This window comes from Pseudomonas sp. 910_23 (genome assembly GCF_052850795.1).
The window spans coordinates 111028-168698 of record NZ_VXCZ01000013.1; the positions used below are offsets into that span (position 1 = coordinate 111028).

Annotated in this window: 40 protein-coding genes and 1 pseudogene (2 of these 41 only partly in view); 14 read left to right on the forward strand and 27 right to left on the reverse strand. The window is 60.6% G+C overall.

The window, feature by feature from the left end; translation table 11 throughout:
- Positions 1 to 635, forward strand: the 3' portion of a protein-coding gene (locus tag FW800_RS17060) for a M10 family metallopeptidase C-terminal domain-containing protein (protein WP_446438067.1). It extends 1366 nt beyond the left edge of the window; the window shows 635 of its 2001 coding nt (coding positions 1367–2001); its start codon lies off the left edge, out of view; the stop codon is at positions 633 to 635.
- A 26-nt stretch (positions 636 to 661) separates the two neighbouring features.
- Here FW800_RS17060 and FW800_RS17065 read toward each other — a convergent pair whose 3' ends face one another.
- The 10 genes from FW800_RS17065 to FW800_RS17110 form a co-directional block, all read right to left on the reverse strand.
- A complete protein-coding gene (locus FW800_RS17065) occupies positions 662 to 2365 on the reverse strand; it encodes an AMP-binding protein (protein ID WP_446438068.1) in 1704 nt (567 codons plus the stop codon).
- A gap of 31 nt (positions 2366 to 2396) precedes the next feature.
- Positions 2397 to 3695: an acetyl-CoA C-acetyltransferase gene (locus FW800_RS17070; RefSeq protein WP_078821204.1), complete on the reverse strand. Its 1299-nt coding sequence runs from the start codon at positions 3693 to 3695 to the stop codon at positions 2397 to 2399.
- Complete coding sequence (locus FW800_RS17075; protein WP_446438069.1) at positions 3695 to 4582, reverse strand: MaoC/PaaZ C-terminal domain-containing protein; 888 nt, start codon at positions 4580 to 4582, stop codon at positions 3695 to 3697. Before FW800_RS17075 ends, FW800_RS17070 begins: the two co-directional genes overlap by 1 nt.
- A 4-nt stretch (positions 4583 to 4586) precedes the next feature.
- Positions 4587 to 5930, reverse strand: coding sequence for a 3-oxoacyl-ACP reductase (locus FW800_RS17080; protein ID WP_446438070.1), 1344 nt, complete (start codon positions 5928 to 5930; stop codon positions 4587 to 4589).
- Positions 5931 to 6009: 79 nt separating this feature from the next.
- Complete coding sequence (locus FW800_RS17085; RefSeq protein ID WP_446438071.1) at positions 6010 to 8535, reverse strand: acyl-CoA dehydrogenase; 2526 nt, start codon at positions 8533 to 8535, stop codon at positions 6010 to 6012.
- Positions 8536 to 8796: 261 nt separating this feature from the next.
- Entirely contained in the window at positions 8797 to 10245 is a 1449-nt protein-coding gene (locus tag FW800_RS17090) for an outer membrane protein transport protein (protein ID WP_005787826.1), read from the reverse strand.
- A 132-nt stretch (positions 10246 to 10377) separates the two neighbouring features.
- Positions 10378 to 10872 carry an alkane oxidation protein activator PraB gene (gene praB, locus FW800_RS17095; RefSeq protein WP_005787825.1) on the reverse strand — a complete coding sequence of 165 codons (495 nt, stop codon included), beginning with the start codon at positions 10870 to 10872 and terminating at the stop codon, positions 10378 to 10380.
- A 134-nt stretch (positions 10873 to 11006) separates the two neighbouring features.
- Entirely contained in the window at positions 11007 to 11501 is a 495-nt protein-coding gene (gene praA / locus FW800_RS17100; protein ID WP_446438072.1) for an alkane oxidation protein activator PraA, read from the reverse strand.
- A 125-nt stretch (positions 11502 to 11626) separates the two neighbouring features.
- Positions 11627 to 12907 carry an alkane 1-monooxygenase gene (locus FW800_RS17105; protein ID WP_032880808.1) on the reverse strand — a complete coding sequence of 427 codons (1281 nt, stop codon included), beginning with the start codon at positions 12905 to 12907 and terminating at the stop codon, positions 11627 to 11629.
- A 308-nt stretch (positions 12908 to 13215) separates the two neighbouring features.
- Entirely contained in the window at positions 13216 to 14214 is a 999-nt protein-coding gene (locus FW800_RS17110; protein ID WP_446438073.1) for an alpha/beta fold hydrolase, read from the reverse strand.
- A gap of 290 nt (positions 14215 to 14504) precedes the next feature.
- Between FW800_RS17110 and FW800_RS17115 the strand changes: the two genes are divergently transcribed.
- From FW800_RS17115 to FW800_RS17125, 3 genes are read left to right on the forward strand one after another with little or no spacing between them, the layout of a single operon-like run.
- A complete protein-coding gene (locus FW800_RS17115; RefSeq protein ID WP_446438074.1) occupies positions 14505 to 16043 on the forward strand; it encodes a flavin-containing monooxygenase in 1539 nt (512 codons plus the stop codon).
- A complete protein-coding gene (locus tag FW800_RS17120) occupies positions 16040 to 16930 on the forward strand; it encodes an SDR family NAD(P)-dependent oxidoreductase (protein WP_446438075.1) in 891 nt (296 codons plus the stop codon). Before FW800_RS17115 ends, FW800_RS17120 begins: the two co-directional genes overlap by 4 nt.
- Positions 16931 to 16945: 15 nt before the next feature.
- Complete coding sequence (locus tag FW800_RS17125; protein WP_005787814.1) at positions 16946 to 17788, forward strand: metal-dependent hydrolase; 843 nt, start codon at positions 16946 to 16948, stop codon at positions 17786 to 17788.
- Positions 17789 to 17816: 28 nt separating this feature from the next.
- Here the strand turns inward: FW800_RS17125 and FW800_RS17130 are convergent, their stop codons facing one another.
- Entirely contained in the window at positions 17817 to 20453 is a 2637-nt protein-coding gene (locus tag FW800_RS17130; RefSeq protein ID WP_446438076.1) for an MGH1-like glycoside hydrolase domain-containing protein, read from the reverse strand.
- A gap of 239 nt (positions 20454 to 20692) precedes the next feature.
- On the opposite strand from FW800_RS17130, the gene hglS reads away from it, so the two are divergent.
- Entirely contained in the window at positions 20693 to 22069 is a 1377-nt protein-coding gene (gene hglS / locus FW800_RS17135) for a 2-oxoadipate dioxygenase/decarboxylase HglS (protein ID WP_223018844.1), read from the forward strand.
- Between the two features lie 139 nt (positions 22070 to 22208).
- On the opposite strand, the gene FW800_RS17140 is transcribed toward hglS, so the two are convergent.
- Entirely contained in the window at positions 22209 to 22433 is a 225-nt protein-coding gene (locus tag FW800_RS17140; protein ID WP_032880801.1) for a DUF465 domain-containing protein, read from the reverse strand.
- Between the two features lie 175 nt (positions 22434 to 22608).
- On the opposite strand from FW800_RS17140, the gene tkt reads away from it, so the two are divergent.
- Entirely contained in the window at positions 22609 to 24666 is a 2058-nt protein-coding gene (gene tkt, locus FW800_RS17145) for a transketolase (RefSeq protein ID WP_446438077.1), read from the forward strand.
- A 58-nt stretch (positions 24667 to 24724) separates the two neighbouring features.
- Here the strand turns inward: tkt and uvrA are convergent, their stop codons facing one another.
- The 6 genes from uvrA to lexA form a co-directional block, all read right to left on the reverse strand.
- Positions 24725 to 27244, reverse strand: coding sequence for an excinuclease ABC subunit UvrA (gene uvrA / locus FW800_RS17150; protein ID WP_446438078.1), 2520 nt, complete (start codon positions 27242 to 27244; stop codon positions 24725 to 24727).
- Positions 27241 to 28953 (reverse strand): ATP-binding protein, encoded by a 1713-nt coding sequence (locus tag FW800_RS17155; protein WP_446438079.1) that lies wholly within the window; start codon positions 28951 to 28953, stop codon positions 27241 to 27243. The genes uvrA and FW800_RS17155 overlap by 4 nt, the downstream gene beginning before the upstream one ends.
- A 101-nt stretch (positions 28954 to 29054) precedes the next feature.
- Positions 29055 to 32126, reverse strand: coding sequence for an error-prone DNA polymerase (locus FW800_RS17160; protein ID WP_446438080.1), 3072 nt, complete (start codon positions 32124 to 32126; stop codon positions 29055 to 29057).
- Between the two features lie 22 nt (positions 32127 to 32148).
- Positions 32149 to 33564, reverse strand: coding sequence for a Y-family DNA polymerase (locus FW800_RS17165; RefSeq protein WP_248128024.1), 1416 nt, complete (start codon positions 33562 to 33564; stop codon positions 32149 to 32151).
- 7 nt (positions 33565 to 33571) lie between these two features.
- A complete protein-coding gene (gene imuA, locus FW800_RS17170; protein WP_005787796.1) occupies positions 33572 to 34186 on the reverse strand; it encodes a translesion DNA synthesis-associated protein ImuA in 615 nt (204 codons plus the stop codon).
- Complete coding sequence (gene lexA / locus FW800_RS17175) at positions 34186 to 34803, reverse strand: transcriptional repressor LexA (RefSeq protein ID WP_446438081.1); 618 nt, start codon at positions 34801 to 34803, stop codon at positions 34186 to 34188. The genes imuA and lexA overlap by 1 nt, the downstream gene beginning before the upstream one ends.
- 97 nt (positions 34804 to 34900) lie before the next feature.
- Between lexA and FW800_RS17180 the strand changes: the two are divergent.
- Positions 34901 to 35101: pseudogene (locus FW800_RS17180) on the forward strand (alpha/beta hydrolase); the annotation flags it as partial.
- 191 nt (positions 35102 to 35292) lie between these two features.
- On the opposite strand, the gene FW800_RS17185 reads toward FW800_RS17180, so the two are convergent.
- Positions 35293 to 36453, reverse strand: a complete 1161-nt coding sequence (locus FW800_RS17185) for an alpha-hydroxy acid oxidase (protein WP_032880790.1) — start codon at positions 36451 to 36453, stop codon at positions 35293 to 35295.
- Positions 36454 to 36573: 120 nt separating this feature from the next.
- Between FW800_RS17185 and FW800_RS17190 the strand changes: the two genes are divergently transcribed.
- A complete protein-coding gene (locus FW800_RS17190; protein ID WP_446438082.1) occupies positions 36574 to 37356 on the forward strand; it encodes a DeoR/GlpR family DNA-binding transcription regulator in 783 nt (260 codons plus the stop codon).
- An 8-nt stretch (positions 37357 to 37364) separates the two neighbouring features.
- Here FW800_RS17190 and acpP read toward each other — a convergent pair whose 3' ends face one another.
- The 3 genes from acpP to FW800_RS17205 all read right to left on the reverse strand — a co-directional run bounded on the left by acpP (position 37365) and on the right by FW800_RS17205 (position 38551).
- On the reverse strand, positions 37365 to 37604 hold the full coding sequence (gene acpP, locus FW800_RS17195; protein ID WP_446438083.1) for an acyl carrier protein: 240 nt from the start codon (positions 37602 to 37604) through the stop codon (positions 37365 to 37367).
- 303 nt (positions 37605 to 37907) lie between these two features.
- Positions 37908 to 38339 carry a DNA methylase gene (locus tag FW800_RS17200; protein WP_446438084.1) on the reverse strand — a complete coding sequence of 144 codons (432 nt, stop codon included), beginning with the start codon at positions 38337 to 38339 and terminating at the stop codon, positions 37908 to 37910.
- Positions 38340 to 38341: 2 nt separating this feature from the next.
- Positions 38342 to 38551, reverse strand: a complete 210-nt coding sequence (locus FW800_RS17205; RefSeq protein ID WP_032880786.1) for a hypothetical protein — start codon at positions 38549 to 38551, stop codon at positions 38342 to 38344.
- Between the two features lie 196 nt (positions 38552 to 38747).
- Here FW800_RS17205 and FW800_RS17210 point away from each other — a divergent pair, with 196 nt between their 5' ends.
- A complete protein-coding gene (locus FW800_RS17210; protein ID WP_446438085.1) occupies positions 38748 to 39251 on the forward strand; it encodes a DUF4142 domain-containing protein in 504 nt (167 codons plus the stop codon).
- A 27-nt stretch (positions 39252 to 39278) separates the two neighbouring features.
- Positions 39279 to 39839, forward strand: a complete 561-nt coding sequence (locus FW800_RS17215) for a type 1 glutamine amidotransferase domain-containing protein (RefSeq protein ID WP_148853903.1) — start codon at positions 39279 to 39281, stop codon at positions 39837 to 39839.
- A 142-nt stretch (positions 39840 to 39981) separates the two neighbouring features.
- On the opposite strand, the gene FW800_RS17220 is transcribed toward FW800_RS17215, so the two are convergent.
- On the reverse strand, positions 39982 to 40188 hold the full coding sequence (locus FW800_RS17220) for a hypothetical protein (protein WP_005788888.1): 207 nt from the start codon (positions 40186 to 40188) through the stop codon (positions 39982 to 39984).
- A gap of 285 nt (positions 40189 to 40473) precedes the next feature.
- Between FW800_RS17220 and FW800_RS17225 the strand changes: the two genes are divergently transcribed.
- From FW800_RS17225 to FW800_RS17240, 4 genes are all read left to right on the forward strand, one after another.
- The gene (locus FW800_RS17225; protein ID WP_032880783.1) at positions 40474 to 40950 is read left to right on the forward strand and encodes a hemerythrin domain-containing protein; all 477 of its coding nucleotides are present in this window, start codon (positions 40474 to 40476) and stop codon (positions 40948 to 40950) included.
- Between the two features lie 177 nt (positions 40951 to 41127).
- Positions 41128 to 43737 carry a Tc toxin subunit A gene (locus tag FW800_RS17230; RefSeq protein WP_446438086.1) on the forward strand — a complete coding sequence of 870 codons (2610 nt, stop codon included), beginning with the start codon at positions 41128 to 41130 and terminating at the stop codon, positions 43735 to 43737.
- Positions 43738 to 43771: 34 nt separating this feature from the next.
- A complete protein-coding gene (locus FW800_RS17235) occupies positions 43772 to 48487 on the forward strand; it encodes a Tc toxin subunit A-related protein (protein WP_446438087.1) in 4716 nt (1571 codons plus the stop codon).
- Complete coding sequence (locus FW800_RS17240) at positions 48484 to 52926, forward strand: SpvB/TcaC N-terminal domain-containing protein (protein ID WP_446438088.1); 4443 nt, start codon at positions 48484 to 48486, stop codon at positions 52924 to 52926. Before FW800_RS17235 ends, FW800_RS17240 begins: the two co-directional genes overlap by 4 nt.
- A 51-nt stretch (positions 52927 to 52977) precedes the next feature.
- On the opposite strand, the gene FW800_RS17245 is transcribed toward FW800_RS17240, so the two are convergent.
- The 4 genes from FW800_RS17245 to FW800_RS17260 form a co-directional block, all read right to left on the reverse strand.
- The gene (locus FW800_RS17245) at positions 52978 to 55872 is read right to left on the reverse strand and encodes an RHS repeat-associated core domain-containing protein (protein ID WP_446438089.1); all 2895 of its coding nucleotides are present in this window, start codon (positions 55870 to 55872) and stop codon (positions 52978 to 52980) included.
- Between the two features lie 115 nt (positions 55873 to 55987).
- A complete protein-coding gene (locus FW800_RS17250; protein WP_032880778.1) occupies positions 55988 to 56539 on the reverse strand; it encodes a cytochrome b in 552 nt (183 codons plus the stop codon).
- 151 nt (positions 56540 to 56690) lie between these two features.
- Positions 56691 to 57236 carry a putative natural product biosynthesis protein gene (locus tag FW800_RS17255; protein ID WP_446438090.1) on the reverse strand — a complete coding sequence of 182 codons (546 nt, stop codon included), beginning with the start codon at positions 57234 to 57236 and terminating at the stop codon, positions 56691 to 56693.
- A gap of 62 nt (positions 57237 to 57298) precedes the next feature.
- On the reverse strand, positions 57299 to 57671 hold the 3' portion of the coding sequence (locus FW800_RS17260) for a DUF2946 domain-containing protein (protein WP_005788904.1). The gene runs 11 nt beyond the window's last position; 373 of the gene's 384 nt are visible here — the last part of the coding sequence; its start codon lies beyond the right edge, outside the window; it ends in the stop codon at positions 57299 to 57301.

Consider the following 57671-nt stretch of genomic DNA (forward strand, 5'->3'; position numbering starts at 1 on the left):
TCTACGGCTTCAACTCCAACACGGGCAAGCCCGAAACCAGCCTTACGTCTCCCACCGACAGGCCCGGTTTCAGCGTGCACGACAAACAAGGCAATGACACGCTGGACTTCTCTGGCTTCGCGCAAAACCAGCGAATCAACCTGACCCCGGATTCACGCTCCAGCGTGGGTGGTTTGACTAACAACGTGCACATCAGCGCCCAAACCCTTATCGAAAACGCGAAAGGCGGCACAGGCAACGATCGTATTACCGGAAACAGTGCGGACAACGTCCTGACTGGAGGTGGCGGAGCCGACATACTGACCGGCAACGGTGGCTCCAACACGTTTACTTATCATGCCGCCGGCGACTCCCCGCGCAACAACGCTGACTTGCTTATGGACTTCACCACAGGCCAAGACAAAATCGACTTGAGCAGCCTGAGCGAAAATTCGCAAGTCCAACTCAACTACGTCAGTCAGTACAGCGGACAACCGGGCGATACCATCCTGACATTCAACCCAAAAACCAATAGGTACTTCCTCGGTGTCGATTTGACGGGAAATGGCAAGACTGATTTCTTGATCAAAAGCATCCGACCGATCCACAGCCAGGATGTCATTGGTCTCAATTTCCCCGAAGATGGTTACCTCTGACGATTGGCCAGCCCCGGTAAACCGAGTCAGCGCAATGCGCGCCGCAGTACCTTGCCAACAGTCGTCTTGGGCAGCTCGGTACTGCGGAACTCCACATACCGGGGCACCTTGTACCCCGTCAGGTATTCCCGGCAATGCGCAAGAATCTGCTCCTGGGTCAGGGCCGGATCCTTGCGCACCACGATGATCTTGACCTTCTCCCCACTCACGGCATCTTCCACACCGATCGCCGCCACTTCTGCGACACCCGGGTGCATCGCCACCACGTCCTCGATTTCATTGGGGTACACATTGAAACCCGAGACCAGGATCATGTCCTTCTTGCGGTCCACTAGGCGGATATAGCCGCGCGCGTCCATCACCCCGATATCGCCGGTGGACAGCCAACCGTCGGCATCCAATACCTCAGCGGTTTCCTTGGGCCGCTTCCAGTAGCCCTGCATCACTTGCGGGCCGCGTACTTGCAGCTCGCCTTGCTCGCCGATGTCAGCCAGCTCGCCGTCTTCGCGTATGAAACGCACCCAGGTCGACGGCAACGGCACGCCGATGCTGCCGGTAAATTCCATCTCGCGCATACGCGAAATATCGATAGGGCTGATGCTCACCACCGGCGAACACTCGGTCAGCCCGTAGCCTTCGATGATCGGCAGCCCGGTCACCTCCTTCCAGCGCTTGGCCACCGCGGTGTGGGTGGCCATACCGCCGGCGATCACCAGGCGCAGGTCGGAAAAATCCCGCGAGCAGAATTCCTTGTTCTCCAGCAAGCCGTTAAACAGCGTGTTAACCCCGGCAATCCCGTTGAAGCGCTCTTTGCGCAGGATCATCTGCACCCGCTTCACGTCCCGCGGGTTGGCGATGAGGATATTGCGCCCACCCAGGCACATGAACATCAGGCAATTCACGGTCAGCGAAAAGATGTGGTAAAGCGGCAGCAGGGTCACATTGGTTTCCTGCTTGTGCTGGTCCAGTTGGTCGCCGACCCAGGCCTTGGCTTGCAGCAGGTTGGCAATGATATTGCGATGGCTGAGCATCACGCCCTTGGCATCGCCGGTAGTGCCGCCGGTGTACTGCAGGAAGGCCAGTTCATCGCGATCCAACGCAACCGGCAAGTGGTGCAACCCCCTGCCCTGTTCAAGCACCTGCTTGAAGCGCAGCGCGCCGGGCAGCTTGAAAGCCGGCACCTGCTTCTGCAGGCGGCGCAGGATAAAGTTCATCGCAGCGCCCTTGAAGGTCCCCAGCAAATCACCGATAGCCGCTAGCACCACGCGCTTGACGCTGCTGCCGGCCATGGCTTTTTCCAGGGTGTGGGCGAAGTTCTCGAAGATCACCACGGTTTCGGCGCAGCTGTCCTTAAGCAAGTGCTTGAGTTCATGGGCGGTGTACAACGGGTTGACGTTGACCACCACGGCACCGGCCAGGATCGTGCCCAACAGGCAGATCGGGTATTGCAAGCAGTTGGGCATCATCAGCGCCACGCGGTCGCCCTTTTTTACGCCCTGGCCCTGTAACCAAGCGGCAAAGGCGATGCCCTGAACCCTCCAGTCGGCGTAGGTCATTTCGGTGCCGATGCTGACGTAGGCCACCCGCTCGCTGAATTTTTCCAGATGCTCCAGGAACACTTCACGCAGCGACGGATACTCCTCGATCCCGGCCTCGATATCGGCTGGAACGCCGGGCAGGTAAGTGTTCAACCAGATACGTTCGGTGTGTTCCAGGCTGATAGCGTTCATGGCAGTGTCCTTATTGTTGTTTTTAAAAGCGTTACTTTTCGACGATGGCGGTAATGCCCAATCCACCCGCCGCACAGATCGAGATCAGGCCGCGGCCACCACCGCGTTCATGGATCGCCTTGGCCAGCGCCGCCAATTGCCGACCGCCAGTGGCCGCGAACGGATGGCCGCAGCCCAGTGAGCCACCGTTGACGTTCATCTTGCTGCGCTCGATGGTGCCCAAGGGCGTCTCAAGGCCGAGCCGCTCGCGGCAATATTCAGGGTCTTCCCACGCTTTGAGCGTACACAGCACCTGGGCGGCAAACGCTTCGTGTATCTCGAATAAATCAAAGTCGGCAAAACTCAAGCCTTCCCGTTGCAACATGCGCGGCACGGCGTAGGCCGGTGCCATCAGCAGGCCCTCGGTGCCGTCGACAAAATTTACCGCCGCCGTCTCACCCGTGCGCAAGTAGGCCAGCACCGGCCAGCCATTGGCAGTGGCCCATTCTTCACTGGCAAGCAGCACCACCGAAGCGCCATCGGTCAAGGGCGTGGAGTTGCCGGCAGTGAGGGTGCCGTTCTGGCGGTCGAATACCGGCGACAGGCCCGCCAGTTTCTCCAGGCTGATATCGGCACGCAGGTTATTGTCGCGGGCCAGGCCGCGATGGGGGCTGATCAGGTCGTCGAAAAAACCGCGGTTGTAGGCCGCGTCCAATCTTTGGTGGCTGGTAAGGGTCAACTCGTCCTGGGCCAGGCGCTTGATCTGCCAGCGCTTGGCCATTTCTTCGCAGTGCTCGCCCATGGACAGCCCCGTACGCGGCTCGCCATTGCGCGGCAGCAGCGGCTTGAACAACATCGACGGGCGCACGTTGAGGAGTTGCTTGAGCTTGTCGCCCATGCCCTTGGCGCGATTGGCCGCAAGCAAGGTATGGCGCAAGGATTCGTTGATGCCGATAGGCGCGTCGGAGGTCGTGTCGGCGCCACCGGCAATGCCGACTTCGATCTGGCCCAGAGCGATTTTATTTGCCACCAGCAGCGCAGCTTCAAGCCCGGTGCCGCAGGCTTGCTGCACATCATAGGCGGGGGTTTGCGGCGACAGTGTGGTGGACAACAGCGCTTCACGGGCCAGGTTGAAATCCCGCGAATGCTTGATCACTGCCCCGGCGGCAAATTCGCCCAGGCGTTGGCCATGCAGGTTGTAACGGTCGACCAGGCCCTGGAGAGCGGCGACCAGCAGATCCTGGTTGCTGTCATGGGCATACACCGTGTTGGAGCGAGCAAACGGAATGCGATTGCCGCCGATAATCGCCACGCGGCGAGTTGGCGCCGGGTTGAAGCTGTAGTCACTCATCACTGGTTCTCTTTCCAAATAAACAGCCCGCGCATATGGGGTTTGTCCCCGGCGAAATTGCGCACTTCGAACTCACGGCGTGGGCCGGTCACCGGGTGGCTCCACAGGGCGACCTGGCCAGGCAGGAATATCGGCAACTTGAAATCGCAATGCGCTTGCGCCTGCTCCAGGCCACCGGGCGGTTGTTGCGCCGCCAATGCACGGCCCAGCGTCCACATGCCATGGGCGATGGCACGGCGAAAACCAAAAAGCCTGGCCCCAATGACCGAGGTGTGAATCGGATTGAAATCCCCCGAGACCTTGGCAAAGCGTCGCCCCAGGTCGGCGGGAAGCACCCAGCGCTGGGTGCGCAGCAAGCCTTCCTCCTGCAATGGCAATGGGTCATTCCATGGCTCACCCACGGGGTTGTTGACGTTACGGCGCAGGTACAGGCTGTCGCTTTCCCACACCAGCGCGCCCGCACTGAAGGCACGGGTGGCGATACTCAATGCCTGCCCCTTGGGATGCGCGACCCAGCGCTCGCAGTACACCTCCACGCGCAACGCCTGGTCCTGGTGCAGGCGCTGGTGCTGACGAATACGATTGGCCAGATGCACCATGCCGCTGGCCGGGTACGGAAAGCTTGGCCGGGTCAGCAGCATCAAGTGCAAGGGGAAGGCCAATACATGGGGGTAGGACAGCGGCACGCCCTGTTCGGGACGAAAGCCACAGGCCCGTGCGTAAGCGGCGATACCCGCGGGGGAAAGCGCCACTGCAGAGCGCACCAGGCACGCCGTGGGTAACTGCGGCGCACCGTCGAGCTTGGGCTTGCGCATAGCACGCATACCGTCGAGCAGCAGCTGCGTGCGCGACGGCGGCGGGTCGATAATCTGCGTCACATAGTCCATCGCTTCAGGCTCCCAACAGGCTTTGGCCACACACTCGCACGACCTGGCCATTCACTCCGCCCGACGCAGGATGAGCGAGCCAGGCGATAGTCTCGGCCACATCAATGGGCTGCCCGCCCTGAGACAATGAATTCATGCGCCGCCCCGCCTCACGGATCATCAACGGGATCTTCGCGGTCATCTGGGTCTCGATAAAGCCGGGCGCCACCGCATTCACTGTGACCTGCCGGGCCGCCGCACGCGGTGCCAGACCCTGCACCAGGCCAATCACGCCCGCCTTGGAGGTGGCATAGTTGCTTTGCCCCAGGTTGCCGGCAATCCCTGAGATCGACGACACGCAGATGATGCGCCCACCGGCGTTGATGCCCTGGTTGTCGAGCAAGGCTTCACTGAGCTGCAACGGTGCCTGCAGGTTGACCGCCATCACGCTGCGCCAGGCGGCTTCGGTCATCTTGGCGATGGTCTTGTCACGGGTGATCCCGGCGTTGTGCACCACCACATCAAAGCCACCGTATTGGCTGACATGGGCTTGCAACAGCGCGGCGGTGTCGGCGGCGGTGATGTCCAGGGGCAACGACGACCCGCCGACGCTGGCGGCGGCCTGTTGCAAAGCTTGCTGGGCCTGGGGCACGTCCACGCACACCACATGGGCGCCGTCACGCGCCAGCACCTGGGCGATAGCCAGGCCGATGCCTCGGGAAGCACCGGTGACCAAGGCACGGCGACCGGCGAAGGGTTTGTCCCAATTGACGGTGGTGTTGCCATCCACAGGTCTTTCCAGGCGCACCACCTGCCCCGAGACATAGGCAGAGCGGCGTGACAGGAAGAAGCGCAAACTGCTGTCCAACGCCTCCTCGGCACCCGGCGCCACATACAACAATTGCACGGTGATCGCCCGACGCAGCTCCTTGGCCAGCGAGCGCACCAAACCCTCGAGGGCGCGCTGGGCGATGGCTTGGGGCAAGTCCTTGCAGTGTTCCGGCGCGGTGCCGAGCACCACCACTCGGCCATGTTGGCCTAGGCGTTTGGCATTGGCGTGGAAGAACAGGTAGAGCTCGTCCAACTGTTGCAGATCGACCACGCCACTGGCATCAAACACTGAGCCTTGCACCTTGACCGTGGATGGCGCCTTGAGGGTTGCCGCTGTGGCGGCGACGGTGTCGGTGGCGCTGAAGATACGCAGCACCGACGCCGCCAGGCGCCCTGCCCCGGCGATGATCACCGGGTTGGCCAGCCCGGCCTGGCCGCTGCGATGACGCTGCAGCGCCAAGGGTTGCGGCAAGCCAATAGCCTGGGCCAGGCGACGGCCCCAGGGGGAGTTGACGAATGAAAGGTAGTTGTCACTCATGGTAAGCACTCACTCACGCCACACATTTGCCTTGTAAACCCAATCAAATGTGGGAGGGGGCAAGCCCCCTCCCACACTGTCAATTCACCGGGGCGTTTTCGCTTTGGCTGCTGCGCCGTTTGGCGGCCGGTTCGAGCGCCTGCTTGCGCTGCTGCAACGCCTCCAGCAAACCAAAATCCTGGGGGAAGTCATCCACCTGGATACCGTGATCGGCGTATTCCACGTAGCGGCCCAGCAAGGCGTCCTCGTCGTCGCTGATCAAGTCCAGCGCCCGCGCCTTGACGCGCCATTCGGTAAAGGCCGTGGCCGAAATCGGCAGCGGGCCAAGCAAACCTTGCTTGATGGCGGGTTTAAGCCGAGCCTCGATCGACTCCACCTGTGGCAGTAAACGAAAGCCCAATTCGCCGTAGGCCAGCTTGTCGATTTCCGGGCGCGGTATGTAGGAATTGGCCAGCAAGCGGTCGCGGGTTTCCCCAGGGGTTTGCACCACATCGGCCACTTGCGCCAACAGACGATCCGACGGTTTGTGCAGGGGAATGCCAAACGGAAAACTCAACGCGCGCACCACCGTCGCCGCTGGTTTCGACGGGTAGTTGTCGAGCACTTCGGCCAAGGCTTCATGGGCGCGCAGCAACGCGTCCTGCGCCGCCCAATGCACCAGCGGCAGATCTGCCTGGGGCCGGCCGTCGTCCTCGAAACGCTTGAGCACGCACGACAGGATGTACAGCTGCGACAGAATATCCCCCAAACGCCCGGTGATACTTTCCTTGCGCTTGAGGGCACCCCCGAGCACGCCCATGGAAATGTCCGAGATCAACGCCAGCACCACCGACAGCCGATCGGCCTGACGGTAGTAGGACGCCAGCGCCGGGTCGGTCTTGGCAGGCGCGGCAAGCAGGCGCCCGCCAGTCAGGGAATGCACCGCTGCGCGGACGGTGTTGGCCAGTACAAAACTCACATGGCCGAACATCGCGCTGTCGAAGTCTTCCAGCGCCTTGCGCCGGTCCGGGTTGCGCGCCGCTTCCATTTCGCGCAACACATAGGGGTGGCAACGAATCAGGCCCTGACCAAAGATGATCAGGCAGCGGGTCATGATGTTGGCGCCTTCCACCGTAATGGCGATGGGGCTTTGCTGATAGGCACGGGCGAGGAAGTTATTGGGCCCCATGCAGATACCCTTGCCGGCGACAATGTCCATGCCGTCGTTGACGATGAGGCGCGCGCGCTCAGTGACGTGGTATTTGGCAATGGCTGAGATCACTGAAGGTTTCTCGCCGGCATCCAGGGACGCTACCGATACCTTGCGCACCGCATCGCAGGCATACAGGTGCCCGGCCATGCGCGCCAACGGAGCCTGCACCCCTTCGAACTTGCCGATGGGCAAGCCGAACTGCTTGCGCATCGCCGCATAGGCTGTAGTGCCGCGCACGGCGACTTTACCCAGGCCAACGTTAGCCGAAGGCAGGGAAATAGCCCGGCCCGCGGCCAGGCACTCCATCAACATGCGCCAGCCGTTACCGACTTGTTCACGGCCGCCAATCACCCACTCCAGTGGAATGAATACGTCCTTGCCGGTGGTAGGACCGTTCTGGAACACCGCATTCAGCGGCCAGTGACGACGACCGCTGTTCACCCCTGGATGAGAAGTCGGGATCAGCGCACAGGTAATACCCAGGGAACCGGCCGCGCCAAGCAGGCCGTCCGGGTCTTCGGCGCGAAATGCCAGGCCCAATACCGTGGCAATCGGGCCAAGGGTGATGTAACGCTTGTCCCAGGTCACTTTGAAACCCAGCACTTCTTCGCCTTCGTGCAGACCTTTGCAGACAATGCCCAGGTCCGGGATCGCACCCGCGTCAGAGCCGGCATACGGGCTGGTCAAGGCAAAACACGGGATGTCTTCGCCCCGCGCCAGGCGCGGCAGGTAGTAATTGCGCTGGGCGTCGGTGCCGTAATGCAGCAGCAATTCGGCCGGGCCCAGGGAGTTGGGCACCATCACCGAAATCGCCGCCGCCGAGCAGCGAGTCGACAGCTTCATCACCACCTGGGAGTGGGCGTAGTGGGAGAAGCCTTTGCCTCCGTACTGCTTGGGAATAATCATGCCGAGGAACCCGGCGTCCTTGGTGTATTGCCAGCCTTCGGGGGACATGTCCTGCCAGACTTGGGTGGTTTCCCAGTCGTTGGCAATGTCGCACAGGGTTTCGACCTCATTGTCGAGAAAGGCTTGCTCCTCCGCACTCAGGCTGGCCGGCGCGGCTTGCAACAGGCGCTGCCAGTTGGGCTTGCCGCTGAACAGCTCGGCATCCCACCACACAGTGCCGGACTCGATGGCCGCACGCTCGGTGTCGGACATCGCCGGCATGATCGTGCGAAACAGGCCTAGGGCCTTGCTGGTCAACAGCGTGCGGCGCAGGGGTTTGAGCGCCAGCACCAGGGCCGGCAACACCACCAGTACCGCCGCGACGGCGGTGCCCAGGCCGGCCACGACGTTGAACAGGTAACCCGCTGCCAGCCAAACCAGGCCAGTGACCAGCCACAGGGTAGCGGCGGCTTGTCGATACGCCAGGGCAATCGCTGCTGCGAAACCCACCAATAACCAGATAAGCATAGGGATACCTCTACTTGATTCGAGATGTGGCCAAAGCACAGGCAGGTCGAGCTGCGCGGCGGCGTAAAACCACACTACAAACTTGAAAGACTAAATTCAAATTTTGTTTTGAAATTTTTATTTAATCCTTGGGCAAAAAAACGGCTGACCGAATCAGCCTGCTCAAGGATTACCGAGAAACATCACAGCCCGTCAGAAAAAAGCCCTGGGGGAAGGCAGCAAGATGCGCTTGCCGCCCTCCTCCATTCTGCGCATGTATCACTAGAACGCGTAGGTTGCCGACAAACTCACTACATCCCCGGAAGACTCGGCCTTGCCATCCAGGCTCGCACCGCCAAGGCGATCGATGTTCTTGGTCTTGAGGTTGACCTTCTGCACGAACTGGTGGGAATAGGCCACGTCCAGGCTCAGCCCCTTGACGGCTTTGACGTCGTAACCCGCACCCAGGGAAAGGAACGTGCGGTCGCCGTCCGGAATCCGTGGGTCGCGGGTGGAGTTACGTGTCGGTGTCTGATCAATCGCCACACCGGCTCGCAAGGTCAGCTCATCGGTCGCACGATAATCACCGCCGAGGGAGTACATCCAGGTGTTCTTGTAGTTGTAGGGAATGGAGACAATCCGCATGTCTCCGGAGTCGAGCGTCAGGTCCTTGAACGATGACCATTCGGTCCACGTCACGCTTGCGCCCAGGGTCAAGCGATCATTGAACTGATGCACCCAGTCCAGGCCGGCGGTGGCAGGAATGTCCAGCTGGACACTGGCATGGGCGCCATTTGGGGCCAGTTCCAGGCCTGGATACGCGGTGTTGACCAACGTGCCGGTGCCCCCGAATGGGCTGGGTTGCGTCATGAGGTTGTAGGAAAACTGATCGGCATACAGGTTGTATTTGCCGGTCATCTTGTTTTTGATCTTGGCGTGGTAATTCAAGCCCAAGGTGTCGCGTTCAGTGGGTTTCCACACCACGCCGGCAAACCAGCCAGTCGAGATATTGTCGACCTTGACGCGCATCAACGCGTGCCCCACATCGGACGGGAAATTGATGCCGCCCAGCTCGGAGTCGGACACCGCCGCCGCAGACAACAGGTCGACGTTCTGGCTGACGAACCCCTTGCTGTGTTGCACGATCATGCCGCCACCGATAGAAAACTGGTCGTTGACTTTGAAAGACAACGAGCCCGTCAACCCGACGGTTTCGATTTTGGTATCCACGGCAAAATCGCGCACTTTGGAGTCTTCATCCCAGGTGGAGCGCATGCCCTGGGGCACGACCTGGCTCAAGCCGAAGGCGAACCGATCGCCCAGTGGCATCACCATGAAGCCAGTCGGCAGCCAGGCAGTGAAGCCACCCTGGCCCCCATCATTGTTATTGACCGCGGTCGCTGCACCGTCGGGAAAACCATTCTCGTCCAACGGCGTACTGGAAATCGGGTTGCCGGCATAGTCAGAGGCATTGCCCTTGTACTTGATCTTGATCCGCGCATAGTCGACCGTGAATTGCGCGACGTTGTGTTCGACAAACGCCATGGCGGCCGGGTTGTTATAGGCCGAGCTAGGGTCGTTCTTGAATAACGAGCCACCGGCAAATGCCCTGCCCCAACCAGGCGCGCCGTAAGTAGGGGTAGAAAAACCGCCAGCCTGCACAGGCGCGGTGACTATCGCACCTCCTATCAGTGCCAGCCCCAGCAACACCTGTTGTTTCTTATTATTCATGCGGCACTCCTTATTGTTATCTCTCTGAGCCGGCCCTGCCGGTTCGTCTTGCTGCCAGGCCATTGGTGAACTGGCGCCTGGTTCAGGCGCCAGTTTTTGAGCAGGTGATCAACCCCGCATTTCAACCTGCCATCAAGGCACGATGGTGAAGGTTGGGCTTGGGGTCACGCTCAAGCTCACCACGGTGCAGCTGCCGCTAAGCCCTTGGTTGGCCGCCGTCAGCACCCCACCGCTGTAGCCCACGGTAATGGTCGATGGGCCACAGTTGGATGCCGGGTACAGAACCGATGAGGCAATGGTATAGCCAACATTGGCGACCGAACCTGCGGTTGGGCCGGTGGCGGTCAATGTCCATGGCAATCCAGTGATTTTCGGCAATGCGCAAAGGCCGCTGCCGCTGACCGTTACTCCGGTGATTTTTGCTACCCCAGTGGCATCTACGTTGCCGGTAAAGTTCGCGGTGCAGTTAACGGTGGCCTGATAGGACGACGGTGATTTCACCGAAATGGTGCCAGGCGCAGTGAAGTTAGAATTAACCGGCGTGATGCTATAGGCATTGGCCATGGAGGCAGCACCCATGCAAACAGCCAAGGCAGAGAGCGACACGAGAGTTTTCAAGCTTTTCATTGTTTTTCCTCACATGTTATGGCGATTCATTTCGCCAGGGGTAATGGCCATGATCGAGAGGTCACGGTGAAACTGCAGAACTTCCCTTTCCAGCCAAATTTCAATGCATTTACCGCTGCAACAGTTGGAACGGTTTATTCGACCACTTTGAAGTTGGGCGGCATCTTGATGGATACCGTGTTGATCTTGCAGTCTTCGCCAATAGCAACATTGGCGGCTTCCAACTTGCCGGTGGCGTTATCCCAAGTACCGTCGGCGGTTGAAGGGCCGCACTTGCCGCCCAGGCCAAAGGCGTGCACATCGACGCTGATCCTGGACATCGAGCCGCTTTTTGTATCTTTGGCGACCAGCACCCAGGGCAAGTTGATCGCTTCGACACGGCTGCATTTGAGGCCCCCGTCAAATTGAACTTTATCGACATTCACCGATGAGCCATCGGCCGCGACCTTGCCGGCCACCTTGATAGTGCAGTCGGCGCTGATCAGCTTGCCTTTGGAAAAGCTGATGGGCCCTTGGGCCGTGAAGGCACTGCCGGCAGGTTCGATACGGGCCGCCTGGGCCTGGTGATAAACAATCAGGCCCATCGCTGCCAGCAGGATGTGGGCGGTGAACTTGGCAGAACTTTGCATGGTGTACGTCCTTCCCTTGAAATTATTTTTGTAGGGTCAAACCACGTTCTTGCACCTGATACTGGGGGCGACAAGGACCTGCGCGATACACAGATCCCCAGTACGCCCGTACTGCTTACTTCATCTCAGAACGGCTTGGCGCTGTTGCTGTACTTCTCCAGATACTTCAAACGCTGTGACGGTTGAAGATTGGTCAGGGTGATATCCCCGGCATAATGATTGAGCACCCGATGGTCCATACGACGTCGCCACAAGTAAGGCACATAGGCCCAGACAATCATGCTCGCGTAACCATACGGAAGTTGCGGTGACTCATCGAAGTGGCGCAACGACTGATAACTGCGCGTGGGGTTGGCATGGTGATCGGAATGCCGCTGAAGTTGGAACAGGAAGATATTGGTGACAATCCGGTTACTGTTCCATGAATGGCGCGGCGAGCAGCGTTCGTAACGGCCATTGGGCAACTTCTGGCGCTTGAGGCCGTAATGCTCGACGTAGTTCACCACTTCCAGCAACGAGAACCCGTAGATGCCCTGGATGATCAGGAACGGAATCACCGCCGCGCCCAACCAGGCAATCATCGCGCCCCACAACACCACGCTGTACATCCAGGCACTGAGCACGGCGTTCTTCCAGTGCAAGGCCGGCAAACCGAGTTTGCGCAGGCGTTCGCGCTCCAGGTTCCAGGCCGACACGGCGCTGAACCACACCGAACGCGGCAGGAATGCCCAAAAACTTTCCCCCAGCCGCGAACTGGCGGGATCTTCCGGGGTGGCGACCCGAACGTGATGGCCGCGGTTATGTTCGGTGTAGAAGTGCCCGTAGAACGTCGGCGCCAGGGTGACCTTGGCCAGGAACACTTCCAGGGGCTTGGGTTTGTGCCCCAGTTCATGAGCGGTGTTGATCGCGATGCCCGTGGCAGCGCCGGTGGACATTGCCATACCCAGGTAAGTGAACACGCTGATGTGGCCATGCAGTTCAGTGCGTGCGGTGACGAATGCAGCAGCCTTGGCCAGCCAGCTCGACGGCTCAAGTGTGGCCGTGGCGTTCAGCAGGCCGCCGTTGATGATCCAGTCGATGCCACCGGCGGCCAGCCAGCCGGTGATAATCACTGAAGAGATCACAAACAGCACGCCGGTGTAGACGATCCAGCGATAGTAACGTTGGGATTCAAGGTTGCTGACGGCAGATTCAGGCGGGTTGCTGACATCTTCTCCGAGCAGGCCGTCGATCAGGGGGATCAAGCCGAAGATCACCAGCACACCCACCCACCACAATTGCTGTACGCCGGTGCCGATCGCCAGGGCGCCGGAGAGCAAGGGGGTTGCCAGTGGCATGATGCCGAGCCACCACAGGTGGCGCTTTGCGTCGGTCCAGACGTGCGGGGCGGCCAGGGTCTGATTCATGGCAACCTCCGTACACATTCGGTGTGCATTGGGGCAGCAAACAGGTTTACGGAGCGCTGACTGCCCCGAGAAATCAACCATGCGATAAAAGGCGTTTTTTTCATTATTTTATTCGCTCTTAGGCATTTCAAAAATAATTTCAAATTACACATTGAAATAATTTTTTTAAATAAATAGCGCGGAATCGTTAGGTCGTCAACTAGTTTCTCCCGCCCTTTTTACCGTGACCGGGCAGTCTCTTTTTCAGCCGTCTGGTCAGGTGTCTAGGACAGGCATCAACGCCTTTGAACCGCGAGTCGGGTGCACCCTTATCTACTCGCCAGAGCCTTGGGAGGGTGCAACAGCCGGATGCCTGCCCCGGGCCTGACGCGCTTGGCGACCTGCTCCACCAGCGCCACCACTCGCTCTGTCGCGGTGATCGGCAACATATGCCCACAGCCTTCGACCACTTGCATTTTCAGCCCTGGCACCTTGCTCGCCAGGGCCTGGCCGTGTTTCTGAAAGTCGAGCACCTTGTCGCGGGTGCCATAGATCAGCCCGATGGGCAAGGTCAGTTGCGGGTAGCGCTTGACCATGTCGGGCAGGTGGTCGTTGACCCGGTTGATTTCGGTGGACGCGGCATAGAAGTTGTCCGGACGCATGCCCAGCAGCCCGCCGCCCCGGGTGGCGAAGTCCGGCGGTGCGGCATCGGGGCCGAAGACGCCTTTGACCACCGCATTTTTACTCAGCAGGCCAACGGGCATCGTCAGGGTGTGGGCAATCCAGCGTCGCAGCCAGGCCGGGCGCACCGATAATGACAGGAACACCAGCGGCAACATGCGTTGCGGGTGAGTCAAAGGCGCTACCAGTACCAACCCGGATACCGTATGGGGATGGTCGAGGGCCAGCGCCAGAGCAACCGCGCCACCCAGGGAATGGCCCAGCACCAACGGCTTGCCCAGGTCGAGCGTGTCGATAAAGGCCGCGATTTGTCGGGCCTGACCCGGTAAGTCTGCGGCCGTGCCACTGTGTCGGCTGGAATAGCCGGACCCCGGCCGGTCAAGGGTGATCACGCGAAAATGCTCTCGCAACTGACCGGACAAGGCATACGTGAGGTTACGGCTGCTGCCCATCAGCCCGTGGATCATCACCAGCGGCGGGCCCTTGCCCTCTTCGACATAATGAAAGCGCTCGCCATCCACCTCGACGAAACGCCCGTTGATCGGAACCCGCGCTTCAATGCGCCGCGTCATCCAGGCACTCAAGCCCCATAACGCCGCGCTGGCGCCGGCCAGCACACCCGCAGCGACAACCCATTCCACAGCCATAGCTCGGTCCTCTGCTTCCCTGCTGCTGGCGACCCGACCGGAATTGATCAAGGCCTCAGCCATCGTCCACCCCTTGGACCTGGGCGCCCTGCATACCACGCTCGTCCGTCGGACAAATCGCACATGCGGAACAAGGTCCTAGCGTAGGCGAAATTTTCAGGTAGATTATTTAAAATCTTTTTTAAAATAATTAATTCAATTTTCCTTTGCAATGGTGTTCTATCTAAAAGACAAAACAAAAAGAGGAGCACATCCGATGCCCACCCGCTTTCTATCTATGAGGCACGCCCATGACTGCCCACAGTGATTCAATTGACATTGCCATCATTGGCTCGGGATTCGCTGGCCTGTGTATGGCGATCAAGCTCAAGGAGGCCGGGCTCACCGACTTCTTCATCGCCGAACAGGCCGAGACCCTCGGCGGTACCTGGCGCGATAACCACTACCCGGGTTGCGCCTGTGACGTGCAGTCCCATGTGTATTCATTTTCCTTCGCGCCCAACCCGGACTGGTCGCGACAGTTCGCGACACAACCTGAGATCCGCGCCTATCTGGAACACTGCGCCACACGTTTTGAGCTGGCGCCCTATCTGCGTTTTGGCATGGCCCTGCAACGTGCGGTGTTTGATGAGCAACAGCAGCGCTGGCACCTGAGCTTCAGCAATGGCCGCCAAGTCAGCGCACGGGTGCTGGTCTCGGCCATGGGCGGGCTGTCTCGCCCGGCGCTGCCGGATATCCCGGGGCTGGACAGCTTCAAGGGCAAGCGTTTTCACTCCCAGCAGTGGGACCATGACTACTCGTTGAAAGGCAAGCGCGTGGCCGTGATCGGCACCGGCGCCAGTGCCATCCAGTTCGTGCCGCAGATCGCGCCACAAGTGGCGCACCTGGACCTGTTCCAGCGCACGCCGCCCTGGATCATGCCCAAACCGGATCGGCCGATTTCAACGCTTGAACGCTGGCTGTTCAAACACTTGCCGTTCACCCAAAAGCTGGTGCGCGGCGCGTTCTATTGGGCACTGGAAGGCCGGGTGGTGGGTTTTGCCTTGCACCCACGCCTGATGAAGATGGTGCAGAAAATCGCCCTGCGGCATCTGCGCAAACAAGTGGCCCGCCCTTCCCTGCGCAAGACGCTGACGCCGGACTACACCATCGGCTGCAAGCGCGTGCTGATCTCCAATGACTACTACCCGGCGCTGTCGCGCAGTAATGTCGAGGTGGTCACCGACAGGGTGCTGCGCATCGAAGCTGACGGTGTGATCACCGCCGACGGGATCAAGCATCCCGCTGACTGCCTGATCTTCGGTACCGGCTTCCAGGCCAGCGACCCCTTGCCGCGAGACTGCATCATCGGCCGCGACGGCATCGACCTGATGGACGCCTGGAGCGACGGCGCCCATGCCTTCAAAGGCACCACCGTGCCGGGCTATCCCAACCTGTTTCTGATCGTCGGGCCCAACACCGGCCTGGGGCATAACTCGATGATCCTGATGATCGAAGCTCAGGTCACCTACATCCTCGATGCCTTGAAACACATGCAGCGCCAGCGCATTGCCACGGTCGAGGTCAAACCCGCCGTAGAGCACGCCTACAACCACCAGTTGCAGGACAAGCTCAAGCGCACCATCTGGAACACCGGCGGCTGCCAGAGCTGGTACCTGGACCCACGCACCGGCAAGAACACCACGCTGTGGCCCGGTTCTACCTGGCGTTTCAAACAGCTCACCCGTCACTTTGCGCTCAAGGACTACGTCGCCAGCCCGTTGCCGGCGTCCGCTCTGCCACGTCCCGTACCAGCCCCTCACTCCGCCACAGAAGGCAGCCTGTCATGAAGTCATTCAATGGCCGCGTTGCGGCGATCACCGGTGCAGCCTCCGGCATGGGCCGCGCATTGGCTTTAGCCTTGGCACGCGAAGGCTGCCACCTGGCCTTGGCCGACAAGAACAGCCAAGGGTTGGAACAGACCTTGGAGCTGATCCGCACATCGACCTTGTCGCCCGTGACCGTTACCACGCAGGTGCTGGACGTCTCTGACCGCCAAGCCATGCAGGATTGGGCTGCACGCTGTGCCGCGGAACATGGCCAGGTCAACCTGGTGTTCAACAATGCCGGGGTGGCGCTGTCGAGTACCGTCGAAGGCGTGGACTACGCCGACCTGGAGTGGATCGTCGGCATCAACTTCTGGGGCGTGGTGCATGGCACCAAGGCGTTCCTGCCGTATCTCAAGGCCAGCGGCGAAGGCCATATAGTCAATACTTCCAGCGTGTTCGGCCTGTTCGCCCAACCCGGCATGAGCGGTTACAACGCCACCAAGTTTGCTGTGCGCGGCTTCACCGAGGCCCTGCGCCAGGAACTTGACCTGCAACGCTGCGGCGTATCGGCCACCTGTGTGCACCCCGGTGGTATTCGTACTGATATCTGCCGCAGCAGCCGCATCGACGCGAACATGACCGGTTTTCTCATCCACAGCGAACAACAGGCCCGCGCCGATTTCGAAAAGCTGTTCATTACCGGCGCCGACCAGGCCGCCAAAGTGATCCTGCTAGGTGTACGCAAAAACAAGCGCCGTGTGCTGATCGGCCGCGACGCCTATTTTCTCGACCTGCTCGCCCGTTGCCTGCCTTCGGCCTATCAGGCACTGGTGGTGTTTGCCAGCAAACGCATGGCGCCCAAGCCGCGCACACAGGTCTTTGAAACCAACGACCAGTCCCATCTCTGAACAGGAGGACGCAGCATGTTGCCGATCCGTCGCGATATCCGTTTTGCCTTGCCTGCCGAGCGCATCAAGGACTGGCATGAACAAGGGCCGGTGATCAGCCACTTCTTCAACGCCCTGTCGTTGCTGTTTCCCCAGGGCGAGCTGTTTTTCATGGACAGCGTGCGCCACTACCGCGGGCAGATCGACGATCCCGAACTGAAAAAGGAAATCCAGGGTTTCATAGGCCAGGAGGCCATGCACAGCCGCGAACATGTGGCCTATAACGACCTGCTGCAAGCGGCGGGCTTGCCGGCGCACACCCTCGACCGACGCCTGAAGTTCTTCCTCGACTTGCAGAAGAAACACCTGCCGCCGTCGTTCAACCTGGCGGTGACCATCGCCCTTGAGCACTACACTGCGATGCTGGCGGAAATCCTGTTGAGCGACCCCTCGCGCTTTGGTGATTCACTCAAGGGTTACCAGCAGATGTGGTATTGGCACGCCTTGGAAGAAACCGAACATAAAGCCGTAGCCTTCGATGTATGGAACCAGGTGATCAAACCTGGCCCCGCACGCTACCTGCTGCGCACCGGCACCATGCTGACCACCACCGTCATGTTCTGGCTGGTGGTGCTGGACTTCCACGTGCGGCTGCTGATTGCCGACCGCACCTCGGGCGGCACGTTGAAGGGGCTGTGGCGCATGGTCAAGTACTTGTACGGTCCCAAGGGCGTGTTCCCGCGGATGCTCAGGCCGTGGCTGCATTATTTCAAACCGGGGTTTCACCCCTGGGAACATGACAACCGCGCACGCCTGGCGGGCATAGATGGCTTGCTTGAAGAGATCGAGCGCACGCGGCGCGGCGCCAAAGGGGTGTAGCTACCGATGCCTATGCGCGCCATGGGTGCTAGACCTTTGGCTGCAGCAGCAAGGCGACCAGGGCGCTCCACCCCGTCTGGTGCGACGCCCCCAACCCTCGCCCTGTCTCGCCATGAAAGTATTCATGAAACAACACCAGATCGCGGCTGGCCAGGTCCGCCTCCAGCTGCGCATACCCTGCCATGGATGGCCGCAGGCCATTTTCATCGCGCAGGAATAATCCGGTCAGGCGCTGGCTGAGGCTGTCGGCCACGTCTTCCAGCGACGCCAGATAGCCGCTGCCTGTGGGGTATTCCACTGAGAAGTTATCCGCGTAGTAGCGGTGAAATTCGCGCAGCGATTCGATCAGCATGTAGTTCACCGGCATCCACAGCGGCCCGCGCCAATTGGAGTTGCCGCCGTACAGGCGAGAGTCGGATTCGCCGGGCTGGTAACTGGCGCACAGGGTGTCGCCATTCATCTTCAGCGCCAGGGGCTGCTCTGCAAAGGTCTTGGACAAGGCGCGCACACCGAAGGTCGACAAGAACTCCTGGTCATCCAACATGCGGCGCAGCAAATCCTTGGTACGCTCGCCACGCAGCAACGCCAGCAACAGGCGATTGCCCTGCCCCGGTTCGTTCCAGCGCGAGACCAGTTTGGCCAGGTCGGGCCGGTGATGCATAAACCCCAGCAGACGCTCGCGCAGGCCTTCCAAGCCTTCATGTTCGCGCTGTTCCAGCACCAGCACGGCGAACAGCGGCATCAGGCCGACGATAGACCGCAAGCGCACCGGTTCGCTCTGGCCGTCGGGACGGTGCAGTACGTCATAAAAGAACAGGTCCTGCTCATCCCACAAGCCTTCGGCACTGTCATCGACGCGGTTGATGGCGCCGGCGATATACAGGAAGTGCTCGAAAAATTTTACCGCAATATCCACATACACGGCGTTGCGCTTGGCCAGCTCCAGCCCGATGCGCATCAGGTCCAGGGCATAGGCCGCGACCCAGGCAGTGCCATCGGCCTGGTCCAACTGGTAACCCGGCGGCAGCGTGGCCGAGCGGTCGAACAAGGCGATATTGTCCAGGCCCAGAAAACCACCCTGGAACAGGTTGCGGCCTTCAGCGTCCTTGCGGTTGACCCACCAGGAAAAATTCAGCAGCAGCTTGTGGAAGATCCGCTCCAGAAAGTCCATATCGCCCACGCCGGTCAGCGCCTTGTCTTGCTGATACACGCGCCAGCTGGCCCAGGCATGCACTGGCGGGTTGGCATCGTCGAAGCGCCATTCGTAGGCGGGCAATTGGCCGTTGGGGTGCATGAAACGATCTTTAACCAGCAACAGCAGCTGTTGCTTGGCGTAGCCGGGATCGATCAGCGCCATGGCCACCGCCTGGAAGCCTTGGTCCCAGGAGGCGTACCACGGGTATTCCCAGGTATCGGGCATGGACAGGATGTCGAAGTTGGACAGGTGCCGCCAATGGGTATTACGGATATGCAGGCGCTCGGGCGGCGGCGCAGGTTGGGCCGGATCGCCGTCGAGCCACTGGTTGACGTCGAAATAGTACAACTGCTTGGACCACAGCAAGCCGGCCAGGGCCTGGCGCTGCACATTGCGCGCATCGTCATCGGCGATACCCTGTTGCAGGGCTGCGTAGAAGTCATCGGCCTCGCGGCGGCGCTGTTCGAACAACTTGCGTGCGTTGACCTCGGGGGCGTCCAGAGGGGCAAAGCGCAGATAGAGGCTTTTGCTTTCCAGGCCCGCTAATTCAAGACTGAATCGCGCCGCCACCTTGGTGCCCGCGTCACCGCGAATGGCCCCTTGATCACCCTCCACCACGTAATCGTTGATGCCATCCTTGAACGGCCCGGACGTCGGCTGCCCGCCCAGTTTGGCGAAGTTGCTCTCGTTTTCGCAGAACAACCATTGCCACCCATCCTGGCCCCAGGCGGTGAGCTGGCGATCGTCCATCTCATGATGACGGGCGAGCACGCGGTCGCCGTCCAGCGTCAACCTGGGTTTGGGCGCATCAAAGGTCCAGCTCCAGTCATTGCGCGCCCACAACTGGGGCAGCACCTGCAGACGTGTCGGCTGCTCCGAGCGGTTGTGCACGGTGACACGCATGAAAATATCGTCGGGCTGGTGCTTGGCGTATTCGACGCTGATGTCGCAGTAACGGTTGTCTTCAAACACGCCGGTATCAAGGATTTCATACTCGGTATCGCCCAGCCCACGGCGAGCGTTTTCAGCGATCAGGTCGGCATAGGGAAAGGCGGCATGGGGGTATTTGTAGAGCATGCGCATGTAGGCATGGCTCGGTACGCCATCGACGAAAAAGTACAGTTCCTTGACGTCTTCACCGTGGTTGCCTTCAGCGTTATTGAGGCCGAACAGGCGCTCCTTGAGGATCGCATCCCGTTCGTTCCACAGCGCCAGGCCCAGGCACCAGCGTTGTGCCTTGTCGCTGAAACCGGCCAGGCCGTCCTCGCCCCAGCGATAAGCGCGGCTGCGCGCCTGTTCATGGGGGAAGTAGGCCCAGGCGTCGCCATCGGCGCTGTAGTCTTCGCGCACGGTGCCCCACTGGCGTTCGCTCAAGTACGGGCCCCACTCACGCCAACGCTCGGCATCTTGCGTCGCCAGGCGCTGGCCTTCAATCGTGTCAAGCAGGCGGTTTGCGGGTACGGCCGTCATTGAGTCCTCCATCACCTACACAGTGAGGCGCAGTGTAGAACCCAATGGTGCGCGGTTGCACATGAAGACTCAAAGCACCTGGCGTTGACAAGCCGCTGGGGCTGGGTTTGCTCCTGTTCATGGCATCTCATTCATTTGCAGAATGAAGTCCAGAAGAATCTTCGTTTGCAAGCCGGCCTGCGCCTCAACAAAATCGGGCAAAGGTCATTTTGCTCGCCACAGCCATCAGGAATTTTTCTATGCACGCCACTGCACATGTCAGCCCCGATGAGATCCGCAAGGGCTTTTCCAAGGCCATGTCCGACATGTACCGCGATGAAGTACCTCTGTACGGCGCGCTGCTGGAACTGGTGGCCCAAACCAATGCACGCGTACTCGACAGCCAACCTGAGCTGGTGCAGCAGTTGCAGCGTACCGGAGAAATCCAGCGCCTGGACATGGAGCGCCATGGCGCCATCCGCCTGGGCACTGCCGCAGAACTGGCGACCATCAGCCGCCTGTTCGCGGTGATGGGCATGCAACCGGTGGGCTACTACGACCTCACCCCCGCCGGTGTGCCGGTGCATTCCACGGCCTTTCGCGCCGTGCATGAGCACGCGCTGCAAACCAGCCCGTTCCGGGTGTTCACCTCGCTGCTGCGCCTGGAGCTGATCGAAAACCTGGAGCTGCGCACCTTCGCCGAAAGTGCCCTGGCCAAGCGCTCGATCTTCACCCCCGGCGCCCTGGCGCTGATCGAACAGGCCGAAACACAGGGCGGCTTGAATGCCAGCGACGCCCAGGCTTTCATCGACGAGGCGCTGGAGACGTTCCGCTGGCATAACACCGCTACCGTGACAGGCGCGCAATACGAGCAACTGAGCAACCAGCACCGCCTGATCGCCGACGTGGTCGCCTTCAGGGGCCCGCATATCAACCATCTCACGCCACGCACCCTGGACATCGACCAGGTACAGGCCGCCATGCCCGGCAAAGGCATTACGCCCAAAGCCGTGATCGAAGGCCCACCCCGGCGCCATTGCCCGATCCTGCTGCGCCAGACCAGCTTCAAGGCGCTCGACGAACCGATCGCGTTCACCGACGCCCACGGCAGCCACAGCGCACGCTTTGGCGAAATCGAACAACGCGGTGTAGCGCTCACGCCTAAAGGCCGCGCCCTGTACGACCAACTGCTGAACGCCGCCCGCGATGAACTCGGCGCATTCCCCAACGAGGCCAACGCCGAGCGTTATGTGCAATTGATGGAACGGCACTTTACGGCGTTCCCGGATACCCCCGCACAGATGCGCGAGCAGGGCCTGGCGTACTTTCGTTACTTCGTTACCGCAAAAGGCCTGGCGGCACGCGGCCAGCCCGAGCAGCCGCGAACGTTGCAAGCGCTGGTCAACGCCGATCACGTGGCGGTGGAGCCATTGGTGTATGAGGATTTTCTGCCGGTCAGTGCGGCGGGGATTTTCCAGTCAAACCTGGGGGATGCGGCGCAGAGTCATTACGCGGCCAACGCCAACCAGGCGCAATTCGAACAGGCGCTGGGGCGCAAGACGATTGATGAGTTGCAGCTTTACGGCGAGACGCAGCAGCGTTCCATTGATGAATGTCTGGGCACACTGCTGGCCTGAAATAGGGTGTCCTCCCCGGCTCAGCGGCACAATCCTTGCGCCGCAACAGTCCCCAGAGCCGGGTGGACGGGGCGCATCATAAAGACACAGTCCTGCGATGTCCCGCATACAAATCTGAACAAATATTGCCGTTTTGCGCCTAGCCTAATCGCCCGGCGATTTCGTCCTTGATCAGCAGCCGTTTCTTCTTCAGGTTTTCCACTTTCTCATCGCTGGCACTGGCTTTTTCCGCCTCCAGCACATTCGCGTCGGCATCGTCATATTGAGTGAGCAGCGAATCCAGCCGTTTGTCGTCCGCCCTGCGCTTGTGAACGTCTTCCTTGCTGACACCCAAGTCCTCATACAGGTCGTGTTTCACTGGCATGGCGTACCTCCACAAATTGATCAATGGTCTACGCCCTTGAAGCTAGCCCATTCCAATGGGTCTTGTCATGTTTGAGGTCAATACAGTCCCGTTCGTCGTGCAGCATGCGATGGGATCAAACCTTTGCCGTGCCCTGCCCTCCACTGTAGATCGCCACCCGAGGGAGACAGGTTTCATGAATCACGCTGCCACTGCTGCCGACACTCAATGCATCAACACGCTTCGCACCCTGGCCATGGACGCTGTACAGAAGGCCAATTCGGGGCATCCGGGCACGCCCATGGGCCTGGCGCCGGTGGGTTATACGTTGTGGAGTCGCTTCCTGCGTTATCACCCCGAACATCCCGATTGGCCTAACCGTGACCGTTTTGTGTTGTCAGTGGGGCATGCGTCGATGCTGCTGTATTCGCTGTTGCATCTGGCCGGTGTGGTGGAGATTGACGCCCACGGCCAGCGCTCCGGCCAGCCGGCCATCAGCCTCGACGATATCAAGCAGTTCCGGCAGATGGGTTCCAAGACCCCAGGCCACCCCGAATACCGCATGACCACCGGCGTGGAAACCACCACCGGCCCGCTCGGCCAGGGCTGCGCCAACAGCGTGGGCATGGCCATGGCCCAGCGTTGGCTGGCCGAACGCTTCAACCGCGACGGCCAGGTGCTGTTCGACTACGACGTCTACACCCTGTGCGGTGACGGCGACATGATGGAAGGCATCAGCAGCGAAGCGGCCTCCATGGCCGGCCACTTGAAGCTGGATAACCTGTGCTGGATCTACGACAACAACACCATCAGCATCGAGGGCCACACTGAACTGGCCTTCAGCGAAGACGTGATCAAGCGCTTCCAGGCCTACGGCTGGCACACCCAGCATGTCACCGACGCCAATGACTTGCAGGCGTTGAGCGTGGCGCTGGAAACCTTCAAGGCCAACACCGGCGCGCCGACCCTGATCGTGGTCGACAGCGTGATCGGCTATGGCTCGCCGCACAAGCACAACACCGCCGCCGCCCACGGCGAGCCTCTGGGCGAAGACGAGATTCGCCTGACCAAGGCTGCCTATGGCTGGCCGCAGGATTCGAACTTCCTGGTGCCCGACGAAGCCCGCACGGTACTGCGCGATGCCCTCTACGAACGCGCCGAACCGCTGTTCGCCGAATGGAACCAGACCCTGGCATCCCTCGACCCGCAACGGGCCGATGAACTGCACCGGATGCGCGCCGGTGAAATGCCCGAGCAATGGCAGGCGCACCTGCCCAGCTTCGCCGCCGATGCCAAGGGCGTCGCCAGCCGGGCCTCCGGCGGCGAGGTATTGAATGCCTTCGCCCAACAGATCCCCTGGTTGCTGGGCGGCTCGGCGGATCTGTCGCCGTCGACCAAAACCAATCTGACGTTCGACGGCGCCGGGCGCTTCAGCGCCGATGACTACAGCGGGCGAAACCTGCACTTCGGCATCCGCGAGCACGCCATGGGCGCAATTGCCAATGGCATGGCACTGTCCTACCTGCGCCCGTACACCTCGACCTTCCTGGTGTTCAGCGACTATATGAAACCACCGATCCGCCTGGCGGCGATCATGGAATTGCCGGTGATTTTCGTGTTTACCCATGACTCCATCGGCGTGGGTGAAGACGGGCCGACGCACCAACCAATCGAACACCTGACCCAACTGCGCGCCACGCCGGGGCTGCTGACCCTACGCCCGGGCGACGCCAATGAAACCCTGGAGTTGTGGAAGGTGGCCCTGGCGCAGACCGATCGGCCGAGCTGCGTGGTGCTGTCGCGTCAGGCGCTGCCGACCCTGGACCGCACCCAGTATGCGTGCGCCTCCGGTGCGGCCAAAGGTGCCTATGTGCTGGCCGCTGCGGATAAGCCTGAAGTCATTCTGATCGCGACAGGCAGTGAGGTCAGCCTGGCGGTGGCTGCCTACGAGCAACTCAAGGGCGAAGGCGTGGACGCGCAAGTGGTATCGATGCCGAGTTGGGAGTTGTTTGAAGACCAGGATCAAGCCTACCGCGACGGCGTCTTGCCGCTTGCGATAAAAGCGCGGGTGGTGGTGGAACAGGCGGGGCCCCTGGGTTGGGATCGCTATGTCGGGCAAACCGGTGCCAAGGTGGTGATGAACAGCTTTGGCGCGTCGGCGCCATTGGCCAAGTTGCAGGAGAAGTTCGGGTTTACCGTGGAGAATGTGGTGAAGCTGGCCAAGGAGCAGATCCAGCATAACCTCACTGACTAGCGCTTGGCTTAATGTGGGAGGGGGCTTGCTCCCTCCCACATTTGGTCATCAACAACTGCTAGATCAGCGCCTGGGTTAGATAAGGCGCGGTTCGGCTTTGCTTGCTTTTGGCAACCTTGTGCGGCGTACCACACGCCACCACCTTCCCGCCCAGGTCCCCTGCCCCCGGCCCGATGTCAATGACCCAGTCACTCTGGGCCACCACGCGCATCTCATGCTCGACCACAACCACGGTATGCCCCGCATCGACCAGTTGATTCAACTGGCTGAGCAAGCGGTCCACATCCTTGGGGTGCAAGCCGGTGGTCGGCTCGTCGAGCACATACAACGTAGCGCCGCGGGCGTTGCGTTGCAGTTCGCTGGCGAGCTTGATGCGCTGGGCTTCACCGCCGGACAGTTCGGTGGCCGGCTGGCCAAGGCGCAGATAGCCCAGGCCGATATCGCGCAGCACCTGCAACGAGCGCAGTACGCCAGGCTGCTCGGCAAAGACTTCCACTGCCTGCTCGACCGTCAAGCCCAGTACCTGGGCGATGTTCAAACCCTGCCATTTGATCGCCAGGGTTTCGGGGTTGTAACGCGCACCGTGGCAAGTGGGGCATGGCGCGTACACGCTGGGCATAAACAGCAGCTCAACGCTGACAAAGCCTTCACCCTCGCAGTTAGGGCACCGGCCCTTGGCGACATTGAAGGAGAACTGCCCGGCGTCGTAAGCGCGCTTTTTTGCTGCCGGCGTAGCGGCGAACAGCTTGCGCACGTTGTCGAACAGCCCGGTGTAGGTCGCCAGGTTAGAGCGCGGCGTGCGGCCGATAGGTTTCTGGTCCACCTGCACCAGGCGGCGAATGTGTTCCAGCCCGGCACTGATGCGCCCGCCACTGGCTTGCGGTGCGGCGTCTTCCAGGCTTGGCTCGTCGTCATTTTCCAGCACGCGCCCAAGGCCCGTGGCCACCAGTTCCAGCAACGCCTGGCTGACCAGGCTGGATTTGCCCGAGCCGGAAATACCGGTTACCGCGGTAAAGCAGCCCAGCGGGAAGTCCACCTTCAGGTCATCGAGGTTATTGCGCGTCACGCCTTCGAGCTTCAGCCAGGCAGTGGGCTCACGACGCACCGAGTTGGCCGGGCGCTGTGGAGCAAACAGGTATTCACGGGTCTGCGACGCCTCGATAGCCTCCAACCCCGCAGGCGGCCCGCTGTACAGCACCTGCCCGCCATGTTCACCGGCTGCCGGGCCCACGTCGATCAACCAGTCGGCGCGGCGCATGGTTTCCAGGTCGTGCTCCACTACAAACAATGAATTGCCCGCGGCCTTCAAGCGCTCAAGCGCACTGAACAACGCTTCGCCATCCGCCGGATGCAAGCCCGCCGAGGGCTCGTCCAGCACATAGATGACGCCGAACAGCTGTGAGCCCAACTGGGTGGCCAGGCGCAAACGCTGCAACTCTCCGGAGGACAAGGTCGGCGTGCTGCGTTCCAGCGACAGATAGCCCAGGCCCAACTCGATCAGGGTGTTCACCCGCTCGAGCAAGTCCTGGGCGATGCGTTGGGCTGCCAGGCGCTTTTCCACCGACAATTTCATCTTGTCCTGCCCCGCCGCCACCGGCCGCAGCAATTGGGCCAATTGCGCCAGGGACAGTTGCGACAACTCTCCGATATCCACCCCGGCAAACTTCACCGACAGTGCCGCCTGGGTCAGGCGCTTGCCGTGGCATAACGGGCAGGCACTGCCTTGCATGAACTGCGACACACGCTTTTTCATGAGTGCGCTTTGGGTATGGGCGAAGGTGTGCAGGATGTAGCGCCGTGCGCCGCTGAAAGTGCCCTGGTAGCTGGGTTCGAGCTTGCGTTTCAACGCATCGCGGGTCTGCTGCGGGGTAAAGCCGGCGTATACCGGCACGGTGGGGGTTTCTTCGGTGAACAGGATCCAGTCGCGCTGTTTTTTCGGCAGGTCACGCCAGGGGATGTCGACGTCATAGCCCAGGGTCACAAGGATGTCGCGCAGGTTCTGGCCCTGCCAGGCCAGCGGCCAGGACGCCACCGCACGCTGGCGGATGGTCAAGGACGGATCGGGCACCATCAGCGCTTCGGTCACTTCATACACGCGGCCCAAGCCATGGCATTGCGGGCACGCGCCCTGGGGCAGGTTCGGGGAAAAGTCCTCGGCATACAGCATGGCCTGCCCCGGCGGGTAGCTGCCGGCGCGTGAATACAGCATACGGATCAAGCTCGACAGCGTGGTGACGCTGCCCACCGAAGAGCGCGCACTCGGCGTGCCGCGTTGCTGTTGCAGGGCCACCGCCGGCGGCAAGCCCTCGATGCTGTCCACATCCGGCACGCCCACCTGGTCGATCAAGCGTCGCGCATAGGGCGCCACCGATTCGAAATAGCGACGCTGCGCCTCGGCATACACGGTGGAAAACGCCAGGGACGATTTGCCGGAGCCGGATACCCCGGTAAACACCACCAGGGCATCGCGTGGAATATCCACATCGACGTTACGCAGATTATGTTCACGGGCGCCACGCACCCTGACAAAGCCCGGTTGCTGGGCGGTAACCGCAGGGATGTTGCGCTGTGATGTCATGGGCAACCTTGTCTTGCACTGAGCACCCTGCGCACGCGTTGAGTCAGGGCATCAGGGCTGTAGGGTTTGCTCAGCAAGTGGATGTCGGCGCCGAGCAAATGATTGGAGGACAGGATGTCGCGGGTGTGGCCAGAGGTGAACAGCACCGCCACCGGCGGGTTCTGCGTACGCGCCCAAGTGGCCAAGTCAGTGCTCTTGACCCGGCCTGGCATCACCACGTCGGTGAAGATCAGGTCCGGCGCTGCGCCGCGCTGCAACACCTGCATCGCGCGGTCGCCATCTTCGGCGGTCAATACGGTATAACCCGACTGCTGCAGCAACTCGACCACCGTCAGGCGCACGCCTTCGTTGTCCTCGACCACCAGGATGGTTTCCTGGCCGCCACCTTGCGGGTCCACGTCACTGTAGTCGTCGAGGCACTCGGGCTCCAGGCTGTGGGGGAAGTACATCTGCACCAGTGAGCCCTTGCCCTCCTCGCTCCACATATCCACATGCCCGCCGCTTTGGCGCACAAAACCAAACACCATGCTCAGCCCCAGACCGGTGCCGTGGCCTTCGCGTTTGGTAGTAAAGAAGGGTTCGAAGGCGCGCTTGAGGGTGGCCTGGGACATGCCCACACCGGTGTCGGCCACCGCCAGGCGCACGTACTCGCCGGGCTTGATACTTTTGCCGATGCAATCGTCAGGGTTGAGGATGACGTTTTCCCCGGTGATTCGAATCACCCCTTCGCCCTGCATGGCATCCCGGGCGTTGATTGCCAGGTTGAGCAACGCGTTCTCCAGCTGGTTGCGGTCGACATTGATGCACCAGGAGTCCTGGGGTAATTGCACGTCGATATGGATGGTTTCCCCCAGCGCCCGTTGCAGCAACTCGCCCAGGCCGGCATAGATGCGCTGCGGGTTGTACACCGCGGGTGATAACGGTTGGCGACGGGCAAACGCCAGCAATTGCGATGACAACTTGGCCCCACGCTCGACTGCCGCGATGGCCGCGGTCACGCGACGTTGCACCTGGCAATTGTCCGGCTCATGCCGGGCAAGCAAATGCAGATTGCCGGCGATCACTTGCAGCAGGTTATTGAAGTCATGGGCCACGCCCCCGGTCAGGCCGCCAATCGCTTCCAGCTTTTGTGACTGGCGCAACTGGTCTTCGGCGGCAGAGCGCGCCTGCACCTCGGCGGCCACGCGTTGCTCCAGATTATGGGTAAGCTCCTGGCGTACCCGCTCGGACTTCACCAGCTCGGTGGTTTCCACCACAATCGCCAGCACGCCGGCCGGCTGCTGGTTGTCACCCGCCACCGGGCTGTAGTAGAGATCCAGCCACACGCTTTCCGGTCGGCCGTGACGCGACAACACCAGTTCCTTGTTATTGAACAACAAGGTACCGCCCGCCAGGCACGTATCCACCACATGCCGATTGAACTCGGCCACTTCCGGCCAGCCCAGTTCCACCGGCGTGCCCAACAGGTAAGGATGGCGTCCGCCGGCAAATGCCGAATAGCTGTCGTTGTAGATCATGTACCCCGCCTGCCCCCACAGCATCACCATCGGCACGGGTGAGGCCAGCATCATTTGCACGGTGCAAGCCAGGCTTGTGGACCACTGATCCAAAGGGCCAAGGTCGGTAGTTGACCAGTCAAAGGTGCGTATCCGCTGAGCCATTTCGCCGGCCCAGCCTTCACAGCCGTGGGGGTTGGATAAAAATTGCATCATTGGGCTCTGTGCGCAGGAGAAGACGATCGCAAGTTTTGGAGCGCGCCGACGGTGGATGGTTTCATCTTGTGTACGCTGGAATGCAGAAACCACTGAACTCAATGAAAATCCCGGCTGCGCACCACCATGCCATCCAACAGCGGCGTCAAATCGGTCAGGCGCCCTGCGATCAAATGCCGCACCTCGCCCACCGCCTCCCAGCGCCCATCCACCTTGAGCAGGCGCGACCCCACCAGCGCCCGGCGCTGGCGCTCGGCCAGGTCGCGCCAGACCACTACATTGAGGTTGCCGAATTCATCTTCGAGGGTGACAAAGGTCACGCCACTGGCCGTACCAGGGCGCTGGCGACCGGTCACCAACCCGGCGATGCTCACATTGCGCCCATGCTCCACCGCCAGCAACTCTTGGGAACTACGGCAGCGTCGCTTGCGCAGCTCGGCGCGCAACAAGGCCAAGGGGTGCGGCCCAAGGGTGGTGCCCAGCGTGGCGTAATCGGCTTGCAGGTCCTCGCCTACGCTGGGCGCGGGTAATGCCACCACGGTTTCATCCTGACCTGGCTGGCCGGCAAACAAGCCGAGCTGCTTGTGCACACCGGCCACGTCCCAGCGCGCCTGGTGTCGGTTGCCGGCCAGGGCGCGCAACGCACCGGCATCCGCCAGCAGCGCCTGGGCCCGGGTATCCAGGCCGGCGCGTGCGTCCAGGTCGGCGATGTCGCTGAACGGTTGCCGGTGGCGTGCGGCTTCGATACGCCGCCCGTCGTCCTCGCGAAACCCCGAGATCATGCGCAAGCCCATACGAATCGCCGGTTGCTGGCCATCGATGGGCTCCAGGCTGCAATCCCAGTCACTGGCCTGCACATCCACCGGGCGAATCTGCAAGCGATGGCGCCGGGCGTCCTGCAGGATCTGGTCCGGGCTATAGAAACCCATGGGCCAGCTGTTGATCAGGGCGCAGGCAAAGGCCGCCGGTTCATGGCATTTGAGCCAGCAACTGGCGTAGGTCAACAGGGCAAAACTGGCCGCGTGGGACTCGGGGAAACCATAGCTGCCAAAGCCTTTGATCTGCTCGAAAATCTGCGCGGCAAAGGCTTCGGTGTAGCCGTTGCCCAGCATACCGTCGCGCAGGCGCTTCTGGTGCGGCTCCAGGCCGCCGTGACGTTTCCAGGCGGCCATGGAGCGGCGCAACTGGTCGGCCTCGCCAGGGCTGTAGTCGGCGGCGACCATCGCGATCTGCATCACTTGTTCCTGGAACAAAGGGATACCCAGGGTGCGTTTAAGCACGGCCTCCAATTCGGGTGAAGGATAGGTCTCTGCTTCCTCTTTGTTTCTGCGGCGCAAATACGGATGCACCATGCCGCCCTGAATCGGCCCAGGGCGCACGATGGCGACTTCGATCACCAGGTCATAGAACGTTTGCGGCTTGAGCCTGGGCAACATCGACATCTGCGCCCGCGATTCGATCTGGAACACGCCGATGGTGTCAGCCTTGCTGATCATGGCGTAGGTCGCCGGATCCTCCTTTGGGATGCCTGCCAGGCTCAAATCCAGGTTGCGATGCCGACGCAACAAATCGAAACAGCGGCGGATTGCGCTGAGCATACCGAGGGCGAGGATATCCACCTTGAGCAGGCCGACGGCGTCGAGGTCATCCTTGTCCCACTGGATGATGGTGCGCTCGGCCATGGCCGCATTTTCCACTGGCACCAGGGTGTCCAGCGGGTATTCGGAAATCACGAAACCGCCGGGGTGCTGGGACAGGTGCCGGGGAAAGCCGATCAGTTGCCGGGTGAGCGTCAACACGCGGCGCAGCAGTGGGCTGTCCGGATCGAAACCGCTTTCACGCAGGCGTTCAAGAGGTGGCGCGTCATCACTCCAGCGCCCGCAGCAGTCGGCCAACGCGTTGATCTGGTCTGGTGGCAGCCCGAGGGCCTTGGCTACATCGCGCACTGCGCCGGCGGCGTGGTAGCTGCTGACCACCGCCGTCAACGCTGCACGATTGCGGCCGTAGCGCTGGAATACGTATTGCAGCACTTCTTCGCGGCGCTCGTGCTCGAAGTCTACGTCGATGTCCGGCGGTTCATTGCGCTCTTTGGAAAGGAAGCGCTCGAACAGCAAGTCGCTCAAGCTCGGGTTGATTTCGGTGATACCCAAGGCAAAACACACCGCCGAATTGGCCGCCGAGCCACGGCCCTGACACAGGATCGAGCGGCTGCGGGCGAAGCGCACGATGTCGTGCACCGTGAGGAAATAACTTTCGTAGCCCAACTCGCTGATCAGCAGCAGCTCCTTGTCGATCTGCTGCAAGGTCTTGGCATCGACGCCCTCGGGCCAGCGCCGGGCAATGCCTTCTTCGGTCACCGCACGCAACCAGGAGGCGGCGTCATGACCTGTCGGCACCAGTTCGCGTGGGTAGTGATAGCGCAACTGGCTGAGGTCGAAGGTACAACGCCGCGCAATCGCCAGGGTTTCGTCAAGCAGCGCTTGCGGGTACAGCGCGGTCAGGGCATCGAAGCTGCGCAAGTGCCGCTCGCCATTGGGATGCAACAAGGTACCGGCGTCGGCCACCGCGACGTGATGGCGGATGGCGGTCATGGTGTCTTGCAGGGCACGGCGGCCACGAGCATGCATGTGCACATCGCCGCAAGCCACCGCCGGGATCTGCAACCGGGCGGCCAGGTCCAGACGCTGCTCCAGGTGACGCCCATCGTCCTGGCCACAATGCAACTGCACTGCCAGCCACAGGCGCCTGTTGAAAGTGCGGCACAGCCATTGGATCGAGGCCTGGGTGTCATGGTCCTGCGCCACCCACAGCGCCAACAGGCCGGGCAATGGTTGCTCGAAGTCTTCCTGCAGCAGGCGGTAACGGCCTTTTTCAGCACGGCGACGGGCCAGGGTGATCAGACGGCACAGATGCTGGTAGCCGTTGAGGTCTTGCACCAGCAGCACCAGTTTGGGGCCGTTTTCGATGCGCACTTCACTGCCGATAATCAGCGGCAAATCCACCGCTTTCGCTGCTTGCCAGGCCCGTACGATGCCCGACAAGGTGCATTCATCAGTGATTGCCAGGGCGCTGTAGCCCTGGTGTTTGGCCCGCTGGAACAGCTCCAGTGCACTGGAGGCACCGCGCTGGAAGCTGAAGTTGGACAGGCAATGCAGTTCGGCGTAACTCATGCGCTACTCGCTCCTACCGAGCTCATGCAAACCAGCCTTGCAGCCACAGTCCATCGCTGCACCCCACATTGCGGTAGGCCCAGCCTTGCTGGCCGGCGCGGGTCTGGATCAGGTAATAGTCGCGGCGGATATCGGCGCCATCCCACCAGCCGGATTCGATGCGCTCCGGGCCCATCAGAATATGCACGCCCTGCTCGGCCAGCAGCGTCGGTTCGGACAGCAACCAGCCGGGGCGCCGCACCTTGCTCAAGCTCGGGCATGGACGGCTGTCGGTCGCGGCTTGCCAGGCGCATTCGGGACGATGGTCCGCGTGAAAGCGCAGGCCCTGCACCGCCTCATCCCCCAGGCGCGCACGCAGGCGTTCGCGCAATTGTTCCCACGGCAGGGTTTGCTGCGGGCGGTCGTCGAACAGGTCCTGGCGCTGGGGCACGAACACCGGCAAGTCCTCGGCCACCAGGCGCAAACCGCGCACCGGCGAGGTGACCTGGACCTGTTCCAGGCGGCCACGGGCCAGTTCGAACAGCATCAAAGGCTCACGCTCGGCACTGAGCAAGCCCACCTTGATCACGCTGTCGGGCGCCTGGGCATGTTCCAGGTGCAGGTCAAAGCGCTGCACGCCACTGTCGCGCCCGCAAAGGAAGGCCGACAAGTCGCCGGTCAAGCGCCGCAATGGAAACAGCAAGGCCTGGTGGGATTGCACATCGAAGTTCAACTCGATGCGCGCCTCGAACTGGTCCGGCGGCTGATAGAACGCCAGGGCCAAGGGGCGTTGCCCGCTCAAGGCGTCGAGGTGCTTGAGCAGGCTGGCGTCAAAGCGTCGCGCCAGGGTATGCCGCGGCAATGCCTGCACCTGGGCCAGGGTGCGCAGGCCCATGCGTGACAAGGCGGTGGCGGCCTGCGGGTCAAGACCGGCGCGGTCGACAGGCAGTGGCGCCAGGGCCTGCATCAAGGCGTTGTCATCGGCCACGGCCAGGCCATCGTAAAGGTTTGCCAACACCCGCGCCGCCGCCGGATTGGGCGCTGCGACGATGCGGTGACGAAAGCCAAGGTCGGTCAACTCCTTGCGCAAGCGCGCCTCGAACTGCGACCAGGGCCCAAACAGGCCCAGGCTCGATTCGATCTCGAACAACAAGGCGCGCGGGTAATACAGGCTGACCTGGGAACTGAAACGGTAGGCCCAGGCGGCAAGCAACTGCTGCAAGCGCTCGATTTCCAGAGGGTCGTATTCCACACAGGCAAAGCCCTTGGCCAGGGCATGGGCTGCCGTCAACGATTGACCAGGGCGCAAGCCCAGGGCACGGGCGGCGGCGTTGACGGTTTGCAGCACACGCCGCTGCGGCGTGCCGGCCAGCAGTGCCAGAGGCTGGTCAGGTTCGGGATGCACACGCTGCGCCCCGTCCAGCGCCAATTGCGGGAATACGATACAGACCCAACGCATGGCAACCTCAATGCCCCGCCAGGGCAATCGGTGCCGGATGGGCCAACCCGCCCCGGCACTTGAGCACGCGCACTTGTGCAGGCTTTGCCTCGACCGCCAGGCGCAAGGCCGCGGGCGAGGCATTGACCGCCTCATTCAAGGAGCGCCAGGCAAATGCCAGGGTCTGTCCGGTTTCCGCCGCCACCTGCAAGCGCCGCAAGGCCCGATCATCGGCCTTGCGCGGCCAGCACAACACCGCACCGCAACTGCCGGAGCGCAGGCATTGTTCCACCGCCCACAGCGCATCGCGCTCCTGGGCCTGGATAATGGAAAGCTGACGCACATCTACCCCGGCGTTCTGCCAGGCATGGGGATACGGCGTATAGGGCGGCGCCACCAGCACAATGCGCTCACCCAGGGCCGACAAGCGTGCCAGGGTTGGCAGCACCAGTTGCAATTCGCCCACCCCGTCCTTGGCCATGAGGATTTCACTCAAGGCCGCTTCCGGCCAGCCGCCAGTGGGCAGCACCGCATCCAGCGCCGCCAGCCCCGTGGGGTGCACGCTGGCCGGTGGTGCGGCGGGACGGCCCTTCCAGACTCGCCCGCCATTGAACAGCGAGTCCAGGGCAACCACGGCGCCCATCAGCCTTGCCTCACCAGGCCACAGAACACCCCTTCGATGGCCAGGTCCTGGTCGGGGCCGACCACAATGGGTTGATATGCCGGGTTGCGCGGCAATAAACGCACCCGCTCGCCGTTGCGCTCAAAACGCTTGATGGTGACCTCACCATCCAGACGCGCCACCACAATCTGCCCGTTCAAGGCTTCGGCACTGCGACGTACGCCCACCAGGTCGCCGTCGAGAATGCCATCTTCGATCATCGAATCGCCCTGTACTCGCAGCAGGTAGTCAGGGGTCTTGGCGAAAGTGGCCGGATCCAGTTGCAAGTGGCTGTGCACGTCCGCATCGGCACCGATGGGCCGGCCAGCCGCCACGCGGCCAAGTACCGGGACATCCAGCCACTCGGGACGCGCGAGTTGATTGAGCAAACGAATGCCACGGGCCTGGTTGGGGTTGACCTCAATGAAGCCGGCTTCGGTCAAGGCCACCACATGCTTGCGGGCGACGCTGCGCGAGGCGAAGCCGAACGCCTCGGCGATCTCAGCGAGGCTGGGGGGCTGGCCTTGGTGCGCGATGCGCTCGCGAATGAAGGTCAGGATGGCGGTACGGCGGGGAGTCAGGTTGGTCATGGAGTACATTTGTACTCCTGTAGGAAATTTCTGACAACAACCGTCAGTCGGCGATCAACTGCCTGGTCATCACCGCATAAATATCTACACAACTTTGTAGCTACCGCACGTAACCACGCGCTTCAGCCAGCAATTATTTGAAGCCGCCCAGCAACCCAAGCAATTGTTATGGGTGCCCGGTGCCAGCCATAACAACAGCATGAGCCTGGCCGCTCGCAACTATGGCAAGGCGCTGGAAAACCTGATGCGCACGCAGATACCCGCCCGGGAAGTGACACACTCCACAGGGCGCGACAACGCGTCATAAATACACTTTTCGACACTGGGTTCGCGTTTGGCTGTCAAGCGCAAACCCTGCCCATACTGGCCCGAAACACAAGTTGATCAAATAATGATCTTCACGCAAATCGCCAACGCAGCCGGGCCTTCGCAAAGTTATCCACAGAGATACCCACGGTTTTCGTGGACAACTCTTTTTATATTTTTACGTTTTTTTGCTCAGGCAGCACTTTCAGGAAAGGTGCCAGGCAGCAAAATTTCGCGGTTCACATCGCGTATATCGTTATAGCCACACAGCGCCATCGACACGTCCAACTCACGGGCGATGATATCGAGCGCCTTGGTCACGCCCGCCTCACCCATCGCCCCCAGGCCATACAAGTGCGGGCGACCGATCATGGTGCCCCTGGCGCCCAGCGCCATGGCCTTGAGCACGTCCTGGCCGGAACGAATACCACCGTCGAGCCACACTTCAATACGGTTGCCTACGGCCTCAACAATGGCGGGCAACTGGCTGATACTCGACGGCGCGCCATCGAGTTGCCGACCACCGTGGTTGCTCACCACCAACGCATCCGCGCCGGAGTCGGCCGCCAGGCGCGCATCCTCCACGTCAAGGATGCCCTTGATGATCAACTTGCCGCCCCAGCACCGCTTGATCCACTCCACATCGTCCCAACTCAGGCGCGGGTCAAATTGCTGGGCAGTCCAGGACGACAGCGAACTCATGTCGGCCACGCCCTTCACATGCCCGACGATATTGCCGAAGCCACGCCGCTGGGTGCCGAGCATACCCATGACCCAGCGCGGTTTGGTCATCATGTTGAGGATATTGGGCAGGGTCAGTTTGGGCGGCGCCGACAAGCCGTTGATCAAGTCCTTGTGGCGTTGCCCCAGGATCTGCAAATCCAGCGTCAGCACCAGCGCATCCACCCCGGCAGCCTTGGCGCGTTCGATCAGTTGCTCGATAAACCCACGGTCGCGCATCACATAAAGCTGGAACCAGAATGGCTGGCCGACATGCTCGGCAATGTCTTCCAGCGAGCAAATACTCATGGTCGACAAGGTGTAGCGCAGGCCGAACGCCGCAGCGGCTCGTGCGGTCAGGATCTCGCCATCGGCATGTTGCATACCTGCCAGGCCGGTAGGTGCCAGGGCCACGGGCATGGCCATGTCCTGGCCAATCATGCTGGCGCGGATCGAACGCTCATCAATATTGCGTGCCACGCGCTGGCGGAACTTGATGCGCGCGAAATCGCTTTCATTGGCGCGGTAGGTGCTCTCAGTCCAGGAGCCGGAATCGGCGTAGTCGTAGAACATCCGGGGTACACGTTTTTGCGCCAGCTTGCGTAAGTCTTCGATGGTTGTGATCAACGACATCGGGTCACCTCTCCCTGAACTGAACACAGAGAGTAACCGGCCATCGCCCACGCAACCAGCCGTTGCGTTTCTCGAAGCTGATGTCTAATCTCGCATAAACCCGCAACAAAGCGCATAAACATGCATAACGTTCATCAAGCCATTGACCTGCCTTCCCTGCGTAAACAAAAGATCCTGTTGTTGCTCGAACGCGACGGCAAGGTCACGGCTTCCGAGCTGGTCGAGCATTTCGCCGTGTCCCAGGACACCATCCGCCGCGACCTCGGCGAACTCGCCGCCGCCGGTTTATTGCAGCGCGTACACGGCGGCGCCCTGCCTCGTCCCAAGGACACCGGCAAGGATTTCTTCACTCGTGTCGGCGAAACCACCGAAGTCAAACGCCACCTCGCGCGCCTGGCGGCCGAGCGAGTTGAAGACGGCCAGATCGTGCTGTTCGATTCCGGCTCCACCACCCTGCAGATCGCTCAGTCATTGCCGCACGAAATTCACCTGACGGTGGTCACCCCATCACCGATGATCGCCATCGCCCTGGCGGACCATCCGCATGTAACGCTGATCCTGGCCGGAGGCCAACTCAACCCCGCCACCCTTTCAACCGGCGGCCATGAAGCGCTGCGCCTGATCCAGAGCATCAAGGCCGACCTGCTGTTTACCGGCGTGTGCGCACTGCATCCGCAAGTGGGCATTACCTCGCTGCATTTTGCCGAAGTGGCAGTCAAGCAAGCCTTGATAGACAGCGCGTCCCAAGTGGTGGCTGTGACAACCTCAGACAAGCTCGGTGCAGTGGAACCGTTTGTGGTGGCGCCGTGCAGCCGTATTCATACGCTGATTACCGAGTGGGATGCGCCGGGGGTGGAGGCATATGAGCAATCAGGCGTGGAAGTGCTGCGGGTGGAGATCTGATTGCAGCATTAGCGATTAGCCATATTCGTCATGAGATTGATCGCATCTTGGACCGTGGTAATTTTATTGCTGTCTTCGTCCGGAATTTCGAAGCCAAACTCATCCTCCAAAAACATGACGAGTTCAACAAGGGTCATAGAGTCGGCACCCAGGTCATCAATGAAAGATGCCTCATTACTAAACTCAGCCTCAGAAATCCCTAAATGATCAGACACTATTTTTCTAACACGTTGCTCTATATCAGTCATTTTTGCATACCCTTGCTTAACGTTATCGAAACCAAGCCGTTTGAAGCAGGCGTGTAAACGCCTTTAAAGATACGCACAGGTAAAAAAGCTTCTACTGTCAGAATTGACAGTCGGCTATATCGGTTCGCAATAAGCAATGACTGTGTATCCACAGATATCGTTCGATGCTTAAAAACCTGCCGTTTTAGACCTAGTAAAGGGTTCAGCCCTGACGGCGGGTCACTTATAAAAAAAGCCCGACAGTGCCACCACTTGGCACCTCGCCCAGGCTCCAACCCGTGCAGCCCACATACAGCGTTGGCATCAAAACAACATATCCGCCGCGTCGCGCATGAAAATCTCGATGGTCTTGGGACCTACGCCATCGAATTCACCCAAGCGTTGTTCAAACGCCTGGCGATCTTCGCTGGCCTGCCGAATCCCGGTAATCTTGCCGCCGTAATCGGCATTGAGCCGGGCACTCAGGTCCAACAGGCGCTGCGCCGTGGTTTCGTCATACCGCACGTAATGCGCCCGCCCCAACATCGCTACTAGCTCCCGCGATGTACAGTGCTGCAATTTGCGCGGCGTATCACGCCCCTCCTCCTCAACGATCACCTTGTAAGCCTGGGCAGCGATGGGCGCCTGGATGCGTTTGCCCATCAGGAAGCTGGCGATGAACCACTTGAACAGACTGGCGTCATCATCGGGTTTTAGCTCGATGCCCAACTGGGCAGCGCTGATGGAGCGGGCCATGCTCAATGCCCTTTGTCGAGCTTCTCGTTGATCGCATCCGTCTGGCGTTCAATGTCCTTGATCGAGGTGGGTGTCACCACTTTGTCGATTGTTTCGGTTTTCGGGTTCGCACGCTCCAGCGTCTGCCCTTTCAGACCTTCAGCCTTACCCTTCTGCGCGTCTTCAGAGCTGACGGGGTCGGGGGTTTTATCGGCGCTCTTGTGTTCGTTCACAGTGCAATCTCCTGCCTATAACGGCCTTCCAAACAGTGGCGGCCTTATGCAGCAGAACACGCTGAATTTGAATTGGTTCAAGGAAATTGCCACACCTGACCGTTGGGCAAACACGCGCAAAAAAAATTAAACCTTTTGCTCCCCCCCCGCTCAACACTTGGGTACGGCATCGCGCCATTTCCTGAGGAGAGACACCATGACAACTCGACTGATGAAACAAATGGGCCTGACGTTCGCACTCGTTGCCGGCTTGATTTCGACCGCTATGGCGGCCACGTCCAACGACTTTGTCGACAACGCTGCGGAGAGAGGTATTACCGAGGTGGAAGCCGGCAAGCTGGCGCTGGAAAAAAGCAGCTCGGCAGACGTAAAAACCTTTGCGCAGCATATGGTGACCGACCATACCAAAGCCAATAACGAGCTGATGGCCTTGGCAAAGAAACTCGATATCGAGGTTCCGGATGACGCCGCCCTGACCGACAAGGCGAAGAAAGCGATTCTGGAAATGCGCGACGAATCGTTCGACAAGGCCTACGCCAACAACCAGGTGGCCGCCCATGAAAAAACCGTAGAACTGTTCAAGAAAGAAGCGGCCTCTTCGGACAATGCCGAGCTGAAGGCTTTCGCCACCAAGACGCTGCCAACCCTTGAAGCTCACTTGAAAATGGCCAAGGAACTGCAAAACAAATACGCCAAATAATCAACCTGACACCGGAGGCATCTGAGTATGAGTTCGCAACTCACGGGTAAGAAAATCCTCGTCATCACGTCCAACACCGGGATCGAGCGCGACGAGCTGCTCAAACCCCTGGAAACCCTGCGTGGCTATGGCGCGACGGTGACGCACGCCTCCAGCAAGGGCGGCACCACCCAGACCTTTGTCGGCGATACCGAAAAGGACGGGACAGTTGAGTCCGATGTGCAATTGTCTGATGTGGTCGGCAGCAACTTCGATGCATTGGTCATCCCGGGCGGGACGGTGAATGCCGACACTTTGCGTCAGGATGCCGCGGCGCTGCGCTTGATCAACGAGTTCGCTAAGGCCGGCAAGACCATCGCAGCGATCTGCCACGGCCCGTGGGCGCTGATCGACGCAGGCGTGGTCAAGGGCAAAACCCTGACCTCGTACAAAAGCGTACGCATCGACTTGGAAAACGCTGGCGCTGCGGGCGTAGTGGATGCTGAGGTCAAGGAATGCAAAGCCAATGGCTGGACCTTGATCACCTCACGGACGCCGGACGATTTGCCGGCGTTCAATGAGGCGATTGCCAGAGCTGTGGCCGGCTGATCAATGCAGTAGCAAATGTGGGAGGGGCGGTGCGACGATTCGACTTGCTCCCGATGGCGGTGTATCAGCTTGCATATGCATTGACTGACCCACTGCCATCGGGAGCAAGCCCCCTCCCACATTGACCTCATTGTTCACCGACTCAGCTCTTGCGATGCTCGGCCATCTCGCGCTTGGGGCCGAACATCGCCCATGCGATCAACCCCAACAGCGGCACGAAAACCAGTACCACCACCCACAGTCCCTTGGTCTCCCAGCCACCGGTACTGCGCAAGACGATATTGATCGCCCACAGTTCCAAGAGCAGCAGAATCACTGCCAATATGATCCAGATATATTCTATTTGCATGATTCACCTCCTGAGGTCTAAAGGTTAGGTCAAGCAGATCGCTCAAGGGTTCCATTAGAATTTTCAGGAACGCTCACGCGCCCGGCACGTGACCGGCAGGAGTGCGTTGTGCAATCTCGAAAGGGCCAGACCATGCAAGCTGCACGACGAACCCGCCCATATAAATCCCTATCTATTTGATTTAAATAGTTATTTAACCCCGATGAAAGTTGGTACGGCTGATGCAATTCCCTCACTACGAGGCGTGCGTTTCGACATGCCCGACAACTACCCGTGAGGTTGCACATGAATGCCATCGACCTGCTTAAAGCCGACCATGAACGCGTCAAGACCCTGCTGACCCAACTAAGCGAGTCCACCGAGCGCGGGGTTAAAAAGCGCACCGAGTTGCTAGCCAAGCTCGAGATGGAAATCACCCTGCACACCAAGCTCGAAGAAGAAATCCTTTATCCCGCTTTTAGAAAAGCCGGTGGCAAGGAGCAAGACATCATGTACCACGAGGCCAAGGAAGAGCACCGTACCGTCGACTCGCTGGTGCTGCCCGACCTGAAGCAGACCGAACCCTCCTCCACCGAATTTTCAGGCCGTGTGAAAGTGGTCAAGGAACTGCTTGAGCACCACATCGAAGAGGAAGAAACGGAGATGTTTCCCCAGGCAAAAAAACTGCTGGGCAAGGCAATACTTGAAGAGCTGGGGGCCGAAATGGAGGCGATGAAAGCGGCCTACAAAAAGGCCTCGACCAACAAACCCCTCGCGGCCTGATTGACCCGCAAATGAAAGCTCAAGCGACGGCCCCACGGGGTCTGTCGCGCTATCGAGCTTCACCAGTGATTTCTCCTCGCCTACTCGGCGACCCGGCCGACCGAGCCGGCCTGGACGCCCATGCTAGCGTGCCGTTGCCCATGGCATTGGCACTGGGCTTTCAGGAGATTCACCAAAATGGACACGCATTCGCCCACCTACACCAGGCTCTTCAAGGAAGACTGGGAGCTGCTTTGCTCAGCTTCCTCCATGGCTGCCGTCGATTCACCGGCAGCCTATCTAAAGGCGCTGTATTTATTTGCCCAGGTGCTTGAGGACAGCGGAAAAGGCCGAGCCGGCAAAGTCACCCTGGACCAGCGGCGACCTGAGCTCAAGGCATTGCCCATCGACGAACACAGCCTGACGGCTGTGATCCCCCAACTGTCGATCATTAATGAAACCCTCACTCACCAGATCGACACATACCTTGGAAAGACCACCGGTGAAAACCGTGGACGCTCGCTGGATACGGTGCTTGGTCTTCAACGTTTTCCGTTCGCACTGCCGTTTGAACGAGCCCATCGGCAATGCTGGCTCAGCTTGTCCGCAGGCAAGCCGCAACTGGGTGAACTCAGCTATCGCATCAGTCTGAAGCTGCCCATTACCCAACGCGCTCAGAACGCCTACGGCGTCGTCAGGCACGCGGCCTATGAAGCACAGCGATTGCTGTGCGGCTTGAGCCCTGCACAGCAAAACTTGTTGACGGAACCGTTTCTGGAAAGCTCGGGGAATGTGCACGCCACTGAGTTTTTCGCGCGGCACTATGGCCTCCAGGAGGAGTCGCTCAGAAAAACGCCCCATTGGCTGCACCAAACCGCTCTGACTCGCGACCAGGCCCAGGCATTACTGGCATGTGGCAGGTACCTGCCGGTGCTCTCGGGCAATGTATCTGCCGCCGCACTGCCAAGGCCGACGCCCGAGCTGCAGATACATGAACGGGCAGCCTACGTGAACGGCCCAATAACCAGCAATGCCGAGACGCGGCAACCGCTGTCCATAGAGCACACAGGACTGCAAAACACCTCATGGAACCGCTACCAGCGCCTGCACCGAATGATTCGCCTGCAACGCTGGACGCAACTGCCGTTTGAGGATCTGGACGCGCTGTTGATCAGCGTTGTGCGACGTGAGCAGGATGCTGATCCGCATCAGCCCTGCAACGACAATACCCTGCGGGCGCTGGGTGTCTACCGCTACCTGGAGCGGCGTCATGGCCTGCCACTTGAAGAGTTTGCGGCGATGCTGGATGAGCTTCCTGTGTGGGCGTCGGGCAATCGCCTGTCGCTGTATGACCAGGTGTTCAACCACGCTTCAATGCCCGGCGAGACACTGCGGGTGGATGTGCCAAATCTGGCGCTGCATGAAGCGCTGCCGGACAACCTGCGACATCGGCTGTGTGCCGGTCTGAACCTTGGGGACACCCCCGACGCCTTGCATTGGCTGATCGGACAGGCGCGCCAATACCTGCCTTCGCCTTGCCCGACGCTGACGTTCTATAGCGCCCTGTACCGCCAGGCCCGGATCGCACGGTTGTTCGGGTTATCGGTGCTCGACAGTCATCACGTGGCGGCACTGCTCGGCGGTACGGATTACACAGTCCAACTGGTCAACCCCTCCCTACGCAGCTCCGGCGTCAATGCACCGCCAGACATGCTCGATATGCTGATGCAAATGGATTGGCTGCTCGGTTGGCTCAAGGACGCGCGCCAATCGGTTGATCAACTTCGCCGTCGTTTAGTCCTGGAGGAAGACGCACAGCCGGCCCAGGTCCAGGCGTACCTCACCCAGCTTGATGACTTGGTGCAATTGACCCGACAGGGGCTGCTGGCGCAAGAAGACATCGCTGACCTTACGCTGCCCCAGCCCGAACCTGACACCAGGGCCGCGCCTATTCCCTGGCATGCCCTCATCGTCCAGGGCCTGCTGCACAGCCACCCCCAGCTCAAGCCGCCAGCTCCCAGCGAACTGCCCAAGGCACTTGTGCAACTCATTGAAGCTCGAACCCTGAGCCTGGACCCGACCCGCAACGCTACCCTGCACGCTGATGCCAAACACGCAGTGACCAAGAAGCTCGGCGAGTTCTATCGGCAGCTGCAGCCATTGAAGGAAAAAATCGATGCGCTGTTCCGCGCCCCCTCGCATTTGCCTGGCGATCCGGCACTGTACCTGCAATCGCGCAAGCTCGCCGCCCGACAGATTGCCCGTGCGGCCACCGCCCAATCGCCCCTTGACCTGGTCAAACATCTGCTGCTGCTGTTGCCGGACGCCGAAGTGATATTGGAGCTGGCGGTGAGCCGCCAGACCCTGCACACCTTTTTGCTCCACCCGCACTGGTTGAGCCAGGAGCAGACGCAAGGCTCGCTGCTCAAGCTGACACTGAACACGCTGTACCTGCTGCAGCGCTTTGCCCACTGCCTCGACACCTATGGGCTTGCCCAACACAGCGTTCTCGATTACCTGCAACGCGCCAACACACCCTCTGCGGCAGACGTCGACACCTCGGCCAGCCCACGACTGGCCGCCCTGCTCAAGTGGGACGCCGGCGAGATCGAGCATCTGGTCGACCATCTCCCGAACAAACAGGTAAAAACCCTGGCCGACCTGGACTGGATCCTGCGTTGCCACCAAACCGTCAGAGTCACCGGGCTCTGTGCCAAAACCCTGCTCAAGGCGACCGACCTGCACGCCACATTGATGAATGAGGACTGGAAACACGTCGGTTCGGCATTGATCACTACCGCCCCATAACACCGCTTTGTTGCGACCGGATCAAGGAACGACCATGTCTGCCCCCATCACCCAATGCCTCAACGAACAGCTGCGCGACGCGATGCTGGCGTTCTACATGAACACCGTACTGCCCGAAGATCCCACCGTGCAGGCACTGCAACTGGCCGACACCTTCAAGCGCGTCGACGATGTCTACACCTACTGGCTGCTCGACCCCCAGGTCAGCCACGCGGTGCCCACTACTCGTATTGCCAGCGCGATTGCCAGCCTTCAGCAGTACATCAACGCCATCTACCTGGGCCTGGAACCCGGCTACGAAGAAACAGGCATGAGCCATGCCCAGCAGACCGAATGGCGAGACACCTTGCTGACCTACTCGCTGTGGCGTGCCAACCAACAACTTCGCCAGTACCCGGCCAGTTACCTGAGCCCCACCCTGCGCCACGACAAGAGCGACAGTTTCAGACAACTGGAAGACGAGTTGAACCAGTTCCGGACCGAGCCGGCATCGCTATTGAAGGCTGTCCACGGTTACCTCAATCGCTTCGAAGAACTCGCCAATATCAGAACCCTCAATGGCTATATCGATGGCGACAAGGACAGCTTCGCCAGCAGCGCCTATTACTTCATTGGCAAATCCAGCTCTGAAAACACCTATTACTGGCGCACGCTGGCTATGTCTGAGCGCCCAGCCGAGGGCACCGCTCCCAACCCAACGGCCTGGTCGGGATGGAAAAAAATCCATCTGTCCATCGACGACAATGTTCCCGAACAGACGATCCGCCCAGTGGTGTTCAATGGCCGTCTTTTCCTGGTGTGGGCCCAATGTATCAATCCGATGTCCTCCACCAAAGACATCACCCCGTTTGGACGCGGCGACGTTGAATCCGACAAGGACTACCAGCAACGCCTGGATACCCGGATACAAAGTACCTACCTGCAGTTCCGGCTGTACTTCTCGTTCAAAAAGCTCGATGACAGCTGGAGCACGCCGCAACTGTGCATCCAGGAATACAACATCGCCAAAGACCTCGACGAGTTGAGTTCAGAGGACTTGATGAGTGCCACCCATACGATTGCCGTTGTAGACGCGAACACCCACGCACCGTCGCTGTTTCTGGGCCTCATCGCCCATCCGGACGCTCCAGCACCCGCGCAGAACAACGGTACCCATAGAAACTTTTACCAAGCCATTCGCGTGGACGAACACTTCAACACCCATTGGCTTGAGAGCATCGGTAGCACCCGCAAGACGCGCCTGTGGCTCGATGAGTCTCACCTGGAACTGGCGGGGCGCTACCTGGCCATGTTTGCACACCACAACCATGCCAGGTTTCAGTTCAGGGCTACGAAAACCGCGCAGGTAAACGTGGAGGCTTTAACCCATGACGCGCCTCATGGCGCTGTCAACGGCTGGAATTATGCAGGCCACCAGAACAAGATCCGTGCGCTGACGAGCGCCGATATCAAGTTCAATACCACGACCTCGATACTGGAGGTGACGACCAGGCTCGCAGAAGGCTTCGAGCCGCATCGCACCCTGATCTTCAACTACGACAACGACCTGGTCACGTTTACCCTGACCTTGAGTACAAACGGCGTGCCCCGGGCAAATGAAACACTGAAGTTGAGCGCCACCTCACAGATCCATCTCAAGAGCGCCGTGCTCATTGAAGTGTCCTCCGTGCAAATAGGGCTGAGCCTCAAATGCCAGAAAACCGGAGTCGAGCAGGCTGACTTTATTCGCAATCAAAGTAATGAACCGTTCAGTCTTGCCCTACCACCGAAAAAAAATGCCAGCCCCCCCACAGATTCCGTCACCCTGGACCTGGACGGGGCATACATTTCACGCGAAGCCTTCGAGTATTTTTCCAACGCCCCGGATTCTGCTTACCTCGTTTCGCTGACATTCCATGAAGATCACGGCTCGCCACCGGACCATAAGCACGACTTGTTCATCGGCACTGTCACGCTCTACCAAAAACAACGTCTGTACAGACCCGTACTGATGTATATGAAACAAGCCGATGCTGCTTTGCCGGAAACCCTGAACAGGAACAATACCGTGCTGGTCGGGCAGGCCGAACACTCGCGCCGCAACCTGCGCGATGCCTTCCCGGAACTGTCCATAAAGCATTTTTTTGACGTGCCGATCGAGTTCGCGCCGCAGACGATGAGACCTTATGGCGAGGACCCCGGCAATCCTCCCCCGACCTCATTGACCCTTATCCACGGCGTGTTGATACTGGAAAGCGATGTGCGCTATCCCTCGCCTACCATTCTGGGCTATGCGCTGAAAACTGCCACATTCACGCTCGGCACCCATAGCAATCCTCCTGTCATCCCGCTGGCCCCGCGCATTCGTCGTCTCACATCGGCGCCTTATGGCACGGCGGAGTTCATCGATTTCGACGGCAGCGCCATCGAGTACGGCGTTACGCCTAAGCACAAACGCGCGCCCATTCGTACCAATACCTGCGTCGCGAGCCTGCTGACAAAAACCGCAGGGGCTGATGTGCATCACCTGTTCTCCTTGCCAACGGACGCCTGGCGTGAGCCACCGCTGGCGGGCGAAAAGAATTACAGCCTGCTGGACTTCCAGGGTGCCCATGGCGCGTATTACTGGGAGCTGTTTCTTTACTTGCCCTGGTTGTTGGCGCACCGTTTGAACCTGGAACAGCAATATGCCGACGCCGAAGTCTGGATACGTTTTCTTTTCGATCCTGCTCACCAGTCTGCCCATTGGCGTCAGCCGATGCTGTTGGCCGACACTACGCCACAACCCAGCCAGACCTTGCTCTGCGCTCATCGACTGGCCAAAAGCAGCCCCGTGCATTTTCGCCAGGCGCTGTACCTGTTGTATGTCGATATCCTGCTTAATCGCGGTGACGCGGCCTACCGGGAAATGAGCCGCGACAGTCTGGCCGAGGCCAAGCTGTGGTACATCCGCGCTAAAGGATTGCTGGGGCTGCGCCCACCGCTCAACGCTGTTGATCCCTGGGTGACCACGACCCTGGACAAACTGCAAAGTCCCTCGTCACTTGGCATGACGCCGGTGCCTGCCGGCACAGCACGGCTGTGCCGATCCCTGAGCCCGGACCTGCTGATGCGCTGGGACAAGGTTGATGCGCGACTGTACAACCTTCGCCATCACCTTGACCTGACCGGCAAGCCCATGAGCCTGCCGCTCTACGCCGCCACGCTGACACCCCAAACGTTGCTGGCCGCCTACCAGCAAGGCACCGGCGGCGCCGGCGTGCAGACAACCCTGCGCACTGCGCACGCCGGGCACTATCGCTTCCAGGTGGTACTGGGGCACGCGTTGCAGGCCGTCGATAACCTGATCCAGTTGGGAGTGACCTTGCTGTCACTGTGGGAGCGCAAGGAGCAGGCCCACTCTGTAGAATCCCAGCAACAACAGGCCTGGGAACTGGCAAGGTTAGCCGTCGAGCAACAAGCCCAGGCCGTGCAGGTCGATACCAGAAACAAGGATGCCCTGCTGGCCGGGCGTCGCATCGTCGAGGCCCGGGTGGCCTTCTTCGAGCAGCAACTCAAGGTCGGCATCAGCCCGGCCGAAGCCCAGGCCACCCAGGCGTATCAGGACAGCGCACACTGGGAAACGGCAGCCGCGGTTGCTCAAGCCGGCGCGGGCCTGGCGATGCTGATACCGAATATTTTCGGCACCTCCAATGGCGGCGTGCGTTACGAAGGTGCCTTTCACGCGCTGCAAGCCATGTCCCAAGGCATGGCCAACGAACAGCGCGCCAACGCCGCCCACCTCGACCGCTCCGACCTGTTCGCCCGCCGCGCCGCCGAATGGGGCAATGCCCTGGAGCAGGCGCGCCTGGAACTGGCCCAGGTCGATGCACAACTGCTGGCCTACACCGAACAAGAGCAACATACCCGCCTGCAATTGCGCCTGGCCCAAACCTCGTTCACCCAGGCGCGAACCTTGTATGACCTACTGGGTAAACGCTTTACCAACGCTCAGCTCTATCAATGGCTCAACGGCCAGCTTTCGACGTTCTACTACCAGGCGTATGACGCCACCCTGTCCCTGTGCCTGGCCGCCGAGGCGTGCTGGCAAGAGGAGCGCGCGGAGTGGGACAAACACTTCATTCAAACCGGGCTCTGGGTTCGCCAATACCGTGGCCTCAGCGCCGGCGAAGCCCTTAAACAGAATTTGCTGAGCATGAGCAGTGCCTACGCCACCCAGAACGAACGCCTGCTGGAGATCACCAAAACCGTGTCGTTGCGTCAGCTTCACGACCAAGACGCTTCAGCCACAGGCGATAAACCCTGGGCAACGCTTAAAGCCGAACTGCTGACTAACGGTACGCTGAGCTTCGAACTGACCCGCAAGCTGTTCGACGACGATTACCCTGGCCACTACCTGCGACGGATCAAAAGCGTCAGTGTCTCGCTGCCTGCCACCCTGGGGCCCTACGAAGACATCAAGGCCCTCCTGACCCAGACCGGCAATACCACGCAGCTTGCGCCCACCTCTGATAAACCCGAGGTTGCAGTAAAGAAAGACTGGCGCGCCAGGCAGGAAATCGCCCTGTCCAACGGGCTCAACGACAGCGGCCTGTTTACTTTGAACTTCGACGGTGACGAACGTTATCTGCCGTTCGAATACACCGGCGCCATTTCCACCTGGCAACTGAGCTTCCCCAACCATACGCGGCAACGGGACCTGCTCAAATCCTTGACCGATATCATCGTGCACCTGCGTTACACCGCCAGGAACAGCGGAGGCCTGCGATGAGCATGCAGTCATCCGATTTTTTGCAGCCGGCAATCCCTGCCCTGCCCAAGGGCGGCGGTGCCATCCAGGGCCCTGGCGTCAGTTGGGGGCCTGTCGGCTCACGGGGCGAGGCGTGCCTGGACGTGCCTTTGCCGATTTCGCCCGGACGCGGTTTCGCCCCTGCGTTGAGCCTCGGGTATCGCAGCTCACAAGGCAATGGCCCGTTCGGACTCGGCTGGACACTGTCGGCGGGCGCGATCAGCCGTGATACACGCAAGGGTATCCCGGCCTACGGCGAAGATGACCGTTTCGTCAGCCCCCAAGGTGTCGAGCTGATCCCGGAGCGTGACGCCCAGGGCGAGATTCACGCCACCGCTTGCGACCAGTACAACGGCCTTTCCCTGGGTGAAGCGCATCGGGTAGTACGCTATGTACCCATCGTCGAGGGCAGGTTCGATCGGATCGAACATTGGTCATCCTCAAGTGATACTGCCGGGTTCTGGCTGGTACAGGGTGCGGACGGCTGCGTACATCTGTTCGGTAAAACCCTGATGGCTCGCTGCACAGACCCGGAGGACAGCCACCATGTGGCCCAATGGTTGTTGCAGGAAAGTCTCAATCCCCTGGGAGAGCAGATTTATTACCACTACAAGCCAGAAGACCAGCGCGCTCCAATCACCAGGGATTACCGTGCGCAGCGTTACCTGGCCAGGGTGTGCTACGGCAACCTGCGACACTGCGAACACTTGGCGCTTTGGAATACCGATGTGCTCGCCGAGAAACAATGGCACTTCGAGCTGCTGCTCGACTATGGCGAACGCCACATCGAGCTGAGCCAGGTGCCGACCTACGCCGAGCAACAGCCGTGGCTCTCGCGCAGCGACCCGTTCTGCAATTACGCCTACGGTTTTGAACTCGGCACCCAGCGGCTTTGCCGGCAAGTCCTGATGTTTCATTACTTCCCGGATGAGCCGAGCATGGGTGCCAACCCGGTGCTGACCCGGCGACTGCTGCTGGAACACACCGACCGTCACGCCGCAGGCAGTTGCTTGAATGCCTTGCACAACCAGGCATATGACGCTCAGGGAGCGGCCAGCGCCTGGCCGCCCCTGGAACTGGCCTATAGCGCCTTCAAGCCGGTACTGGAACCCGCCCGCTACCAGCCGTTCGACGGCATGGCGGGTGTCAACGATGGGCAACACTATCAACTGGTGGACCTGCGCAACGACGGTCTGCCGGGCATCCTGCACCGTACCGACAAAAGTTGGTATTACCGCGAACCGCTCAGGGCTGCGCGTGCGACCGGCCTCGATGCGGTGACCTATGGGCCATGGCAGGCATTGCCACGCATTCCCGTCGCCGACACTGCCCAGGCCACCCGTCAGGCCCTGGCAGACCTTAATGGTGACGGGCACCTCGAATGGGTGGTGGCCCAACCGGGCCTGAGCGGTTTTTTCACCCTCGATACGCAGCAACAATGGTCAAGTTTTACGCCGTTCGCGGCGATACCCCAGGAGTTTTTCCATCCCCACGGGCAATTCGCTGACCTGATGGGCAGCGGCCGCCTGGACCTTGCGTTGATCGGCAATCACAGCGTGCGTTTGTATGCCCATCATCAGGGCGAGGGGTATGGCGCCGGCCTCCAAGTGCCCTACGAGCACGCCGACGAGGGTCTGCCCACGATCAGCCATACATCGACCGAACTGGTCGCCTTCTGCGACCCGTTGGGCAGCGGTCAACAGCACTTGGTGCGTATTCGCCATAATGAAATCAGATGCTGGCCAAACCTGGGCCGCGGACGCTTCGGCAAGGGGTTCGTGTTTGCGGCATTGCCGTTCGACTACGCCAGCTTCGACGCCGCCAATATCCGCCTGGCTGACCTCGACGGTTCAGGCGCGGTGGACCTGATTTACCTGCAGCCTGAACAACTGCTGATTCTCATGAACCGCGCCGGCAGCGGGCTGATGCCGCCCGTGACGTTGCCCTGGCCAGACGGCGTGCTCCACGACGCAACGTGTCAGGTCAGTTTCGCCGACCTTCAAGGCCTGGGCTGTTCCAGCCTGATCCTGAGCGTGCCGCACATCAAACCCCGGCATTGGCGCTTCGACTTTGTCCGCCGAAAACCTTATTTGTTGACGGCAACCCTCAACAACATGGGAGCGGCCACCCAACTGAGTTACCGCAGCAGTGCCCAGGAATGGCTCGACGAAAAACACCAGCGCCAGTCCTCGGGGAAAGCCTCAGTCAGCAGCCTGCCCTTCCCCGTGCCGGTGGTTCGGCTTCAGCGGCAAACAGACCAGGTCAGCGGCAATCGGCTGACCCAGTATTTTCGCTACCGTGAAGCCTGTCACGACAGCGTTGAGCGCCGGTTCATCGGCTTCGGCCTGGTGCTGGAAACCGATATGCCGCCGTCCGCCAATACCGCATCGGGGGTACTGACCAAACGCTGGTTCAATACACTTGAGCTTTCGCGAGAGGGGTTTTATGCAGGGGATCGGCATGCGCCTGTGGTGGGGCCGACCCTGCTGAGCCAGTTGGAGACCGGGCGCACTCTGGACACCCTGATTGCCAACCCGCAGGCATCGACCTTGCATCAAGTGCGGCGTGCGCTGGCCGGTAGCCTGTTGCGCGAGGAGGTCTACGCCGCCGCCGATAAATCGCCGAACGGCGTGCCCTACTCGGTGCAGCAGCAACGTTATCTGGTACGCCTTATAAGCCCGTCGCGAAAGGCTGGCGAACCTGCGACACTGCTGCCTTTGCTGCTGGAATCGATCACCTGTCACTACGAGCGCCAACAGGATGATCCGCGCTGTCGGCACCTGTTGAATCTGCGCTGGGACACCTACGCCAGCCTTGTGCACAGCGTGGTGGTCGATTATGCCCGCCGCAAGAGCGCCACTGACGCCGCGCCGTCCGGCCAACCCCATGAGCAGCAGTGGTGGCGTGCAGCGCACGACCCGGCACAACAGGCTTACTACCTCAACGAAACCCTCGCCCGCTTCATTCACCTGGACGCACCGCAACGCTGGCGCCTGCAACTGCCTTACCAGCAGCGCAGCAACGTACTGACGCTACCCAGGCAAGCATGGCCGCACGGGCAGATCGGCTATGAACAATTCGTCGCCGAGGACGCGTCCAACCCCTTGAGGCCGGGTGACCAGCGCCAACTCGGCGGGCTGTCGGTGCAGCACTATTGCCTGGCGGAGCACACCACGCCGTTACCGCCCGGAACCGCGAGTTTCCAGGCTTTGCCCGCTTACGTCGAAGTGGCCGAACTCGATGCGCCGGCATTGAGTGTCTATCAGGACCCACAGATCACCGCCACCTTGACCGAACAGCATTATCGCCCGATGTCCGCGTTTCTCTCGGCGATTGCAGGGCAGGACGATGCAATGACACTTTGGTCGGTCGGTCGCGGCTATAACCGTTACGCGCAACCTGAAGGATTCTACCGGCCTCGTCGCCACCAGGCCAGCATGAGCCACGCCGCGACGCAGACCGAATACGATGCCTACTGGCTACACGTGATCAAGGTTCAGTCAGCGGACGGCTGCTCGACCCAGGCCGACTACGACTACCGGATCGGCCTGCCGGTGACAGTCACCGACGCACAGCGCACCCGGCAGTACGCGCAATACGATGCCCGCGGACATCTGATTGCCACTGGCCTTGGGGGTGAGGAACAGGGCGCGCCTGTCGGCTATGACAACTGGCAATCCGTCACCCGCGCCCTCGACAGCGGCCCGACACAAGCGCTGGCCGATCCTGCCACGGCCCTTAACAATGCCCAGAGCGCCTGCTTTTATGACGTGTTCAGTTGGATGGGCCGCATCCCGCCTGCCAGTGTGCTGGCGCACTGGGTGAGCAGCGGTTACCTCCTGCCCAGCGGGCACATTCGGGCCTCAGCGCTGTCGCGCATCAACCACCTGCCCAGCCAGCAGCCCCATCATCAAACGCTCATAAGCCTGATCAAGACCGCCCGTCGAGTACCGGTGCACGCCGTGGTGCTGCATGACGACCACTGGCAGGGAACGCCAGGTGAGGCCGATCGGCAGATCCACGTAGCCCTCGCCTTCAGTGATGGTTTTGGTCGCGTGCGGCAAACCCAGGAGCAGGCACAATCAGGCCCCGCGTTTGAGGTCGACCACGCCGGGACATTAAGCGAGGGCGCCGATCAAGTCGAAGCCAGTCGCCGTTGGCGCATCAGTGGGCGCGTCGAATACGACAACCGAGGAGGCGTGGCGCGGACCTGGCGGCCTTACTTCGCCGACCGTGCCGGGTACATCGATGACGAGGCATTCAACGCCTCACGCCCCAGCGAGCGACAGGTGCATGATGCTCTGGGGCGCCCTGTGAGTGTGCTCAACGCCAATGGCGGCCTGCGGCGCCAAACGTATTGGGCCTGGTACACCGTAAGCGAGGACGAAAACGACACCGAGGAGGACAACCCTGCCGATTAGCAGCACTGAAGGCCGTTGCCGAGGCAGCGGCCTTCAAGACAAAAGAACACGTCACCCTCGGTGTGGATTCATCACCCTGACAGCCCGATAGTGAAAGCCACTGACATGCTGAATCAATAGCCGATACGCACCGCGACCGCGCTGGCCACGATACCCCGGCAAATCAAAGCCTCGGATGTTATTTCCGTAAGGGTGCCCTCTTTCCATGGCCCATTCTCTGGATGCCAGCCTGTTGAGGACGTCCCTGATAATTCCCCCATCACGCCCACGCAACTCGTTCAGAATATTTGATTCGTCGATCACAAGGCGTTCCGGCGCTCGACCGGAAGAAGGCCCTGGGCGTTCAGCTGCCGTCACCTCTTCAACTGCGCCAGAACCTCGTCGCCCCGCACTTGCGGCCTTTGTCAGCGGGCGTACTTCGGTAGCTGTCAGCCCGGCTGCCGGCAGTGGGCCAACCCTTTCATGTCGCGGAGGGCGCAGCGTCATCGCTTCAAATCCCAGTCTTTTTAACTCCCGATCCGGGTTTTTGTGTGATTTGGCAGCTTTCAAAGCCGCGTGCTTGCCCTGACCGGGTCCGGTGTAGACATAAATGCCACCGTAATCATCAGGTATCAATCCGTAGGCGTAGCTCCCACTGTCGGATTTGTTCACTCGGAACTGATGAAGAAAATCCGCAAGCGCAGTGATCTCCTCCTCGGTGGGGTTGTCCCCTTGCAATATATTCCGGGCATTTTCCATGGCCAGTTCTCGATAAACTGCACTGCGCTCGTTTTCCCAGCTCCTGTCAGTTCTTACCTGCTGGCGAACCCACAACGTTGCGCCCACAACTGCCATCATGAATCCCGCGATAGCTATCTGCGCGGCTTGGCTTGCGTCCAGGCCAATGGCTGGCCCAGCCAACACCGCCATGATAATGATGATGACCACTTCAACCAGGGGATTGCGCTGCAAGCCATTGTCATCCACGTAGCCGACAGGGTTGTTCCCGACCATGGCGTACAGGTTCAACCCATCCACATCCCCCGCCGGATCTGCACTTATCCACCGCATCAACCAGGGTGCGTAATACCTGAACCCGTAGTAATACAGGCCGCTGGCGTCTCGCTCCTTGCCCGAGTAACGCCGGTTTTTATAGCTTGCTTCAAGCGCATTCTTCGCGGCCCACCAGGCGGTCGCACCGAACGGGTAATAACTTTCCTGGCTCAGCAAGGCTGCCTTTTCGTCAAGCTCCAAGGTACTGCTGCCCAGGTGATCGCAGAGGCTGAAGCGCAGTTGCTCGTCCACCATGCCCTCGGGGCGCCCCTGTTGCCATTGCAACCCTCTGACCGCAGTGCGCCCGGCCTGAGCAAGCAGCACATTGCGCCATTCACCCGAGGTGCCCTGGCGATGCAGCTCCAGGCCCGGTAGATACAGCACTTCATGGGTATGGGTCTGTGAGCCGGCGTGTGCCACTCGGCGTTTGCTGACCCGCTGGCCGGTGCCGTCGTACACATAGACCTCATCGTCATGTTCGCCGCTGTCACGCAGCACTTGCTCAACACGAACCAATTGGTTGCGCACATTCCAGGTCAGCGCCTGCCCACGCGCCAGTTCCTTGAGGTTGCCGGCCTGATCAAAGCGATTGCCCAGGCCGGGCGTCGTCGCCCCTTCCCGCTCGATCACGCTGTGGTTACTGTGTTCACCTGCGCGCATGTGCTGGGTAAAGCCGCTGCCGGAGGAAGGAACATGGCGCATCTGCGTCAGGTTGCCGGCCGGGTCGTAGGCGTAGTGTCGGGTGTAGTTGCGCCAGAGATTGTCGTCCGTGGCCCCGAACGTGACCCTGCCCGGCAGCGCGGATGTGCCGGCGCTACGGGAGTTTTCCCGGCCAGTGGCCTTGATCAATCGTGACAGGCTGTCATACTCGAACGTACTGACCGCCGCCACCTGAACGTTAGTCGCCCACCGCGTCGGCTGCGCCGCGTCGTGGATGCGCAGCACGTTGCCGACCCGGTCGTAGCGGTATGAAAGGTCTTGCAGGAGCCTACCCGGCGTGTTTTTGAGGTGGGCGCTCAAGCGCATCAGACGGCCATCGGCATCGGCGTACTCGGCCACGCTGACGACGCCATTGCCCGTGCGTTCGGCCAACACCTGCGCCGCGGCGTTGAAGGTGCGCTGATCCACCAAGGTCTTGCGCGCTCCGCTCTTGAAGACTATTTCGCTGTGGGTCAACAAGCCGTCTACGCCGTAACGCGATTGCTGACGATTGCCGAGGGCATCGACCTGTTCCAGCACCTGGCCCAGCGCGCCGTACCGCCAGGTGGTCGTGAATGCCTCAGCCTGCAAGTGTGCGTCGCGTTCACTCTCCGCCAGCGGCCAGTCGGACGCAGTGTATTGTGCGCGCAAACGCCGGGTTTGCACCGTGACGCTGCCCTGTACGTTGTAATGATCGAAGAACAGCGTACCGGCTGGATCATCGTGGCGGATCAAGCGGCCACAGCGATTACGTGCCGCCTCCCGAGACGTCATGCCGGCGTAGGTCATGCGCTCCACGCAGCGCTCTGCAGCTTCGTCTGCGGCACGCTCAAACACCGCCACGGGGCGTAGCAACTGATCGTACTCAAACCGCTGCCGGGCGCCACGGCTGTCCCATTGCTGCACGACCTGACCAGCGCTGCCAGGCAGCATGACCTGGCTACCGGCATCCACGCTATCGGTACTCAGGGGTAGCCCGGTGAGGCTATGGCGATGGGACAGATTGGGCGGCACAGCGTCGTCAAGGCCATGCAGGTCAGATAGCCTGGGGTCCCATTGTTGTTGCAGGAAGCCCCGGGCGCCGAATACCTGGCGTGTGACATACTCCAGAGGTTGCTGTTGTAGCGTGTTGCGGTGGTAAGCCACGCTACGCACGGTCAACCCTCGCGGGTCGAAAACCGTCAGTGACGGGGTGTTTTGGTGCAAGGAAGGCATAAGCGGATAAACCTGAAAACCAATGGTTCACAAAGCCTAGTCATCCGCTCGAAGGTCGCATGGCAGCGCACCACGCTGTGAAGCGTGCGGGCCTTCCGAATCTCTCGTCAGCGCTTCAAGCCCGACGACTGAACATGCGTCGCAATACCTGAGGCTCGCCTCGCAGCGAATGCACAAGCACCGCGCCGATATGCCCGACAATCAATACCAGCATCGTCCACCCCAGTTCGCTGTGGAAGTCGCGGCCCAGATCAATCATCCACTGCACCTTTTCGCCTTCCAGGCCCTCCATGATCGTCAGGCCAAACGCCGAAAATTCGCGACCGGAGCCGTACTGGCGCAGCAGCCCGATCACGGGGATCAGCAACATCAGCGCATACAGCGCGCCATGCCCGATCGATGACCAGCGGTTCACGCTTGGAGGACGACGGTGCCGGTGCAACAGGTTCCAACTGGTCCGCAGTATCAGCAGCACCAGCAATAACAACCCTGTGGGCTTGTGATAGGGCCACAGCAGTTTGTCCACCGTAGAGTCGGAAGCCAGGTAGTGGGCCACCGCCGTGCAATAGATCCAGGTGAAAACCAGGGCCATCAACCAGTGCAGCGCCCGACTGACAACATCGTAGTGATCACTGGGCAAAGGGGTTGTCTCGAACATCTTCTTCATCGCAGCCTCTTGTGTTTTTGGCGTCGAACGTGAACATCGCACTCTTGCGGGTAAAAAAATACCGTTCCCATCAGCAGTATGAAAAAACAGTTTCATCCTACAAAAAGTTCGCGTTTCTTACGTCGCCTCACGTCATAGTTCGACCAGCACTTCAAGGCACCGGTTGCCAGCCGCTGAAGCCGGCCTGGCGGGTCAACGGGCACCAGGCAAAATCCCCTGCCGGGGCAGGCAACACCTGGCGTTCGATATCAGCCAGCGGCCTGCCCTTCCAATCGACAATCCGTGCGTCTTGCCAGGCCAGAACCACGCCCTGGGCCGGGCTTTGATCGGTCGTCACCCAGCACGCCGCCGCGGCAGCCATAAAGGTTTCTATCGGCTCGTTATCTATTTGCGCACGGTACATCGAGCCCAGCAGCCAGCGGCAGACGTTCAGATGGTAGGTCCAATCCAACGGCGGCTGATTGCGATAGGCCCAGGTCATAAAGCTGCGGAACAGGTTCAGCCCCTCCGGCGGGTCAAGCTTGAGCAATGCCGGGCAGATATCGAACAAGGTGTGCCAATGGGGCAACAGGCGTGCATCCAGGTGCACAAAGCAACGGGCATTACTCGGGTAATCGGGCAGCGCGGGCTCCGCGCGCAGGCGACGGGACGCCTTGCTGACCAGGCGGCTGGCGCCTGCAGGCAATAGTTGATTCATGGATCGCACCCATAATCGTGACGGCAGAATGCCCCCTGGTCTCAGGAGGCCCAAGGCATACGTCAGAATGCAGGGGAGGCGCGGGGGTTGGCCGAGGGCCAGGAGTAACGCGGTGGCGCCTTGTTGCGCCGCTCATGGCCCGGGCGCGGGGTTTGCCCGAGGCCAAGAAGCCAGGCCAGGCCGATCAGGAATACGATAGCGACGGTAATGGCGTTGCAGACCGGGCAGGCAAAGTAGTTCGAGATGTTGCTGGAACTCGGGTCAGCCAACCCTTTATCGGAAATTGGCAACTGGCCACCTTCCACCGAACAGAACAGCCCACCGATGCCATTGAGCTGCTGGCCCATCATCTGACCGTGCCCCAAACCGCAGGCGAACAGGTTCATCAGCACGCAGAAGTACAGGGCCCAGGCGATCAGCGAACGGTCAGAGTGG

Excerpts from the sequence above, each read along its gene's own strand:
- FW800_RS17155 (WP_446438079.1), bottom strand. The coding sequence starts at position 28,953 with ATGCAATTTTTATCCAACCCCCACGGCTGTGAAGGCTGGGCCGGCGAA.
- FW800_RS17190 (WP_446438082.1), top strand. The coding sequence starts at position 36,574 with ATGCATAACGTTCATCAAGCCATTGACCTGCCTTCCCTGCGTAAACAA.
- FW800_RS17200 (WP_446438084.1), bottom strand. The coding sequence starts at position 38,339 with ATGGCCCGCTCCATCAGCGCTGCCCAGTTGGGCATCGAGCTAAAACCC.
- FW800_RS17245 (WP_446438089.1), bottom strand. The coding sequence starts at position 55,872 with ATGCCTTCCTTGCACCAAAACACCCCGTCACTGACGGTTTTCGACCCG.
- FW800_RS17255 (WP_446438090.1), bottom strand. The coding sequence starts at position 57,236 with ATGAATCAACTATTGCCTGCAGGCGCCAGCCGCCTGGTCAGCAAGGCG.
- FW800_RS17080 (WP_446438070.1), bottom strand. The coding sequence starts at position 5,930 with ATGAGTGACAACTACCTTTCATTCGTCAACTCCCCCTGGGGCCGTCGC.
- tkt (WP_446438077.1), top strand. The coding sequence starts at position 22,609 with ATGAATCACGCTGCCACTGCTGCCGACACTCAATGCATCAACACGCTT.
- FW800_RS17065 (WP_446438068.1), bottom strand. The coding sequence starts at position 2,365 with ATGAACGCTATCAGCCTGGAACACACCGAACGTATCTGGTTGAACACT.
- praB (WP_005787825.1), bottom strand. The coding sequence starts at position 10,872 with ATGAAAAGCTTGAAAACTCTCGTGTCGCTCTCTGCCTTGGCTGTTTGC.
- FW800_RS17130 (WP_446438076.1), bottom strand. The coding sequence starts at position 20,453 with ATGACGGCCGTACCCGCAAACCGCCTGCTTGACACGATTGAAGGCCAG.
- FW800_RS17235 (WP_446438087.1), top strand. The coding sequence starts at position 43,772 with ATGTCTGCCCCCATCACCCAATGCCTCAACGAACAGCTGCGCGACGCG.
- FW800_RS17110 (WP_446438073.1), bottom strand. The coding sequence starts at position 14,214 with ATGGCTGTGGAATGGGTTGTCGCTGCGGGTGTGCTGGCCGGCGCCAGC.
- FW800_RS17105 (WP_032880808.1), bottom strand. The coding sequence starts at position 12,907 with ATGAATCAGACCCTGGCCGCCCCGCACGTCTGGACCGACGCAAAGCGC.
- FW800_RS17125 (WP_005787814.1), top strand. The coding sequence starts at position 16,946 with ATGTTGCCGATCCGTCGCGATATCCGTTTTGCCTTGCCTGCCGAGCGC.
- FW800_RS17210 (WP_446438085.1), top strand. The coding sequence starts at position 38,748 with ATGACAACTCGACTGATGAAACAAATGGGCCTGACGTTCGCACTCGTT.
- FW800_RS17215 (WP_148853903.1), top strand. The coding sequence starts at position 39,279 with ATGAGTTCGCAACTCACGGGTAAGAAAATCCTCGTCATCACGTCCAAC.
- FW800_RS17225 (WP_032880783.1), top strand. The coding sequence starts at position 40,474 with ATGAATGCCATCGACCTGCTTAAAGCCGACCATGAACGCGTCAAGACC.
- FW800_RS17185 (WP_032880790.1), bottom strand. The coding sequence starts at position 36,453 with ATGTCGTTGATCACAACCATCGAAGACTTACGCAAGCTGGCGCAAAAA.
- acpP (WP_446438083.1), bottom strand. The coding sequence starts at position 37,604 with ATGACTGATATAGAGCAACGTGTTAGAAAAATAGTGTCTGATCATTTA.
- FW800_RS17230 (WP_446438086.1), top strand. The coding sequence starts at position 41,128 with ATGGACACGCATTCGCCCACCTACACCAGGCTCTTCAAGGAAGACTGG.
- FW800_RS17115 (WP_446438074.1), top strand. The coding sequence starts at position 14,505 with ATGACTGCCCACAGTGATTCAATTGACATTGCCATCATTGGCTCGGGA.
- lexA (WP_446438081.1), bottom strand. The coding sequence starts at position 34,803 with ATGTACTCCATGACCAACCTGACTCCCCGCCGTACCGCCATCCTGACC.
- FW800_RS17120 (WP_446438075.1), top strand. The coding sequence starts at position 16,040 with ATGAAGTCATTCAATGGCCGCGTTGCGGCGATCACCGGTGCAGCCTCC.
- FW800_RS17240 (WP_446438088.1), top strand. The coding sequence starts at position 48,484 with ATGAGCATGCAGTCATCCGATTTTTTGCAGCCGGCAATCCCTGCCCTG.
- imuA (WP_005787796.1), bottom strand. The coding sequence starts at position 34,186 with ATGGGCGCCGTGGTTGCCCTGGACTCGCTGTTCAATGGCGGGCGAGTC.
- uvrA (WP_446438078.1), bottom strand. The coding sequence starts at position 27,244 with ATGACATCACAGCGCAACATCCCTGCGGTTACCGCCCAGCAACCGGGC.
- FW800_RS17090 (WP_005787826.1), bottom strand. The coding sequence starts at position 10,245 with ATGAATAATAAGAAACAACAGGTGTTGCTGGGGCTGGCACTGATAGGA.
- FW800_RS17070 (WP_078821204.1), bottom strand. The coding sequence starts at position 3,695 with ATGAGTGACTACAGCTTCAACCCGGCGCCAACTCGCCGCGTGGCGATT.
- FW800_RS17165 (WP_248128024.1), bottom strand. The coding sequence starts at position 33,564 with ATGCGTTGGGTCTGTATCGTATTCCCGCAATTGGCGCTGGACGGGGCG.
- FW800_RS17085 (WP_446438071.1), bottom strand. The coding sequence starts at position 8,535 with ATGCTTATCTGGTTATTGGTGGGTTTCGCAGCAGCGATTGCCCTGGCG.
- FW800_RS17140 (WP_032880801.1), bottom strand. The coding sequence starts at position 22,433 with ATGCCAGTGAAACACGACCTGTATGAGGACTTGGGTGTCAGCAAGGAA.
- praA (WP_446438072.1), bottom strand. The coding sequence starts at position 11,501 with ATGCAAAGTTCTGCCAAGTTCACCGCCCACATCCTGCTGGCAGCGATG.
- FW800_RS17250 (WP_032880778.1), bottom strand. The coding sequence starts at position 56,539 with ATGAAGAAGATGTTCGAGACAACCCCTTTGCCCAGTGATCACTACGAT.
- FW800_RS17075 (WP_446438069.1), bottom strand. The coding sequence starts at position 4,582 with ATGGACTATGTGACGCAGATTATCGACCCGCCGCCGTCGCGCACGCAG.
- FW800_RS17160 (WP_446438080.1), bottom strand. The coding sequence starts at position 32,126 with ATGAGTTACGCCGAACTGCATTGCCTGTCCAACTTCAGCTTCCAGCGC.
- FW800_RS17220 (WP_005788888.1), bottom strand. The coding sequence starts at position 40,188 with ATGCAAATAGAATATATCTGGATCATATTGGCAGTGATTCTGCTGCTC.
- hglS (WP_223018844.1), top strand. The coding sequence starts at position 20,693 with ATGCACGCCACTGCACATGTCAGCCCCGATGAGATCCGCAAGGGCTTT.